This window comes from Allorhizobium sp. GW101-3B10, from assembly GCF_059424725.1.
The window spans coordinates 450946-508616 of sequence record NZ_JBWKZR010000001.1 but is presented as its reverse complement, the minus strand read 5'-3'; the positions used below and the strand labels follow the sequence as shown (position 1 = coordinate 508616).

The window sequence follows — 57671 nt, the reverse complement described above, 5'->3', positions numbered from 1 at the left end:
CTTGCTTTATGGCGCTGCATTGCACAAGATCGCCCTTTAGCCCGGCAAAAAGAACAACGGGCGAAGAGGGCGAACAGCAGACATGTCGATCAAGGCGAGCATCTATCATCTCACCCACTACAAATATGACAAGCCGGTCCGCCTCGGACCCCAGATCATCCGGCTGAAACCGGCCGCCCATTCCCGCACCAAGGTGCTGAGCCATTCGCTCAAGGTCACGCCGGCCAATCACTTCGTCAATCTGCAGCAGGATCCCTACGGCAACTACCAGGCCCGGTATGTCTTTCCCGATCCGGTCACCGAGCTCAAGATCGAGGTCGATCTCGTCGCCGACATGACCGTCTACAATCCCTTCGACTTTTTCGTCGAGGAGGAAGCCAGCAAGTGGCCGTTCGAATACCCGGCCGACATTCGCGACGACCTGAAGATCTACATGACACCAGAGCCGGACACGCCGGCGCTGACCGCCTTCATGGCGACGCTCGACAGGACGCCCGGTCAGGGCACGGTCGACATGGTCGTCGGCCTCAACGCCGCCCTGCAGCAGAAGATCGGCTATGTCATCCGCCTCGAGCCCGGCGTGCAGACGCCGGAAGACACCCTGACCATCGGCCAGGGTTCGTGCCGCGACACCAGCTGGCTGCTCGTCCAGGTGCTGCGCCGCCTCGGCCTCGCCGCCCGCTTCGTCTCCGGGTATCTGATCCAGCTGAAGCCGGACCTGAAGGCGCTCGACGGTCCGTCGGGCACCGAGGTCGACTTCACCGACCTGCATGCCTGGGCGGAAGTCTACCTGCCGGGTGCCGGCTGGGTCGGCCTCGACCCGACCTCGGGCCTCCTGACCGGCGAGAGCCACATCCCGCTCGCGGCAACCCCGCACTACCGCAACGCCGCGCCAATCACCGGCGGCTATTTCGGCCATGCGAATACCGAATTCGATTTCGCCATGACCGTGACGCGCGTCGCCGAGCACCCGCGCATCACCAAGCCGTTCTCCGACGAGAGCTGGGATGCGCTGAACGCGCTCGGCCATCGCGTCGACGCCGAACTTCAGGCCCGCGACGTGCGCCTCACCATGGGCGGCGAGCCGACCTTCGTGTCGATCGACGATTTCCAGTCGGAGGAGTGGAACACCGACGCGGTCGGCCCGACCAAGCGCGACAAGGCCGACATTCTGATCCGGCGGCTGAGGCAGCGTTTCGCCCCCGGCGGCTTCCTGCACTACGGCCAGGGCAAGTGGTATCCGGGCGAAAGCCTGCCGCGCTGGACCTTCTCGCTGTACTGGCGCAAGGACGGCAAGCCGATCTGGCAGAACCCCGAACTGGTGGCCGAGGAAGGCAAGCGCTACGATGTGAGCGCCGACGATGCCGGCCGGCTGCTCGGCGAGATCGCAGGCGCTCTCGGCATCGAGTCCGAAATGGTGGTGCCGGCCTATGAGGACCCCGGCGAATGGATCCTCAAGGAGGCCAATCTTCCCGACAATGTCGATCCGGCCAATTCCAAGCTGAAGGACCCGGAAGAGCGCAGCCGCATAGCGCGCGTCTTCGAGCGCGGACTGACAGAACCGAGCGGCTATGTGCTGCCCGTCCAGACCTGGAACAGCAAGGCGACCGGCAAGCGCTGGGTGAGCGAGAAATGGAAGACCCGCCGCGGCAGGATCTTCCTGGTGCCGGGCGACAGCCCCGTCGGCTATCGCCTGCCGCTCGGCGCCCTGCCCTACGTCCCGCCGTCGCAATTCCCCTATATCCACCCGGCCGATCCGAGCGAGCCGCGGGGACCCCTGCCGGAAGTCGTTGAGCCCGCCGGCCGTGCCATGCCCGAAGCCTCGTTCCAGGTGGACGACACGATCCAGCAGGGCCGCGTCGAGCAGGTGCTCGGCGAGATCGGCGGCGCGGTGCGAACCGCCATGTCGGTTGAGGTGCGCGATGGCCGCCTGAGCGTCTTCATGCCGCCGGTGGAGCGGATCGAAGACTATCTCGAACTGGTCGCCGCCGCCGAACAGGCGGCAACCGCCATCGGACTGCCGGTCCACATCGAGGGTTATGCGCCGCCGCACGACGAGCGCATCAATGTCGTGCGCGTCGCGCCCGACCCCGGCGTCATCGAGGTCAACATCCATCCGGCCGCCAGCTGGGACGACTGCGTCTCGATTACCACCGCCGTCTACGAGGAAGCGCGGGAATCGCGCCTCGGCGCCGACAAGTTCATGATCGACGGCCGCCACACCGGCACCGGCGGCGGCAACCATGTGGTGGTGGGCGGGGCCAATCCGGCCGACAGCCCGTTCCTTCGCCGTCCCGACCTGCTGAAGAGCCTCATCCTGCACTGGCAGCGCCATCCGTCGCTGTCCTACCTGTTCTCGGGCCTGTTCATCGGCCCGACCAGCCAGGCGCCGCGCATCGACGAAGCGCGCCACGACAGCCTCTACGAACTCGAGATCGCCATGGCGCAGATCCCGATGCCGGGATCGGGCGAGGCTCCGCCGCTGCCCTGGCTGGTCGACCGGCTGTTCCGCAACCTCCTGATCGACGTCACCGGCAACACCCACCGCGCCGAGATCTGCATCGACAAGATGTTCTCGCCCGACGGTCCGACCGGACGGCTCGGCCTCGTCGAGTTCCGCGGCTTCGAAATGCCGCCGAATGCCCGCATGTCGCTTGCCCAGCAGCTGCTGGTGCGCGCGCTGATCGCCCGCTTCTGGAAAAACCCGACCGGCGGCAACTTCGTGCGCTGGGGCACGGCCCTGCACGACCGCTTCATGCTGCCGCACTATATCTGGCAGGACTTCCTCGAAGTGCTGGCGGACCTGCGCGACAACGGTTTCGACTTCAAGCCGGAATGGTTCGCCGCCCAGCTCGAGTTCCGCTTCCCCTTCTATGGCGAGGTCGAATACGGCGATTCGCGGCTGGAACTCCGGCAGGCGCTTGAACCCTGGCACGTCATGGGCGAACAGGGCGCGATCGGCGGAACCGTGCGCTATGTCGATTCCTCGGTCGAACGGCTGCAGGTGCGGCTGGAAACCGGCAATCCGGAACGCTATGCGATCGCCTGCAACGGGCGGCGCGTGCCGCTGTCGAAAACCGGCTTAAACGGCGTTTCGGTCGGCGGCGTGCGCTACAAGGCCTGGCAGCCGGCCTCGGGCCTGCATCCCGTTCTGCCGGTCGACACACCGCTAACATTTGATGTTTATGATATGTGGTCGGGCCGGTCGATCGGCGGTTGCGTCTACCATGTGGCTCATCCCGGCGGTCGAAACTACGACACATTCCCTGTGAACGGGAATGAAGCGGAGGCAAGGCGACTTGCACGTTTCGAACCGTGGGGTCATACAGCAGGCAATTTTCCGCTATGGCCGGAGACGGTTTCGCCGGAATTCCCCCATACATTGGACTTGCGGCGACCCCAGGGTATTTGACTAGATGGCGAACAAACCGGCGGCGGACAGAGGCCCGGCAGACGAAGAGATGAAGGAAGCGCGAACCGCCGGCTATCGCGCCCTTCCGGGCGCCGCCGACGAGATGCTCGATGCCGAAGGCAAGATCCGCCCGGTCTGGCAGTCCTTCGTCGCCGCCATCGACCGCATGTCCGAGCACGACCTGCATGAACGATTCGCCCGGGCCGACCGCTATCTGCGGGACGCCGGCGTTTTCTACCGCGCCTATGGTGCTGCCGGCTCCAGCGAGCGCGTCTGGCCCTTCTCCCACATCCCGGTGCTGATCGACGAGAAGGAATGGAAGGCCCTGGCGGAAGGCCTCGTCCAGCGCGCCAACCTGCTCGAAGCCGTGGTCGCCGACATCTATAGCGACAACAAGCTGGTCGAGGAGGGTTTTCTGCCGCCCGCCCTCGTCGCCGCCAATCCGGAATTCCTGCGCCCGCTGGTCGGGATCAAGCCGGCCGGCGGCCACTATCTGCATTTCTGCTCCTTCGAGATCGGCCGCGGGCCGGATGGCAATTGGTGGGTTCTCGCCGACCGCACCCAGGCGCCCTCCGGCGCCGGCTTTGCGCTAGAAAACCGCGTGGCGACCGCCCGCGCCTTCTCCGACATCTACGGCGAAAGCCATGTGCATCGGCTCGCCCCCTTCTTCGGCGCCTTCCGCGAGGCCCTGCAGGCGCAGAAGCAGAACAGCGACGACCGGATCGCCGTCTTGTCACCCGGCCCCGCCAACGAGACCTATTTCGAACATGCCTATATCGCCCGCTATCTCGGCATCATGCTGCTCGAGGGCGAGGATCTCGCCGTGGTCAACGGACGCGTCATGGTGCGAACCGTCGCCGGCCTGAAGCCCATCAGCGTGTTGTGGCGCCGCCTCGACGCGGCCTATGCCGATCCGCTGGAACTCGACCAGAGTTCCCATATCGGCACGCCGGCCATGGTGCAGGCACTGCGCAACGGCTCGGTCACCTTCGTCAACGCGCTCGGCTCCGGCATTCTGGAAACCCGCGCCTTCCTCGCCTTCATGCCGACCATCTGTCGCCACCTGCTGGGCGAGGATCTGGCACTGCCGTCGATCGCCACCTGGTGGTGCGGCCAGAAGAGCGAACGCGACCACGTCGCGCGCAACATCGACCGGATGGTCATCGGCCCTGCCTATTCCCGCCTGCCCTTCTTCGATGACAACGGGCGTTCGGTGCTCGGCTCGCGAGTGTCCGGCTTGTCGCGCCATTCAACGACTGAATGGCTGGAAACCGAAGGTCCGAACCTCGTCGGCCAGGAGGTCGTCACCCTCTCCACCACCCCGGCGCTGGTCGACGGCAAGCTCACGCCACGTCCGATGTCGCTGCGTGTCTACGCCGCCCGCACCCGCGACGGATGGCAGATCATGCCGGGCGGCTTTGCCCGCATCGGCTCCGGCGACGACGTGACCGCGCTCGCCATGCAGTCGGGCGGCAGCGCCGCCGACGTCTGGATCGTCTCCAACAAGCCTGTCGATCGCACCTCGCTTCTGCCGGCCGAGGAGAGCTTCACCCGCAACATGCCCGGCAGCCTGCCGAGCCGGGCCGCCGACAACCTCTATTGGCTCGGGCGCTATATCGAGCGTTCGGAAGGCGCGCTGCGCATCCTGCGCGCCTGGCATGCACGTTTCGCCGAGTCTGCCGATCCCGACCAGCCGCTGCTCGCCTATGTCGCCCGTTATCTCTCCGACATCGACGTCGAGATGAAGCACGGCGTGCCCGAAAGCCTTCTGCGCAACATCGACAGTGCGGTCTATTCGGCCAGCAATATCCGCGATCGCTTCTCGCCCGATGGCTGGCTGGCGCTGAATGATCTCGCAAAGACCGCGCGCCGCTTCCACGACACCGTGAAGCTGGGCGACGACGCCGCGCATGCCATGACCATTCTGCTGCGCAAGCTCGCCGGTTTCGCCGGCCTCGTGCACGAGAACATGTACCGCTTCACCGGCTGGCGCTTCCTCACCGTCGGACGTCTCCTAGAACGCGGCCTGCACATGACCCGTCTGCTCGGTCACATGACGACCGAGGAGGCCCCCGACGGTGCGCTCGACATGCTGTTGGAGATCGGCGACAACGTCATGACCCATCGCCGCCGCTACAATGTCAGCACCGCCCGGCTGACCGTCACCGACCTCCTGGCGCTCGATCCGCTCAATCCGCGCTCGATCCTGTTCCAGCTGAACGAGATCCGCACAGAGGTCGAGCAACTACCGAACGCCTTCGCCAACGGCCAGATGTCACCCTTCTACCGCGAGACCATGCGGCTGCACTCGACGCTCGCGGTCATGACACCGGAAACCATGGATGGCGAAATCTACGCGGGCCTGGAGCGCGATCTCGAAAAGCTCTCCGACCTCCTCGCCAGCACCTATCTCGGATAGCCCCATGCTTTACGATCTCTCGCTGCATATCGGCTATCTCTACGACGTCCCGGCCTCGGGCGCGCACCACATCCTGCGCCTGCTGCCTTTGTCGCTGCCCGAACGGCAGCGTCTCGTGGCCGGCACGATCACGGTCACCCCCAAGCCGGACGAGCGTTCGAACTTCACCGACTTCTTCCAGCATCCGGCGACCTACGTCATGTATCGCTCGCCGCACGAGAAGTTCGACATCCGCATGCAGGCCCGCGTCTCGATCCAGGCACAGCCGCTGACCGCAGATTTTTCGCCGATCCTCGCCGAACTGCCGGAAGAGCTGTCCGATTTCTGGTCGCTCGGACCGGAATCGCCGCACCATTTCCTCGGCACGAGCCCGCGACTCGGCGCCGAGCCGATGATCGCCGACTATGCGCGCGCGACGCTGAAGCCCAGCTCCACCGTGCGCCAGATCGCCGAAACGATCTGCGCGCGCATCCACGACGATTTCAAATACGACCCGGAAGCCACCACCGTCGATACGCCGCCGATGGAGGCCTTTTCGCTGAAGCGCGGCGTGTGCCAGGACTTCGCCCATGTGATGATCATCGCGCTGAGGAGCCTCGGCATTCCGGCCGGCTACGTCAGCGGCTTCCTTCGGACCATTCCGCCGCCGGGCAAGGAACGGCTGGAAGGCGCCGATGCCATGCATGCCTGGGTCCGGGTGTGGTGCGGCGGGACCGTGGGTTGGATCGAACTCGATCCGACCAACAACATCACGGTCGGCGGCGACCACATCGTCACCTCCTACGGCCGCGACTATTCGGATGTCGCGCCCGTCATCGGCGTACTGAAGAGCTACGGCAGCCACCAGACGGCGCAGGCGGTGGACGTCATCCCTGTCAAATAGGCCAATGACCGGCATTCCAGCCAGTTCGCTAGAATTTTACCTTTCCACTTAAGTCGAAACACAGGTTTCTTCTGTATCAGTTCGTCAAAGTGCTCGTTTTTGACGGATGAACATGATGGTCGATACCAGAAAAAAGCACACACTGTTCCGCGCGTTCATGAAGGATCGCGGCGGCAACTTCGGCACGATGACGGCAATCCTCTTGCCCGTCCTCCTGGCCGGTGCAGGTGTCGCGATGGACCTCGCCAAGCTGGTGCAGGTGCGATCCGCACTGCAGGACGCAGCCGATTCCGCCGCGCTGTCCGCTGCCTCGGCCCTTGCCGGCAAGGGTATCACCGACGAAGAAGCCATTGCGCTGGCCAAGAAGTTTATGGCGGCACAGTTCAAGAACACCAACCAGAGCGGCGCCCTGCCTACCGAACAAGAAGAACAGGCCGCCCAGGATCTCGCCGACACCGCCCTCGCCAGTGTCCATCGCACCGCAGGAGCGAGCGGCGCCACCAACACCTATCAGGTGACGGTGAACGGGCAATACGATGTGAGCATGAACGCCTTCACCAAGCTGCTGGGCTACGAGACCGTACGCATCGGCGTGTCGAGCACGTCGGAAAGCACGACCGAGAGCAAGAACGCGCTGTCGATGTATCTGGTGCTCGACCGCTCCGGCTCGATGGGCGAAAACACCAGCACGACCTATACCGGCACTTGCAAGAAGAATGGCAGAACCTATTCCTGTCTGAAATACTATACCAAGATCGAGGCGTTGAAGCTTGCTGTCGCCGACCTCGTGGATCAGCTCGACACCGCCGATCCTGAGAAGAAATACGTCCGCACGGCGGCGATCTCCTACAATTCGTCCAGCCAGACGCCGACGACGTTCGAATGGGGAACAACCACCGTGACGAACTATGTCAACGCCCTGACGGCGACCGGCGGCACGGATTCGTCCAACGCCTTCAAGACCGCCTACCAGAAGGTGACGGCGACTTCGGAGGTCAACGCCCACATCGCCAAGAACGGCCAAAAGGATCCGGGCAAGTTCATTATCTTCATGACCGACGGCGACAACAACTACACCAGCGCCGATACGTCGACCAAGGCCTGGTGCGACAGCGCCAGGGCGGCTGATGTGGAGGTCTTCAGCGTGGCCTTCATGGCACCGGCCCGCGGCCAGGCGCTGCTGTCCTACTGCGCCACGGACACGTCCCACTATTATGACGCAAACGATGCCGCCCAGCTCGTCGCCGCCTTCAAGGAGATCGGTGAGAAGGCATCCATGGCCGCCACGCGCCTGACCAACTGAGTTCGGGCAAGAGCCGGTCCAACGCGTCCGGACAGACAACAGGACAGGCCGCACCCCATCGGGAGGCGGCCTTTTTCGCCTCCGGCAACCCCGCCCGCAAGTCTTTGAATTTCAGCTACTTGATGCCAACCGTCGCGATCGGGTGTTTTTCACCATTGCCAATTTCCTGTGTTGCAAGACCTTCGTAACGATGCGTAAACTGTGTCTCGTAAACGCGTGCCGTTAGGGGAGAATCGGCACCGCATCCCGATTGGCGAGTAACCGAACTGGCGAGATGATGATCAAGAGCCTGAGCAAAGCCGACCTGCCCTTGCCGCAGCCCCGCGTCTCCGATCCGGAGGTTCTCGCCGCCGAGATCATCGAGCGGCTGACCTATGGGATCGGCAAGGACGCCAAGGTGGCGACGCCGCATGACTGGCTGACGGCCACCATCCTGGTCGTGCGCGACCGCATCATCGACCGATGGATGGAAACGACGCGCGCCGCCTATAACAACAACGCCAAACGCGTCTACTACCTCTCGCTCGAATTCCTCATCGGCCGGCTGATGCGCGACGCCATGTCCAATCTCGGCATGATGGACGAGATCCGCCAGGCACTCGCCTCGATGGGCGTCGACCTCGACGTGATTGCCGGCCTGGAAGCAGACGCCGCGCTTGGCAATGGCGGCCTCGGCCGGCTGGCCGCCTGCTTCATGGAATCCATGGCGACCGTCCACATTCCCGCCTATGGCTACGGCATCCGCTACGTGCACGGCCTGTTCCGCCAGCAAATGGCCGACGGCTGGCAGGTGGAGCTTCCCGAGACCTGGCTCGCCCACGGCAACCCCTGGGAGTTCGAGCGCCGCGAGAGTTCCTACGAGATCGGCTTCGGCGGCGCGGTGGACACCGTCTCCGGCCATGACGACGAACCGCATTTCGTCTGGAAGCCCGGCGAACGGGTGATCGCCACCGCCTACGACACACCGGTCGTCGGCTGGCGCGGCGACCACGTCAACACGCTGAGACTCTGGTCGGCCCAGCCGATTGATCCGATCCTGCTCGAAGCCTTCAACGCCGGCGACCACATCGGCGCGCTCAAGGAAAGCAACAAGGCCGAGACGCTGACCCGCGTGCTCTACCCGGCCGACGCGACCACCGCCGGCCAGGAGTTGAGACTCCGGCAGGAGTACTTCTTCTGTTCAGCTTCACTGCAGGACATCCTTCGCCGCCATCTGCAACAGGGCAACGAACTGTCGGCCCTGCCCGACAAAGTGGCGATCCAGCTCAACGACACGCACCCGGCCATTTCCGTCACCGAACTGATGCGCCTGCTCTGCGACGTGCACGGCCTCGACTTCGACACGGCCTGGGACATCACCTGGCGCACCTTCTCCTACACCAACCACACCCTGCTTCCCGAAGCGCTGGAAAGCTGGCCGGTGCCGCTGTTCGAGCGGCTGCTGCCTCGGCACATGCAGCTGGTCTATGCGATCAATGCCAAGATCCTGCGTGACGCACGCAAGAACCGCAACTTCTCCGACCACGAGATCAGCCATATCTCCCTGATCGACGAAAGCGGCGACCGACGGGTGCGCATGGGCAACCTCGCCTTCATCGGCTCCCACAGCATCAACGGCGTATCCGCGCTGCATACCGAGCTGATGAAGGAAACGGTGTTCGCCGACCTGCATAAGCTCTACCCGGACCGCATCAACAACAAGACCAACGGCATCACACCGCGCCGCTGGCTGATGCAGTGCAATCCGCGCCTGACCTCGCTGATCCGCGACACGGTGGGTCCGGACTTCCTCGACGACGCCGAAAAGCTGAAGGCGCTCGACGCCTATGCCGACGACAAGGAGTTCCAGAAGCAGTTCGCCGCCGTCAAGCGTGCCAACAAGGAGCAGCTGGCCAATCTCGTCGCCAGCCGCATGGGCATCCGGCTCGACCCGTCGGCGATGTTCGACATCCAGATCAAGCGCATCCACGAATACAAGCGCCAGCTCTTGAACATCATCGAGACAGTGGCGCTGTTCGACCAGATCCGCACCCACCCGGAGCGCGACTGGGTGCCGCGCGTCAAGCTGTTCGCCGGCAAGGCCGCGCCGAGCTATCACAATGCCAAGCTGATCATCAAACTCGCCAACGACGTCGCCCGCGTCATCAACAACGACCCGGCCGTCCGCAACCTGCTGAAGGTCGTGTTCATCCCCAACTACAATGTCTCGCTCGCCGAGGTGATGGTGCCGGCCGCCGACCTCTCCGAACAGATTTCGACCGCAGGCATGGAAGCATCGGGAACCGGGAACATGAAGTTCGCGTTGAATGGTGCGCTGACCATCGGCACCCTCGACGGGGCCAATGTGGAGATGCGCGACCATGTGGGCGAGGAGAACATTGTGATCTTTGGCATGACGGCCGGCGAGGTCGGAAAGGTACGCGCCGGAGGACACAATCCGCGCGCCGTGATCGAAGGCTCGCGCGAGCTGTCCCAGGCCCTGTCCGCAATCGCGTCCGGCGTCTTTTCGCCCGACGATCCGGGCCGCTTTGCCGGCCTGGTCGACGGGTTGTACCAGCATGACTGGTTCATGGTCGCGGCCGACTTCAACGCCTATGCCGCGGCCCAGCGCCGGGTGGACGCTCTGTGGGGCGACGATGCCACATGGTATTCCAAGACGATCCGCAACACGGCGCGCATGGGCTGGTTCTCCTCCGATCGGACCATTCGCCAGTACACCGCCGACATTTGGAGAGCCTGATGGCAAAATCACCGAAGAAGATCGGTGATACCGCGCGGCCGGAGGCACCCTCGCCCGCCGAAATAGACGCGATTGTTCACGGCAGTCACGAAGACCCGTTCTCGGTCCTGGGCTTGCAGAAGACCGCTGCGGGCTTCGTGGCGCGCTGCTTCGTTCCCGGCGCCGAGGCGATCGCGGCCTTCTCCATCGGCGGCGCCCCGCTCGGGGAATTGCAGTGCCTCGACCCTGCCGGCTTCTTCTGTGGACCGGTCACGGCCGACAGCTTCCAGCCGCTGCGCTACCGCGCGACCCGCGGCGATGTGGAGTGGACCGTCACCGATCCCTACAGTTTCGGGCCGGTGCTCGGGCCGATGGACGACTATTTCGTCCGCGAAGGCTCGCATCTGCGCCTGTTCGACAAGATGGGCGCCCATCCGCTGAAGCATCAGGGCGTCGACGGTTTTCATTTCGCCGTCTGGGCGCCGAATGCCAGGCGTGTTTCCGTCGTCGGCGATTTCAACGAGTGGGACGGACGCCGCCATGTCATGCGGCTTCGCCGCGACACCGGCATCTGGGAAATCTTCGCGCCCGACGTGCGGCCCGGTTCCGCCTACAAGTTCGAGATCATCGGCAAGAACGGCGAACCGCAGCCGCTGAAGGCCGACCCCTATGCGCGGCGCGCCGAGCTTCGACCGAAGAACGCCTCCGTGACCACCGCCGAACTCGAGCAGACCTGGGAGGATGGGGCGCACCGCAAGCACTGGGCGACCATCGACCAGCGCCGCCAGCCGATCAGCGTCTACGAGGTGCATGCCGGCTCCTGGCAGCGGCGCGACGACGGCACCATGCTCAGCTGGGACGAAATGGCCGCGCGCCTCATCCCCTATTGCGTCGACATGGGCTTCACCCACATCGAATTCATGCCGATCACGGAACACCCCTACGATCCATCCTGGGGCTACCAGACGACCGGCCTCTACGCTCCGACGGCCCGCTTCGGCGAACCGGAGGGCTTCGCCCGCTTCGTCAACGGCTGCCATAAGGTCGGCCTCGGCGTCATCCTCGACTGGGTTCCGGCCCATTTCCCCACCGATGCCCACGGGCTGCGCTGGTTCGACGGCTCGGCGCTCTACGAGCATGCCGATCCGCGCCAGGGCTTCCATCCCGACTGGAACACGGCGATCTACAATTTCGGCCGCCTGGAGGTCGTCTCCTATCTGGTCAACAACGCGCTCTACTGGGCGGAAAAATTCCATCTCGACGGACTGCGCGTCGATGCCGTGGCCTCCATGCTCTACCTCGACTATTCGCGCAAGGAAGGCGAGTGGGTCCCCAACGAATATGGCGGGCGGGAAAATCTGGAGGCCGTGCGCTTCCTGCAGCAGATGAACAAGGCCGTCTACGGCACTCATCCGGGCATCATGACCATCGCCGAGGAATCCACCTCCTGGCCCAAGGTCTCCCAGCCGGTGCATGAAGGCGGTCTCGGCTTCGGCTTCAAGTGGAACATGGGCTTCATGCACGACACGCTGAGCTATTTCGCCCGTGATCCGGTGCACCGCAAGTTCCACCACCAGGAACTGACCTTCGGCCTGCTCTATGCCTTCTCCGAAAACTTCGTGCTGCCGATCTCCCATGACGAGGTCGTGCACGGCAAGGGGTCTATGATCGCCAAGATGCCCGGCGACGACTGGCAGAAATTCGCCAACCTGCGGAGCTACTACGGCTTCATGTGGGGCCATCCGGGCAAGAAGCTGCTGTTCATGGGCCAGGAATTCGCCCAGTGGAGCGAGTGGAGCGAGGAGCGCTCACTCGACTGGAACCTGCTGCAGTACGCACTGCACGAGGGAATGCGGCGGCTGGTGCGCGACCTCAACTTCACCTACCGCTCGAAGCCGGCGCTGCATGCCCGAGACTGCGAAGGCGAAGGCTTCGAATGGCTGATCGCCGGCGATCAGGACAATTCCGTCATTGCCTGGCTGCGCAAGGCGCCTGGCGAAAAGACGATCGCGGTGATCTGCAATCTGACGCCGGTCTATCATGAGGGCTATGTCGTGCCGCTGCCCACCACCGGGCGCTGGCGCGAAATTCTCAATACCGACGCGGAAATCTACGGCGGCAGCGGCAAGGGCAACGGGGGACGCGTGGAGGCCGGACCGGGAGACGGCGGCCGCGCATCCGCCATCCTGACCTTGCCGCCGCTGGCCGTGATCATGCTGGAACAAGAAAACTGAGGCGGGAGGCGAAATGATGGAGAAGCGACCCCAACCCCTGGCGCGCGATGCCATGGCTTATGTGCTTGCCGGCGGCAGGGGAAGCCGCCTCAAGGAACTGACGGACCGGCGCGCCAAGCCCGCCGTCTATTTCGGCGGCAAGGCCCGCATCATCGATTTCGCCCTGTCCAACGCGATCAATTCAGGCATCCGCCGCATCGGCGTCGCGACGCAGTACAAGGCTCACTCGCTCATCCGCCACCTACAGCGCGGCTGGAACTTCCTCAGGCCCGAGCGCAACGAGAGCTTCGACGTGCTGCCGGCCAGCCAGCGCGTTTCCGAAACGCAGTGGTATGAGGGCACGGCCGACGCGGTCTACCAGAACATCGATATCATCGAACCCTACGGTCCGGAATACATGGTCATCCTGGCGGGCGACCACATCTACAAGATGGACTACGAGCTGATGCTGCAGCAGCACGTCGATTCCCGCGCCGATGTGACCATCGGCTGCCTGGAAGTGCCGCGCATGGAAGCCAGCGGCTTTGGCGTCATGCATGTCGACGGCAATGACGAGATCATCGCCTTCATTGAAAAGCCGGCCGATCCGCCAGGCATTCCCGGCAATGAGGAATTCGCGCTTGCATCCATGGGCATCTACGTGTTCCACACGAAGTTCCTGATGGACATCCTGCGCCGCGACGCCGCAGATCCGCATTCGAGCCGCGATTTTGGCAAGGACATCATTCCCTACATCGTCTCGAACGGCAAAGCGGTGGCGCATCGCTTCGCGCATTCCTGTGTGCGCTCCGACTTCGAGCGCACACCCTATTGGCGTGACGTCGGCACGCTCGACGCCTACTGGCAGGCCAATATCGACCTGACGGACATCGTTCCGGAGCTCGACATCTACGACAAGTCCTGGCCGATCTGGACCTATTCGGAGATCACCCCTCCGGCCAAGTTCGTGCATGACGACGAGGGTCGGCGCGGTTCGGCGATCTCCTCGCTGGTGGCCGGCGACTGCATCATCTCCGGCTCGTCGCTCTACAAGAGCCTGCTCTTCACCGGGGTTCGGGCCAATTCCTATTCGCGTCTCGAAGGCGCGGTGGTCCTGCCGAAGGTCGTGATCGGCCGTCATGCGCGTCTGACCAATGTCATCATCGACCATGGCGTGGTGATCCCCGAGGGCCTGATCGTCGGCGAGGATGCCGAAATGGATGCCCGGCGCTTCCGTCGTTCTGAGGAAGGCATCTGCCTGATCACCCAACCGATGATCGACAAACTCGGCGTGGCAGGCTGATGAAGGTCCTCTCGGTCACGTCCGAACTCTACCCGCTCGTCAAGACCGGGGGGCTTGCCGACGTCGCCGGCGCATTGCCGCTGGCGCTGAAAGCCTATGGGATAGAGACCAAGACCCTGATCCCCGGCTATCCGGCCGTCATGAAGGCCATCCGCAATCCGGTGAAACGCGCCGAATTCGCCGACCTGCTGGGCGTACAGGCGAGCCTCCTCGAGGCACGCCATGAAGGCGTGGACATTCTCGTGCTGGATGCGCCGACACTGTACGAACGCGCCGGCGGCCCCTATGTCGATCCCAACAGCCGCGACTATGCCGATAACTGGAAGCGGTTCGCCGTGCTGTCCAAGGCCGGAGCGGAGATCGCCACGGGCGCCATTGCCGATTGGCAGCCGGACCTCGTCCACGCCCATGACTGGCAAAGCGCGCTGACGCCGGTCTTCATGCGCTATGGCGAGGCGCCGGAACGGCCGAGCCTGATGACCATCCACAACATCGCCTTCCAGGGCCAGTTCCCGTCGGAAATCTTCCCCGAACTCGGCCTGCCCGCCCATGCCTTCTGGGAAGCGCTCGAATATTACGGAACGGTCAGCTACCTGAAGGGCGGGCTGGTCGCCGCCCATGCGATCAGCACCGTCAGCCCCTCCTATGCCGAGGAGATCCTGACCCCCGCCTTCGGCATGGGGCTGGAAGGCGTCATCGCCAGCCGCACCGACGACCTCTACGGCATCGTCAACGGGATCGACGCCACCGTCTGGAACCCGGCGACCGACCAGCACATCCCCCAGACCTACGCGTCCGCCGCGCTGAAGAAGCGCCAGGCGAACCGCGACGCGCTGGCCGCCCGCTTCTCGCTCGACAGCGACGACGGGCCGATCTTCTGCGTCATCTCGCGCCTGACCTGGCAGAAGGGCATGGACCTGCTTGCCGAGGTCACCGACACGATCGTCGCGGCCGGCGCGAGGCTTGTCATTCTCGGCTCCGGAGACCATGCGCTCGAATCCAGCCTGCTTGCCGCCGCCGCCCGCCACAAGGGCCGGATCGGCATGGTGGTCGGCTATGACGAACCGCTGTCGCATCTGATGCAGGCGGGCGCCGATGCCATCCTCATCCCGTCGCGCTTCGAGCCCTGCGGCCTCACCCAGCTCTACGGCCTGCGCTACGGCTGCGTGCCGGTGGTCGCCCGCACCGGCGGCCTGGCGGACACCATCATCGACGCCAACGAAGCGGCCCTCACCGCCCAGACCGCAACCGGCATCAAATTCGCGCCGGGCTCGGCCGACGCACTGCGTTCGGCGGTCCGCCGCACGGTGCGCCTCCACGCCTCGGCAAAAATCTGGGGCCAGTTGCAGAAGCAGGGGATGAAATGCGACGTCTCCTGGGGCAGAAGCGCTGAGCGCTATGCCGAACTCTATCAACGCCTCGTCTCGAAAGGCCAGTAAGTCCATGATCTCGACCGTCGCCACCAAGCCCTTCGCGGACCAGAAGCCGGGGACCTCCGGCCTGCGCAAGAAGGTTCCGGTCTTCCAGCAGCAGAACTATGCGGAGAACTTCATCCAGTCGGTCTTCGACAGTCTCGAGGACTTCGCCGGCAAGACGCTGGTGATTGGCGGCGATGGCCGCTTCTACAATCGCGAAGTGATCCAGAAGGCGATCAAGATGGCCGCAGCCAACGGCTTCGGCAGGATCCTGGTCGGCAAGGGCGGCATTCTCTCGACCCCGGCCGCCTCGCACGTCATCCGCAAGTACAAGGCCTTCGGCGGCATCATCCTCTCGGCCAGCCACAATCCCGGCGGCCCGACCGAGGACTTCGGCATCAAATACAATATCGGCAATGGCGGCCCGGCGCCGGAGAGGATTACCGACGCGGTCTTCCAGCGCTCGCGGGTGATCGAAAGCTACAGGATCGTCGATGCAGCCGATGTCGATCTCGATGCGACCGGCACCACCGTGGTCGACGGCATGGCGGTCGAGGTCATCGACCCGGTCGCCGACTATGCCTCGCTGATGGAAGATCTGTTCGACTTCGGCGCCATCCGCAACCTGTTCGGCCTCGGCTTCCGCATGGTCTTCGACGCGATGAGCGCCGTGACCGGCCCCTATGCCAAGGAGATCATCGAGGGCCGCCTCGGCGCGCCGGCCGGCACGGTTCGCAACTTCATCCCCCTGCCCGACTTCGGCGGCCACCATCCCGACCCGAATCTCGTGCATGCCAAGGAACTCTACGACGAGATGATGGCGGGCAACGCCGCTCCCGATTTCGGCGCCGCCTCCGATGGCGATGGCGACCGCAATCTGGTGATCGGCAAGGGCATCTTCGTCACCCCTTCCGACAGTCTGGCCATCCTCGCCGCGAACGCGCACTTGGCGCCCGGCTACAACAAGGGTATTGCCGGCATCGCCCGCTCCATGCCGACGAGTGCCGCAGCCGACCGGGTGGCCGAAAAACTCGGCATCGGCATGTACGAGACGCCAACCGGCTGGAAGTTCTTCGGCAACCTGCTCGACGCCGGCAAGGTGACCATTTGCGGCGAGGAATCGGCCGGCACCGGATCGAGCCATGTGCGCGAAAAGGACGGGCTCTGGGCCGTGCTTCTCTGGCTCAACATTCTGGCCGTGCGCGGCGAGAGCGTGCGCGACATCGTCACGCAACACTGGGCGACCTACGGCCGCAACTATTACTCGCGCCACGACTACGAGGAAGTCGACAGCGATGCAGCCAACGGACTGATGGCTGCCCTGCGCGCCAGGCTCGCCACGCTGCCGGGCACGAAGATCGGCGACCTCGTCGTGACCGCGGCCGACGATTTCTCCTATCTCGATCCGGTCGACCAGTCGGTCAGCAACAACCAGGGCATCCGCATCCTGTTCGAAGGCGGATCGCGCGTCGTCTTCCGCCTTTCCGGCACCGGCACGTCGGGCGCAACGCTGCGCGTCTACATCGAGCGATATGAACCCGACGCCAGCCGCCACGATCTCGAAACCCAGGGCGCTCTGGCCGACCTGATCGCCGCGGCCGAAAGCCTCGCCGACATTCGCACCCGGACCGGCCGCGACACGCCGAGCGTAATCACCTGACCCCATCATGAACCGTATCGAAAACCGGCCAGGCGGCGTGGCACTGACGGACAGGGGCACGGATTTCGCCGTCTGGTCGCATCATGCCGAACGGATCGAGCTCTGCCTGTTCGACAGTGTCGGCCGGGCGGAGATCTGCCGCCTGCCGATGAACCGCGGCGGCGACGACGTGCACCGGCTGCATGTGGACGGCGTGGTGCCGGGCGCCCGCTATGGCTACCGCGCCCACGGCCGCTACGCGCCGGACCAGGGCTTCTGGTTTGATCCGTCGAAGCTCCTGGTCGATCCCTATGCCAAGGAGATCGACCGGCCCTTTGCCCACGATCCGCGCCTCTCGGTGTTCGGCGCCGATACGGCGGCGCTGGTGCCGAAGGCCATTGTGACAGACGATCCGCTGGCAAGACCCATGCGCCCGCTGCTGCCCAAGGGCGGCTTCATCTATGAAGTCGCAGTCAAGGCCTTCACCCAGCGCCACCCGGACGTTCCGGCCGAACAGCGCGGCACCGTTTCGGCCCTCGCCCACCCCGCCGTCATCAAGCACCTGAAGAGGCTCGGCGTCGACGCCATCGAACTGATGCCGATCGTCGCCTGGATCGACGAACGGCACTTGCCGCCGCTCGGCCTCACCAATGCCTGGGGCTACAACCCGATCGCGCTGATGGCGCTCGATCCGCGCATCGTGCCGGGCGGCATGACGGAACTGCGCGAAACGGTGCACACGCTGCATGAGGCCGGCATCGGTGTCATCCTCGATCTCGTCTTCAACCACACCGGCGAAAGCGACAAGCTCGGCACGACGCTGTCCTTGCGCGGCCTCGACAACCTGTGCTGCTACCGCCACCTGCACGACAATCCGGGCATTCTGGTCAACGACACCGGCTGCGGCAACACGCTCGCCTGCGATCACCCCTATGTCCGCCGTCTGATCATCGACAGCCTGCGCCATTTCGTCATTCACGCCGGCATTGACTGCTTCCGTTTCGATCTGGCGCCAATCATCGGCCGGAGCGCGCATGGCTTTCACACCACCTCCCGCACGCTGCACGCCATCCTGACCGACGAGGTGCTGGAAGACCGGGTGATGATCGCCGAGCCTTGGGACATTGGTCCTGGCGGCTATCAGCTCGGCAATTTTCCCGACGACTTCCTCGAATGGAACGACCGGGCGCGCGACGACATCCGCCGCTACTGGCGCGGCGACGGCCACAAGGTGGGCGCGCTCGCCACCGCGCTTGCGGGGTCGTCCGACATCTTCGCGCGCAATGGAGGAACAGAGACCCGCAGCGTCAACTTCATCGCCGCGCACGACGGTTTCACCCTCTTCGATCTGGTTTCCCACAGCCACAAGCGCAATGGCCGAAACGGCGAACACAACCGCGACGGCCATGACGAGAACTACTCCTGGAACAATGGCGTCGAAGGCGAGCCTGACAATCGCACGGTCCTGGCGCATCGCCGCCAGGACGTCGCCGCCCTTCTTTCCACCCTGTTTGCCACGCGCGGGACGATCATGCTGACCGCGGGCGACGAACTCGGCCGGACCCAGCATGGCAACAACAATGCCTATTGCCAGGACAACGAACTGACCTGGCTCGACTGGGAAACGGTCGACGAGCACCTGATCGCCCTTGTCGCCGGTCTCTCGGCGATGCGGAAGCGATTTTCGGTGTTTACGGACACGCGGTTCTTTTCCGGAGAGGCGGATGTTGCATGGCTCTCACCCGCCGGTACGCCGATGGCGGTTGCCGACTGGGAGGACGAAGAAGGTCCCGGATTCATCATGCTGGTCAACAGCGTCGACTATCAACTCAAGACCGAGGTCAGGCTCGCCATACTCTTCAACCGCTGCCGCACAGCTCTGGACTTCCATCTGCCGCCGGGCGACAAGAAGAGCTGGCGGCACCTGCCGGGCGATCGCCCGGTGCGACAAATCCGCCTCAGGCCGAGATCGGTGGAATTTTACGTCGAGCGCTGATTTTTTCATTATCCCTAGGCAAAGACGCGCTATTCCCTGTTTGCCAGAGCCCCTGTAAGAATTTTTCGACTGCAACCATTGGTGAGGTTCCATGCCCCGTGAGATTTCCCTGTCCGAGGTTTCGTCGCTGATCGGCCAGGAGATCGGCGTTTCGAAATGGATCACCGTTGATCAGACCATGATCGACGCCTTCGCCGGCGCGACCGACGATCACCAGTTCATCCACGTCGATCCGGTGCGGGCTGCAGCCGAGACGCCATTCGGCGGCACCATCGCCCACGGTTTTCTGACGCTTTCGCTGCTGTCGACCATGAACTATGACTGCCTGCCGAAGATCCGCGAACAGACGATGGGCATCAACTACGGCTTCGACAAGGTGCGCTTCATGACGCCGGTCAAATGCGGCAAGCGCATTCGCGGCCATTTCGTGCTGTCCGAGGCGCGGTTCCGCGGCGCGGGCATGATGATGACCGCGTATGACGTCACGATCGAGATCGAGGGCGAACGCAAGCCGGCGCTCACCGCCACCTGGATGACCATCATCCAGTTCGATCCGAAAGATCGCCCGGAAGGTCTGTGAGCATGGAGACGGCCGAAGCGGTCCGCCAGTCCTTCCAGCGGCAGGCAAAGGCCTGCGACGATCTCGGCTCGCCCTTCACCGCCCGCCTCTGCCGAATGGCAGCCGAAAGGCTGAACGATGAGACGGCAGTCGGTCGGCATTTGCTGCTGTGGCAGGGCGATCCGACGGGCACAGGCGATGCCCTGGCATTAAGGTTCGCGGGCTCGTTGCATGCCGTCGTTCGTTCCGGGCAGGACTCGGACCTTGCCGCCGCCTATCCACCCAACAATACCTCAGACGAAAACCTCTGGACCGCTGTCGATGCGGCGCTGCGCCGCGACGAGGCGTTCATCCTCGAGTGGCTGCGCTCCCCCCCGCAGACCAACGAAGTGCGCCGCTCAGGCGCGCTACTACCGGGGTTCCTCACCATTGGCAGGCTGTTCGGCAAGCCGCTCATGCTGTCGGAAGTCGGCGCCAGCGCCGGGCTCAACCTGCAATGGGACCGCTATGCCTATCGGCTCGGCGACGTTTCCTGGGGGCCAGCCTCGAATGTCGCGCTCGCGCCCGACTGGAAGGGGCCACCGCCGCCCAGGGCCGATCTCGAGGTTTCGGAGCGGGCCGGCTGCGACCTCAATCCGCTCGATCCGTCCTCCGCCGACGACCGCGAGCGGCTTGCCGCCTATATCTGGGCCGATCAGGCGGATCGGTTGGAGCGAACCCGCAAGGCCCTTGAAATCGCCGCCGGGTCCGGCCTGACGATCGATCGGGTCGACGCCATCCACTGGCTGGTCGAGCGCCTGTCCCGACCGCATTTAGGCCTCGTCCACGTCGTCTACCATTCCGTCGTCTGGCAGTATTTTCCGCAAGAGCTGAAAGCCCGGGGCGAGGCGCTGATCGCGCAGGCGGGCGCCCGCGCAACGAGCGACGCACCGCTTGCCCGGCTGCAGATGGAAGCGGACGGCAAGCCGGACGGTGCCGCACTCACCCTGCAGGTCTGGCCGAGCGGCGAGCACCACGAGATCGGCCGCGCCGATTTCCACGGACGCTGGGTCCAGTGGAAGGGCTGGCCGGGACCCTAGCGTTCCCCGGCCACGGTCTTCAAACTTTATGCCGCGGCGTCTTCGGCCGCCTCGGCCAGCAAGCCGAAGGCATATTCGGCGAACGAGCGCCAGCACTCGACCCGGAAGGTCTCTTCGTCGATGCGATAGAGCACGATCTCGATCTTGCCGAACACCGTGCGGGTGACGGCGCCAACCGGGAAGGTGGCGAGCGACAGGTTCAGCGAACAGCCGGCATTGATGGCATTGGCAGCCCCCGGTCCCGATACGATGATCGCGGTATTCCGGTGCGAGACATCGGTCGCCGAATGGACCACGCCGGACGCGGCGCAGTCGGCCATCAGATCGCCGCCCTTGTCGTCGATCAGCAGCCATTCGTCCGGCCCGAGCCAGAACGCCATGCGGCCCTTCGTGCCGGCCGAGCCCTTCGGCTTGACCGGCAGCTTGACGCCGAGCGCCTTGGATAGCGCGGCGACGTCTTCCGCCCCGGCCCGGAGCGACACCCGCGTCGCGGGCTCGGCGGGCCTCAGCCGCACCGATGGCGAACCGCCATGGGCTCCGGCGAGTACGGACTTGCGTTCAGCGACGGTGACATCAGCCATGGATGCGGCCCCCTTCCTTGTCAAAGAATACGGTATCGGTCACCTCGACCGCGATGGTCTTGTCCTTCATCGGCACGTAGAGCGTTTCGCCCATACGCGCCCGACCGCCGACCAGCGTCGCGATCGCGATCGACCGGCCGAGGTTTTCCGACCAGTAGGACGAGGTGACGTGACCGAGCATGGTCATCGGCTTCGGCTGGTTCGGATCGGCAACGATCTGGCCGCCCTCCTCCAGAACCTCCTTCGGGTTCTTGGTCAGCAGGCCGACGAGCTGCTTGCGCCCTTCCTTGACCAGGTCCGGTCGCTTCAGGCCGCGGATACCGACGAAGTCTTTCTTCTTCTTCGACACGGCCCAGCCATAGCCGGCATCGTCCGGGGTCAGCGTGCCGTCGGTGTCCTGGCCGACGATGATGTAGCCCTTCTCGGCGCGCAGCACGTGCATGGTCTCGGTGCCGTAGAGGCAGGCGCCGAGGCTTTCGGCCCGTTCCCAGATCTTCTGGAAGACATCGGCGCCGAAATCGGCCGGCACGTTGACTTCGAAACCGAGCTCGCCGGTGAACGACACGCGGAACAGCCGGGTCGGCACGCCGCAGAACCTGCCTTCGGCCACGCTCATGTGCGGGAAGGCTTCGTTCGAGATGTCGATGCCTTCCACGAAAGGCGCGATGATGTCGCGCGCTTTCGGCCCCTGGACGGCGATGACCGCCCACTGCTCGCTCGACGAGGTGAGCCACACCTTGAGATGTGGAAACTCCGTCTGCAGGTAGTCCTCCATGTGATTGAGCACGCGCGGCGCGCCGCCCGTCGTCGTCGTCACATGGAAGCGGTCGTCGGCCAGGCGACCGACAACGCCGTCGTCATAGACGAAGCCGTCGTCTCGGGTCATGATGCCGTAGCGGCACTTGCCGGGTTTCAGCGTGTCCCAGGCATTGGTGTACATGAGGCTGAGGAACTCGGCCGCATCCGGGCCGACCACCTCGATCTTGCCGAGCGTCGAGGCGTTGAACACGCCGGCGGCCTCGCGGACCATCTTGCATTCGCGATTGACCGCCGCATGCATGTCCTCACCGGGGCGAGGATAGTACCAGGCGCGCTTCCAGTTGCCGACATCCTCGAACGCCGCGCCGAGCAAAGCCTCATAGGCATGCATCGGGGTCTTGCGGGTGGGATCGAACAGCTCGCCGCGCGAGTGGTTGATCAGCGTGCCGAAGGTCACCGGCGTATAGGGCGCGCGGAAGGTGGTGAGACCCACCTTGGGGATCTCCTTGCCGAGCATTTCCGCGGCGATCGCCAGGCCATGCATGTTGGACAGCTTGCCCTGGTCGGAGGCCATGCCATTGGTGGTGAAGCGCTTGATGTGCTCGATCGAGTGCATGCCCTCGCGCACCGCCAGGCGGATGTCCTTGGCGCAGACATCGTGCTGGAAGTCGATGAAAGCCTTAACGCTGGTGTCGCGCCCTGCCCCTTCGGCCGCACCGATCATGCCGCCGGTCCAGCCGAAGACATTGACCCCGGTGGGCGCCGACGAAACGGAGCCGGTCGCGCCGGCTTCCTTCGCCATCCGGGCGCCGGCTGCAAACGCCTCGTCGATGATCGACTGCAGGTCGTCGGTACCGTTGCAGGTGCCGACGCAGATGCTGTCCTGCGCATAGACATCCGGCAGGAAGCGGTCATTGGCGGCATCGAACTTCAACTTGCCGCGCGCTTGCGAGAACAGATGGACGGACGGCGTCCACCCGGCCGAGACGATCAGCGCGTCGACCTCGATCTTTCGGGCGCTGCTACTGCCGTTGCGCTTCACCGTCATCGAGCGGATGCGCAGGCGCCCTGCCGTGTCGGTGACGGAATGGCCGACAAGCACTTCGATGCCAAGCGAGCGGGCCTGGGCCAGAACCTTCTCGCCGGGCTTTTCGCGGCAGTCGACGATCGCCGGGATGCTGATACCGGCGCGCTTCAGGTCGAAGGCGGCCTCATAGGCCGAATCATGGGCAGTGTAGACGCCGACCTTGGCCCCGACGGCCACGCCGAAATGATTGAGATAGGTGCGCGCCGCGGACGCCAGCATGATGCCCGGCCGGTCATTGTTGGCGAACACCATATGGCGCTCGATCGACCCGGTGGCGAGCACGACCTTCTTGGTGCGGACCTGCCACAGCCGCTCGCGCGGCAGGCTCTTGGCCGGCTTGGCGAGATGGTCGGTGACGCGCTCGGCAAGTGCCACGAAGTTGTGGTTGTAGTAGCCGAAGGCCGTGGTGCGGGAGAGGATACGGACGTTCGGCATGGCAGCCAGCCGCGCGGCGGTCAACTGCGCCCAGTCATAGCCGTTCTGGCCGTCGACGGTCGCGCCGGTGTCGTAGTGGAAGGCACCGCCCAGTTCCGGTTGTTCGTCGCAGAGGATGACCTCGGCACCGGTCTCGGCTGCGGCAAGTGCCGCGGCAAGACCGGCTGCACCGCCGCCGACGACGAGAACGTCGCAATGGGCGTAGCGGCTGGAATAGTGATCCGGATCCTCTTCCTTCGGCGCAACGCCAAGGCCGGCGGCGCGGCGGATGAAGGGTTCGTAGACCGAATGCCAGAAGCTCTTCGGCCACATGAAGGTCTTGTAGTAGAAGCCGGCGGCGAAGAAGGGCGAGAAGAAGTCGTTGATCTCGCCAATGTCGAAGGACAGCGACGGCCAGCGATTCTGCGTCTCGACCTTCATGCCGTCGAACACTTCCTGCACGGTCGCGCGCACATTCGGCTGGCGCCGGGCGGCATCGCGCGACACGTCGAGCAGCGCGTTCGGCTCTTCCGGACCGGCCGTCAGGATGCCGCGCGGACGGTGGTACTTGAACGACCGGCCGGCCAGATGCAGGCCGTTGGCTAGCATGGCGGAGGCGACGGTGTCGCCCTCATAGGCGGTAATGCAGCGGCCGTCGACGGTGAACCGGGCGGTGCGGGCCGGCGTCAGGCGACCCCTGCCGGGAATACGATTGGCGCCGCTCATTTCGACGCTCCCTTCTCGAATGCGTTCGGGAGGAAGGCCGAGACATCCGCCTTCGGCTCGCCGGCCTTGTAGGTCAAGTGGATCTTGTCGCTGACGGAATCGCGCACCGCGTTGAAGAAGCGGCCGCAGCCATGCATATGGCGCCAGCGTTCGAAGATGAGGCCCTTCGGATTGTCGCGCAGGAAGAAATAGTCCGCGAACTCTTCATCCGTGATGTCGGCAATGTTGGACGGTCGGGCGATATGCGCCTCGCCGGCGGCGCGGAACTCGAGCTCGGAACGCTCTTCCTCGCAATAGGGGCATTTGATCAGCAGCATGATGAACGTCCTTTGAGGATCAGTGCGCCACGGCGGCGGCAGCCGCCTCGTCGATCAGGCGACCGGTGCGGAACCGGTCGAGGGTGAGACCCGCCGCCAGCCGGTGCGGTTCGCCCTTGGCGATCAGGTGTGCGAAGAGGTTGGCCGAGCCCGGCGTCGCCTTGAAGCCGCCGGTTCCCCAGCCCGCATTGACGAACAGGTTGGGCACCGGCGTGACGCCCTGGATCGGCGAACGGTCGGCTGTGTTGTCGGTGATGCCGCCCCACTGACGCATCATCTTGACGCGGCGGAACATCGGGAACAGTTCGCAGATCGCATCGAGCGTATGGGTGATGATCTGCAGGCCGCCGGTCTGCGAGTACGAATTGTACTGGTCCGTGCCGGCGCCAATGACGAACTCGCCCTTGTCGGACTGTGAGATATAGGCATGCACCGTGTTGGACATCACGACGCAGGGGAAGATCGGCTTCATCGGCTCGGACACGAGCGCCTGAAGCGGCGTGGAGTGCACCGGCAGGCGGACGCCGGCCATGCCCATGACGACAGAGGAATGTCCCGCCGCCGAAACGCCGATCTTCTTCGCGCCGATGAAGCCGCGATTCGTCTCGACGCCGGTGACTTCGCCGTTCGGCCCGCGGCGAATGCCGGTCACTTCCGTGTTCTGGATGATGTGCACGCCGCGATCCGAGGCAGCACGGGCAAAACCCCAGGCCACCGCATCGTGACGCGCCGTGCCGCCGCGGCGCTGCAATGCCGCACCGTTGATCGGATAGCGGGCGGTCTTGGCGATGTCGAGCGGCGGGCAATAAGCCTTGGCCTGCTCGGGCGTCAGCCATTCATTGTCGATGCCGTAGAGATTGTTGGCATTGATGTGGCGCTTGAACGACTGCTGGTCATGCACATTGTGCGACAGCATCATCACGCCGCGCGGCGAGTACATGACGTTGTAGTTGAGATCCTGGCTGAGGCCTTCCCACAGCTTCAGGGAATGCTCGTAAATGTCCATGCTCTCTTCATAGAGATAGTTGGACCGGATGATGGTGGTGTTGCGTCCGGTATTGCCGCCGCCAATCCAGCCCTTTTCGATCACCGCGACATTGGTGATGCCGTGTTCCTTGGCCAGGTAATAGGCCGCGCCGAGGCCGTGGCCGCCGCCGCCGATGATGATGACGTCATAAGCCTGACGCGGCTCGGGGGAGACCCACTGGGCTTCCCAGCCCTTGTGAGCTCTGAGCGCCTCGCGGGCCACGGCAAAAACCGAATATTTGCGCATTCGCCTCAAACTCCTGTAGTTAAGGCAATTGGATAGGCTAAGACCAGTGACAGATCCATATGCGTCACGACCGCCCTTTTGCGACGTCCCGGCATCCGTCTTTCGACACGACGCCTCTGGCCGCAGCTGCGGACGAAAATTCTTGCCTCAAGCGCCTGCGCTATATGGACTTCGTGGAGGCAATCTGTTATCTGGCCTCCCTAATCGCAGGGCCTGGGGCCACGCGAAAGCATTGCCTTTATTCCGCTGACGGCCTGACTTTAGCGGAGTTGCAACACAAAACCAAAGGAACGGGATAAACGTGCAGGTACTAGTCCGCGACAACAACGTTGACCAGGCGCTCCGCGCGCTCAAGAAGAAGATGCAGCGCGAAGGCATCTTCCGCGAAATGAAGATGCGCGACTATTATGAAAAGCCGTCGCAGAAGCGCGCACGCGAAAAGGCCGAAGCGGTTCGCCGCGTTCGCAAGCTCGCTCGCAAGCGTATGCAGCGCGAAGGCCTGATCGCTGCCCCGGCACGCGTCGCGCGCTGATCTGTCGTTTTTTCGACGTTTTCCGATGTTCTAAGGGCGGGGGCGATCGTTTCGCCGCCGCTCTTTTCCTATGCACCCAAAATCGCTGCCGTTCGGTCTCTCGGCGGCGGCCAGACCGCCGGACAATTGGCCCGCCATGATTGATCATACGTTCTTCCAGACATCCAGGATTTCCATCGCTGGCACCCGCCGCCTCGCCGGTATGGTCGCGTTCGCCGCGCTCGTCGGCCTCGCCGGTTGCCAGTCGATCGAGACCTCGGACACGATCCGCATCGACAGGGAACAGGGATCGGAAGAGAACATCGCGTCGCTGTCGTCGGTCATCGCCGCCAACCCGCGGGATCCGGAAGGCTACAATGTCCGCGGCTCTGCCTACGGCCGGGCCGGCCAGTTCAACAAGGCATTGGACGATTTCAACACCGCCCTGCAGCTCAATCCGAATTTCTACCAAGCCTATGCCAACCGCGCGCTCGTCTACCGCAACATGGGCAAGCCGGTCGAGGCCGCCAAGGATTACAACGCCGCACTCCGCCTGAACGCCAACTACGACGTCGCCTATATCGGCCGCGGTAACATCTATCGCCAGGCCGGCCGCATCGACGAGGCTTTCGGCGATTTCAACCGCGCCATCCAGCTCGACACGACCGATGGCCGCGCCTATCACAATCGGGGCCTGATCTACCAGCTGCGCGGCCAGCACGACAAGGCGATCGATGATTTCTCGAAGGCCATCTCGCTGTCGCCGAGCGCGCCCGAACCCTACAATGGCCGCGGCGTTTCCTACGTCGCCCTGAACGACGACGAGAACGCCTTCGCCGACTTCAACCACGCCATCGAACTCAACGGCAAGATCGCCGAGTCCTGGGCCAACCAGGCGCTGATCTATGAGCGTCGCGGCGACAAGGCGCGTGCAGCGAAGTCGTACGCACACGCCCTGGGCCTCGATTCGAAATATCTGCCGGCGCAGCAGGGCCTCGCCCGCACGCGTGGCGGCGGAGCCTGATCGGGCCCCCAAACCCAGTTCATAGGAAATGGAAAGCCGGCCACCCGCCGGCTTTTTGCTGCCTGCCGGGCCAAGGGTTCGGAACCGTATATGCCGTCAGTCCCGCGATCCGAAGAGTAGCCCGAAAGGCCGCTTTCTCGCCTCCCGGCACAAGCCCGAGAACACCGCTGCCATGGACGCACCCACCAGCCCTCCGGCAATGATCAGCAGCAGGCTGGCAAGGGCAAAGCCGATCGCGGCGGTGGCAAAGCCACAGAGTGCAGTCAAGAGCACCGACAGCGGCCAGCGCGCGTTCTCATTCAACGGCAGGACGACAGCCGCACCGGCAAGCATCGCCGCCGAGGTGCTCAGCCAGAATGCCAGTGGGAGGTTCACCACAACGAACACGCCGGCCATCAGCACGCTTGCCGCTGCGAAACCGAGCTGCGGATAGCGCATCGACCGCGACGAGCGCCGCAATTCGCGCGCCGGCCGCAGCCGCTGCAGGAACAGTACGCCTCCACCGCCCAGCACCAGCGAGCCGGCGATCGCAGCGATCATCGTCGCCGCCCTGCGCTCGACGTCACCCGGCGCCATGCGGGCATGCCAGAACGCGGCGCCGGTGTCGGTCACAGCGGAAGAGAGAAGAAGCGCCACGAGGCCGTAGAGAACCAGAAATCCGGTGAGCACCAGCGGGATGCGCGCGACCGACACGCCGGTCGCGGCTACCGCCCCCAGGGTGCCGCCGACGCCGAGCGCGAGCACGACAAGCAGCAGGTTGCCGAAGGACGGCTGGGCGGCGAGGATCGCGGCCAGCGCCGCAAAGCCCAGGCCGCAGGCCAAAGGCGGGACGATCGCGTGCAGCGGATGCCCCTTGGCGCCACGCACGGCAGAGAGCACGAGAAGCACGATAGCGCCGAGATCGCCGATGACGGACAGACCTTGCATGGCCGGCCTTACGGATCGTGGCGCGTCACGGCGGAAATCCGCCGGCGGGCGATCAGAAGGCCGGCGACGACGCCGGCCGAGGCCAAGAGCAAGGCGGCAAAGGAGAGACTGCGCGCCTCGCCGGCCGGCAGCATGGCGACGGACTGGATCGCCCCGCTCAAGATCACGCCGGCAACGAGCCCCGCGATCAGCACGAAGGACTGGCGATGGCCCCGCAAGCTGCGCGACACAGCATACCAGCCGGTGCACACCGCCAGAACGAACACGGCCAGTCGAAAGAGAAACGGATCGGATGCGGCGGCGAACATGCTTGCGCCCTTCCCCTGCCGCCTGGCGATCAGCGCATCATGAAGACGCCGGCGGCCGTCAGCACGACGAGAACGATCAGGCCACCGAAGAAGCCGGCGCCGCCGAGGATGCCGGCCGCCATGGCGATCAGCAGAGCGACGAGGAAAACGGTGCTGTACTTGGTTGCGGCAATGAAGAGATCATAGGTCTTTTCATGCTCGTTGTAGTTCATCGAAGCACCGGTTTCGACCGGACCGCTGTGGTGTTCGCTCATGATCTGTCTCCGCTTGGACCCACCGCATCACGTCTATGGCAGGCCGCCCACTTGTATTTCGCCAGGTGCCGAGTTGCGTCGAAGACGCCTCCCCCATTTCCGCCTTACACAAAGCGGCCGCGAAGCGCAATGGATCAGAGCGGCAGATCCACTCCGAGATCCCCCTCCGGCATGTAGCGAGCGGTCGGCAGGATGGTGAGCGGCGGCAGCGTGCTCACTTCCCCGCGCGCAAACATCATGCGCCGCTCGCTGGGCGAGGAGATGAAGAAGGGGAAACGGGTCAGCAGCTTGCGCCCGACATCCTTCGTATCGGTCGCCATCAGGGTCAGGTCGATGTTGTATTTGCCACAGTTCCTGGTCGGCGGGACGATCGTCTGGGCGTAGAAGACGCGCTTGTAGAAGGCGGCGTGCTGCGGGCTGACGAGCTGGAGTACGCGGTCTGTGTCGAAATAGGCCGCCGCCATGATGGCGATCCGCAAGGTGAGGTAAGGAATGGCCGGCATTTCCTTCATGATCGCCGGATCGGCGGCAAAGCGCACTGGATCAATCAGGGACATGCCGGCATCGAGGAAGGCGTCGATCTCCGCCGGGAAGATGTCCCGCGACGAGCTCACCCGGTGGTCCGGCGTGACATGGTGCATCCGGACCGTGCTGATGAGCTGCTCATCGTAATAGACGCCGAACACATAGGCCTGCGGGTCGAAGTCGACGTCGTCGATCAGCTGCGTTCCGCTGAGCGGCAGGATGTCGGCCATCTTGTAGGCCTTGTAGCGTATGCGCGCCACCTCCTCCATGTCCTCGCTGCTCTCGACCCTCCGGTACTCGACATGGTCGAGGATTTCCATGAGCCTTGCCGAGAAGCTCTCAGTGGCCGACGTGTGGAGGTTCATCCGATTTCTCGCGGTTTACGTTTCGTTAACCAACACTAGCAATCCACGAGGGGTTGCGCAGTTACGAAATCTTGTACTGTGACCATTTACCGTTCGTTAAGGTTAACAAATGGTTAGAAAACATGGTTAACCGCAGGTTGCGACGGAAATCGTACCCTCTAGATGCAGGGGATTTTCGAGATGACGACTTGGTGGGACGTCAGGCGACGTTCGCGGCGCCGACCGGAACCAGCTTCTTTTCCGCCCGCTCAGCCAGATCGGCGATGGCGCCCGAGGCGATCGGCATGGAATAAACGTAGCCCTGGATAAGGTCGGCCAGGTTAAATTTGGCCAGCAGAGCGAGTTGCTCCTGGGTCTCCACCCCTTCGACGATGATGCCGAGATCGAGCTGGCGCGACAGCGTGACGATGCCGCGCAGGAGCTTCAGCCGCTTGGCATCCTCGCCGATATTGCGCACGAAGGAACGGTCGATCTTGACCTGGTCGACCGGCAGCGAGTCGAGATAGCTGAGGCTGGAGAAACCGGTACCGAAGTCGTCGATGGCGATGGTGATGCCGTGCTTGCGCAATTCCTCGAGGATGACGCGGACGGCTGCAAGTTCCTCGATCAGGCTCGACTCGGTGACCTCGAGATGCAGCCGCTTCGGATCGAGGCCGGACTCGGCGAGCGCATCGAGAACGGTCTTGACGATGTCGTCATTGCGCAGATCCAGCACCGACAGGTTGACGGAGACGCTGATCGACTCCGGCCATGTCACACAATCGCGGCAGGCCGTGCGGATCATGAATCGGGTAACGTCGGTGACGATCCCCATTTCTTCGGCGATCTGGATGAAGATGTTCGGCGGGATCGAGCCCTTCTCCGGATGCGTCCAGCGCGACAGCGCCTCGCAGCAGGAAATCCGCGATCCGTCGAGCACGAACATCGGCTGATAGACGACCTGCAGCGCGTCGTTCTCCACAGCGGTCTTCAGGTCGGTCTTCAGCCGCTGCCGTTCGATATAGCGTGCGTCCATTTCCTGGGCGAAGACCGTGAGATTGCCCTTGCCGCGCGACTTCGATTCGAACACGGCCAGATCGGCCTTGATCTGCCATTCCTCCATGCGCAGCTCGGCGCTTTCGATCAGCACCGCTCCGGCGCAGAAAGTCACGGCGAAGCTGGTGCCGTCGACGTCGTATTGCCCAGCAATGGCGGCATGGATGGCACGCATGCGCTGCTCGAGATCCGGCCGCTCCTCGACATTGGGGAAGAACAGCACGAACTGGTCGCCGACGAGGTGGCCGACGATCGCCTCCCCCGCGGCAACCTTCAACAGCCGGTGGGCGATCTCGGCAAGCAGCCGGTCGCCGGTCACATGGCCCTTCATGTCGTTGACGTGCTTGAACTCGTCGACGTCGAGGACCATGAAAGCGACCTCGCCGCTCTTCTTGCGCGCCGCGATCTGGTCCTTGACGAGGTCGGCGAAATAGCCGCGCTGCGGCAGGCCGGTCAGGGAATCGAACCGCACCATGTGCAGGATCTTGCGGTCGGCGCGGACGCGCGCGGTCACGTCCTCGAAGATCAGCACGACGCCGCCTTCGGGGCGACGGCTGGCGGAGAATTCCAGCACGAGATCCTCGGAAAACTGCATGATGGCCCGAGAGATGGTACCGTCCATCAATTGTGCGAGCTGGCGCTGGATCAGGCTCGGCATCGAACCGTCGACGAAGGTGTGGCGCACGCCATAGCGCAGCACCACGTCGAGGTCGCAGTTCTTCAGACGATAGCGGTCGCCGAGATTGAGCAGTTCGCAGGCCTTGCGGTTGATCACCTCGATGCGGTTCTGCGTGTCGAGCATGAGCAGGCCGTGCGTCATGTTGTTGAGCGCGGTGTCGAAGGTCTCGGCGATCAGCACGTTCTCGCGCGCGACGATGACGTTCTTGTAGAGGAACTCGCGGACGCCGTTCGCCATCTTGCGCGTGGTCAGCATGAACGGCAGCAGCATGATCGACAGGATGACCATGTGCACGTCGCCGACCATCAGGCAGCCGATCATGATCGGCAGGCTCGCCGTCGCCGTCTGCAGGTTGACCGCCAGCCGCGAGCCGAAATTGCGCCCGACGACGGACACCATCGACGCCATCGTGACGGCGATGCAGGCAAGCTCGGCGAAGGGATCCTGGATGACGGCGATGGCATAGCCGCTGCCCACGCCCAGCACCGTCGTCGTCGCCACGCCGCCATAGAGATAGATGCGCTCCCAGTCGCCGATCTCCTCGCGGCGAAGGGCCGCCTTGTCGATCTGATCGAACCGCAGGAACCAATAGATGCGGAAAAGGCAAATCAGCGAGAAGACCGCGATCAGCCAGAGATAGAAGACCGAACCCGACTTCTGGTAGACCGCGACATAGGTCAGGACATGGACCAGCATGCCGGTGAACAGAGTCTGCCTGTTGCCGAACAGCGAGCTGACGAAGGACAGGTAAACGTCCGTCGGCACAGCTTTCGTGCTTTGAGCCTTCATCCGTCGGCCTCCTTATCCTCGCAACCTAAGCAAAACGATTTAAAAATCGATTGCCAAGGACGCCGGAAAATCCAAAGTCGACCATCGCCTGCCACGCGGTCGCGACTGGTCTCGCGGCAAGGGGCGCCGGGCCATGCGTGATCGTTGCCTCATTCCTGGACGGAAGGCAATTCGGGATTGCTAATCGAGTAAAGATCGGTGAAACCCCTATGGCTTTCCTGCCCCGAAATGACACACGTCGGAGGGCCTCGACGAAGGTTCGGACCGGCGTCACGGTCGCGGTTTCTCCCAGGCCGAAATTGACGAAATGCATTAGACGAAAGACTATGCGGAACGGGCCCCGATATTGTGAAAAGGCCGGAATCCCGGCGGTCCCACCCGTTGCGTGACACCTATGCATGCTCTAAGCACGACCTTAGTATTTGGGGAGACAAACATGAAAATGTTATTGGCAATCACCCGGGTGATCGACGCGATCAATGGGGCGATCGGACGCTGGGTTTCCTGGCTGCTGCTCGCCGCAGTCATGATCAGCGCGGGCAACGCGGTTGTCCGCAAGATGTTCGACATTTCGTCGAATGCCTGGCTTGAATTGCAGTGGTACCTCTACGGCACCGTGTTCATGCTGGCTGCGGCCTACGCCCTGCTGAAGAACGAGCACATCCGCATCGACATCGTCTCCAGCTCCTGGAGTAAGAAGACGCGCGACTGGATCGACCTGATCCTGCACATCATCTTCCTCGTCCCCTTCGCCTTCCTGATGACCTGGCTCGCTTGGCCGTGGTTCCTCAATTCCTTCATGATCGGCGAAATCTCCTCGAGCGCCGGGGGCTTGATCGTCTGGCCGGCAAAGGCCGCGGTCTTCTTCGGCTTCCTGCTGCTCAGCGCCCAGGCGATTTCCGAGATCATCAAGCGTGCGGCCATCATCTTCGGTTATCTCGAAGACCAGGCCGATGAAAAAGACACCGCCGAAGTGACGGGGCACTGACATGATCGATTTCATCGCACACAATCTCGCCCCGATCATGTTCACGACCGTGATGCTGATGCTTCTGCTCGGCTATCCGGTCGCCTTCACGCTCGCCGCCGGCGGCCTGATCTACTTCGCCTTCGGCGTTGAACTCTCCGCCATCTCCCCAGAAATCAGGCTCTTCTGGCCGCTGCTCCAGTCCCACCCGGACCGGATCTACGGCATCATGTACAACGACACGCTGCTGTCGATCCCGTTCTTCACGCTGATGGGCCTCATCCTCGAGCGCTCGCGCATGGCGGAAGACCTGCTCGACACCATCGGCCAGCTGTTTGGTCCGATCCGCGGTGGCCTCGCCTATGCGGTCATCCTGGTCGGTGCGCTGCTCGGCGCCACCACCGGCGTCGTCGCCGCCTCGGTCATGGCGATGGGCCTGATCTCGCTGCCGATCATGCTGCGCTACAACTATAATCGCCCGCTGGTCGCCGGTACGATCGCCGCCTCGGGCACGCTCGCCCAGATCGTCCCGCCGTCCCTCGTCCTGATCGTCATGGCCGACCAGCTCGGCCGCTCGGTCGGCGACATGTATGTCGGCGCGCTCTATCCCGCGCTGCTGATCATCGCCGCCTACTGCCTCTACATCTTCGCCATCACGATGATCAAACCGCAATGGGCCCCTGCCCTGCCGCTCGAGGCCCGGACCCTCGGCGGTGGCGTCACTTCGCTGATCGTCATGGTCGCCATCAGCGTCGGCCTCTACTTCCTCGGACAACAGGTGCTGTTCACCGGCATCGCCAGCCCGGAATGGCGTGAAGTCTCGGCGCTCGCCTTCGGCGTCTTTGCCGTCTATCTCGTCGCCCTGGCAAACCGGACGTTCAACCTCAATATCATCTCGCGTCTGACCCAGCAGGTCATCATCGTGCTGATCCCGCCGCTGGCGCTGATCTTCCTGGTGCTCGGCACCATCTTCCTCGGCATTGCCACGCCGACCGAAGGCGGCGCCATGGGAGCCGCCGGCGCGATCATCATGGCGGCAATGAAGGGCCGCCTGTCGATGGCGACCATGAAGCACGCCCTCGACGCCACGACGAAGCTCTCCGCCTTCGTCATGATGATCCTGATCGGCGCCCGTGTCTTCGGCCTCACCTTCTACGGCATCAACGGCAATGTCTGGATCGAGGAACTGTTGACCGCACTTCCGGGCGGCGAATACGGCTTCCTCATCGTGGTCACGATCATCGTCTTCATCCTCGGCTGCTTCATCGACTTCTTCGAGATCGCCTTCATCATGGTGCCGTTGCTGGCCCCGGTCGCCGACAAGCTCGGCATCGACCTGGTATGGTTCGGCGTCATCCTCGGCATCAACCTGCAGACCTCGTTCCTCACCCCGCCCTTCGGTTTTTCTCTGTTCTACCTGCGCTCGATCGCCCCGGCCGGACGGTGGAAGGACGAGGTGACCGGCAAGATGATGGACGGCATGAAGACGCTGGACATCTACAAGGGTGTCCTGCCGTACATCATCATCCAGTTCATCATGATCATGGTGGTGATCGCCTTCCCCGGCCTCGTCATGCGCTACAAGGGCGATGCGCCGACCATCGACCCGGCCGACGTGAACATTCAGATCCCCGGCTTCGGCCAGGGCGGCGGCATGTCTCTGCCGCCGCTGGGTTCGGACGGCGGCAACGGCTCGCCGAACTTCGGTCTTCCGCCGCTCGGCGCCGGTAACGGCAACGGAGCGCCGGCAATGGGCCTTCCGCCGCTCAACCTCGGCGGCCCGCAGCCGGCACCCGCTCCGGCCGCACCTGCCAATCCGGCAACCGATCTCAGCCAGCCGCCGGTCATCAAGTAAGAACATCGGCGACGCTCGAAGGGCGTCGCCTCCCATCGCAAGAGTGACAGAAGCCCCGGGCATGCCTGGGGCTTCTGCTTTGTGTGCGATCGGTCATCGAACCCGGGCTGGGGCAGTTACCCGCATCTTGCAGGAGCCGACCAGCCGGGCGGGATCAGGCATCGACCTCATGGGGACCAACGATGCGACACCTCATCGCATCGGCAAACGCGTAACAAAAAACCCCGGGCTTGCGCCCGGGGCTCCGTGTCTCAGGATCGTCGCGTCGAAGCTTAGAGCTTGCCGGCGCGCTGCTGGATCATCATGAACGTGTCGAAGGTGTATTCGCCGAGCTGTGCCCAGAGATAGGCATCCTTCTTGAAGGCCAGCTGGTCGTCGTAGACCTTCTTGAAGAACGGGCTCTGCGCCGACAGCTCGGTGTAGATCTCGAGGGCGGCCTGGTAGCAGGCTTCCATGATCTCCTGGCTGAACGGACGAAGAACCGTGCCTTCCGATACGAGCTGCTTCAGAGCCTGCGGGTTCTTGGCGTCGTACTTTGCCATCATGTTGGTGTTGGCGAAAGCGCAGGCATCCTGCAGGATCGCCTGGTAACTCTTCGGCAGGCCGTTGAACTTCTCCAGGTTGAAGAAGCCGTGAACGACCGGTCCACCTTCCCAGAAGCCCGGATAGTAGTAGTACTTGGCGACTTTGTGGAAGCCGAGCTTGGAGTCGTCATACGGACCGACGAATTCGGCCGCGTCGATCGTGCCCTTTTCGAGCGCCGGATAGATGTCGCCGCCGGCGAGCTGCTGCGGCACGACGCCGACCTTCTCGAGAACCTTGCCGGCGAGACCGGCAATGCGCATCTTCAGGCCCTTGAGGTCGTCGACGGTGTTGATTTCCTTACGGAACCAGCCGCCCATCTGAACGCCCGTATTGCCGGCCGGCAGGCCGTAGACGCCCTGCGTGGCATAGAATTCATTCATCAGCGTGTTGCCGTTGCCCTGGTTGAACCAGGCGTTCTGCATACGAGCATTGAGGCCGAAGGGGATTGCGGTACCGAAAGCGAAGGTCGGTTCCTTGCCCCAGAAATAGTAGGAGGTGGTGTGCGCTGCTTCGACCGTGCCGGCAGCGACCGCATCGAGAGCCTGCAGGCCGGGGACGATTTCGCCCGCAGCAAAGACCTGGATGGAGAAATTGCCGTCAGTTGCGGCCGCAACACGTTCGGCGATGTCGACAGCGCCACCATAGATGGTGTCGAGCGACTTCGGGAACGAAGACGTCATGCGCCAGGTGATCTTGGGGTTTTCCTGGGCGATGGCAGGCGCTGCCAGCACCGTGGAAGCGGCGGCTCCAGCACCGGCCACGCCCGCTTTTTTGATAAATGAACGACGATCCATGAATTGACCTCCCATCATGGTTTGCTCCAAACAGGGGAAACCTTGCGCCCCCTCCCGATGGCAATGCCGGCGAGATAACCATTTTGTCCAAAGCGTTTCAAGCGCTGCCGCAATATTCTTTCGACGTAGAAAGCCTTTCGGTTGCTTTGTCGGCGCGCCGACTGCCTGAAGCTTGTAATAGTTACTTTTTTAGGCAATTCGCGAGCCTCCCGGAGGTGTCGCCGGAGAGCCCGCGACCTGTGCCCGCCGCCGCCATCTGCCCAGAACTCGCCGTGCAGTCCGGCCCCTTCGAAATTGCCAAAGATCAACGGGCAAAGAGGCTATCCGCCGGATGCGCGTCGACCACGCCAGCGATGGACGCGAAGATCTTCGATCCCAGACACAGACCGGGCAAAGACGCCCGTTCCGCACATATCGCATATTGACTTCCGCCCCCGGCTCACTCCAAGAAATGCAAAGCCGCGTAGGCTTTCCCCGGAGTCTTTGATGCCCAAACCAATCATTGCCATTCCCGCCGATATTCGCGAATTCGACGGCACGAGCTGGCATGCCGCGCAGAACCAGTATGTCAGGGCCGCCCTGAAGGTCGCCGACGTCATGTCCTTCATCATCCCGGCCTTCGAGGACGGCAACGAGACCGATGCGCTGCTCGACCGCGTGGATGGCCTGCTGGTCTCCGGATCGGCCACGAACGTGCATCCCTCGCTCTACGGCGCCGAAGCGCGCGACAGCGACGGACCTTTCGACCCGGCCCGCGATGCCACCACCCTGCCGCTGATCCGGCGCGCGCTCGAACGCGGCATCCCGCTGCTGGCGATTTGCCGCGGCATCCAGGAACTCAATGTCGCGCTCGGCGGCACGCTGGCCACCGAGATCCACGAGCAGGAAGGTGTCTGGGACCACCGCAAGCCGCAGCACCCGGACCGCGACGTGATGTACAGCATCCGTCAAGACGTGATCGTCGCCGAAGGCTCGTGCATCGCCCGCTATCTCGGCGCCGGCTCGATCCCGGTCAATTCGCTGCACCGCCAGGCGATTTCCAAGACGGCTCCGGGCCTCCAGGTCGAGGCGGTCGCCGATGACGGCACCATCGAGGCCGTCTCGGTGATCGACGCCAAGGGCTTTGCCATCGGCGTGCAGTGGCATCCGGAATACTGGGCGGAAACAGACCGCCCGTCGCGCGCCCTGTTCGAGGCTTTCGGCGACGCCGTGCGCGCCTACGTCAAAACGAAGGCGTAAACGTCGGCCGTCGTTCGCGGCGCCTCAGGGCTTCCGAGGCGTTTCCGGGACCGGCGTCAATGCCCGTCCCGTCTTGAACCAGGCAATCAGATTGTCGGCCACGAGATCGGCCATGGCGTTGCGCGTCGGCACCGAGGCCGATGCCACGTGGGGCAGCAGCGAGACGTTGGGCAGGTCGATCAGCGCCTGCGGCACCTGCGGCTCGTTCTCGAACACGTCGAGACCGGCGGCAGCGATCGTCCCATCCTTGAGCGCTGCGATCAAGACCGCCTCGTCGACCGTCGTGCCGCGGCCGACATTGATCAGCACGCCGTTAGGCCCCAGCGCCTTCAGCACATCCGCATTGATCGACCTCACCGTCTCCGGCGTCTTCGGAACGATGGAGATCAGCGTGTCGACCGCTTCGGCGAGTTCGAGCAGGCTCGCATAATGGCCATAGCCGACATCGGTGCGCGGGCGGCGCGTATGATAGCTGATCTTCACCTTGAAGGGCTCGAGCCGCTGCGCGATCTCCATGCCGATCCGCCCGAGGCCATGGATGCCGACATGCCGCCCCTTCAACGAGAGCGGCGAGAGCGGATACGGCCCCTCGCCCGGCCAACGGCCCTGCCGCAGCCAGGTTTCGGCCTGCGGCAATTGCCGCACCGTGTTGATCAGTAGCGCCACCGCGGTGTCGGCGACCTCGTCGTTGAGAACGTCCGGCGTATTGGAGACGATGACGCCGCGCCGCGTTGCGGCCGCGACATCGACCCCATCATAGCCGACGCCGAAACTGGCGATCATCTCCAGATTGGGCAGCGCCTCGATCCAGCTCGCCGGCAGCGCACCGGAGACCGCAACGCCGCGGACCGCCTCGGCGTCTGCCTTGGCAATCTCCAGCTCCTTGCCATGCGGCACGGCACGGATCTCGAAATGTTCGGAGAGCCTTTCGACGACCCGCGGATTGATGCGACCCGGCACAAGAATGGTGACACGCGCGTTCGGCATGGGCGCCCCGTGGTTGTTAGCGGCGGTGGATCGGGCCGGTGGACTGGCGAATGCGCATTTCCGGCTTGATCAGGTGAATGCCGTCCGGCTCGTGGCTACCGGCCAGCTTGTCGAGCAGCGCGCGGGCGGCAAGCCGCCCGACTTCCGCCTGGCCGTTCCAGACCGTGGTGAGCGCCGGCGTGGCGATCGAGGCTTCCTCCAGATCGTCATAGCCGGTGACCGAAATGTCCTGGCCCGGCACCAGCCCGGCGCGGGCAATGCCGTTCATCAGGCCGATGGCGACCAAGTCGTTCCAGCACACCGCGGCGGTCGGTTTCTGCGGCAGCGAGAGAAAATGCACGGCCGCCTCGAAACCGCCCTGCTTGGTGCGGGGCCCCGGAATGCGCAGTTCGGGATCCACCTCGATGCCCGCCTTGCGCAGCGCGTTGACATAGCCCTGGTAGCGGTCGCGGCCGGTCGATGTCTGGTCCGTACCGCCGATCATGGCGATCGTCCGGTGCCCGAGCCCGATCAGGTGGTTGGTGGCCAGCGAAATACCGTAGCTGTCGTCGCCGCGATAGGTCGGCACGTCGAGCCCGTCCATCTGGCGGGCGATCAGGATCGCCGGCATGTTGTTGTCTTCGGCGAGCTTGATGTCCTCGACCGGGGTGCCGATCGCCGGCGACATGATGACGCCGTCGCCGCCGAGCTGCAGCAACGTCTCGATGAAGGTTCGCTGCTTCTCCACCGAATCGTAGTGGTTGGACAGGATGAAGGTGTGCCGGCTGCGATCGAGTTCGCTCTCGATGGCTTTCAGGATTTCGCCGTAGAACGGGTTCATGATGTCGTGCACGACGACGCCGATGATGCCCGAGCGGGATGTGCGGAGACTGGCGGCGCGGCGGTTGTAGATATAGCCCAGCGCCCTTGCCTGTTCCTTGATCTTCTCGCGCGTATCAGTCGCCACCAGCGGACTGTCGCGCAAGGCGAGCGAAATGGTCGCCGTCGACAGACCCAGCGTTTCGGCGATCGTTGACAGTTTGACTTTCTGAGCCACTTTGCCTCCCTTGGCGGTCCGATGCATGCTTCCCGCTTAGCCCCCGCACACTTAAACAGTTTAATTGAATAATTTAAGTGCGCATATCAATTCCCGCTTTGGCGGAATTCAGCGGGTCTTTCAGCTTTTCGCCGGCGGTTCGTGCAGGTTCTCCTCGACCGCCGCCAGCAGTTTCACCAGTTGCTTGACCTCCTTGCCGGAGAGCCCCTTGGTCGCCAGCCGTTCAGCCTCGCCCACGGCCTGGACGATGGTTTCGAGACAGGCACGGCCGTCGGCGGTCAGGTGCACCATGGTTAGCCGTCCGTCCACGTCGGCGGTGCGCCGCTCGACGAAACCCTGTGCCTCCATGCGCCCTATGGTCCGCGTCATGGTCGGAGCCTTGACGCCCAGCTTCTGCGCCAGGGCGCCCGGGGTAAGCCCATCCTGCTCGGCCAGCAATTGAACGACGGTATCCTGGCCGGCATAGAGGCCGCTTTCCGCAAGGCCGCGCGACAGCTGCGTGCGCATGGCACGGGCGACCTGGGTGACGGCTACCGAGACCGACGGGCTTCGCTCGCCGTTCTCCTTTTTCTTTGCGGACTTGTTTTTCTTGTCGCCCTTGTCCTTTTTCGCCATTCTGCCCTCCTGCCGCCCCTGATGCGGCATCCCAATTGTTGTGCCGGCTAACATTCGGCGCCAGAAATCCTTAGCGAAGAACGAAGATCGACGCCAGATGCCGCAGCCAAAGGTCTATTTCCACGACAACGATCCCGCGCTCCCGCCCGACGCCCGGCGCGAATGGATCGCAGTGCTGCCGCTCGGCGCCCACGAGCAACACGGCCCGCACCTGCCCTTCGAGACCGACACGCTGATCATCGAGGGCATCGTCGCCCGACTCGCCGGAAGGCTTCCCGCCGATCTGCCGGTGACCTTCCTGCCGGCCGAGCCGGTCGGCTATTCGATCGAACACATGGATGTCGCGGGCAGCAAGACGCTTGCCTACGCGCAAGCCGTCGAGCGCTGGCTGGCGATCGTCGGGGATCTGTCGCAAAAGGGCATCCGCAAGTTCGTCATGCTCAATGCCCATGGCGGCAATTCACCGCTGATGACCATCGTCGCCACGGAAGCCCGGGTGCGCTTCGCCATGCTGGCAGTGGCCACGAGCTGGACGCGCTTCGGATTGCCTGAGGGCGTCATCGCACCCGAGGAGAAGGCGATCGGCATCCATGGCGGCGAGATCGAAACCTCGGTCATGCTGGCCCTTCACCCCGACCGCGTGAATATGACGAAAGCCGACGACTTCCCATCGCGACAGGCGGACTATGCCGCCCGCTTCACCCATCTGCGCGCCTACGGCCCGCACGCTTTCGGCTGGAAGATGTCGGACCTCAACCGACAAGGCGTGACCGGCAATGCGAAAGCCGCCACCGCGGAAAAGGGCGAGAAGCTGATCGATCACGCGGTCGAAGGCCTGATTGCTCTACTGCGTGACATGCAGGCCTTTGATGTCGATACTTTTGTCTGCACAAACGATCAGGGCGACAGCAAACAAAGCCTTTGAACTGCTGCGGGTCAACGCCTATATGGGGTAACACCATTACAGGCGCATCGTCCGCGCCCCCATCCGATCGAGGTTTTCATGACCGAAGCTGCCGCAAAACCCATTCCCGTCACCGTCCTGACCGGCTATCTCGGCGCCGGCAAGACGACGCTCCTGAACCGCATCCTGTCCGACAATCACGGCAAGAAATATGCGGTCATCGTCAACGAGTTCGGCGAGATCGGCATCGACAACGACCTGATCGTCGAGTCGGACGAAGAGATCTACGAGATGAACAACGGCTGCGTCTGCTGCACCGTGCGCGGCGACCTGATCCGCGTGGTGGAAGGCCTGATGCGCCGCCCCGGCCGTTTCGACGGAATCATCGTCGAGACCACCGGGCTTGCCGATCCGGTTCCTGTAGCCCAGACCTTCTTCATGGACGACGACGTGCGCGCCAAGACCGAGCTCGATGCCGTGGTCGCGCTGGTCGACGCCAAGCACCTGCCGCTGCGCCTGAAGGACAGCCGCGAGGCCGAGGACCAGATCGCCTTTGCCGACGTCGTCGTCATCAACAAGACCGACCTCGTCAGCCATGACGAACTGCATCGCGTCCAGGACATCGTGCGCGCCATCAACCCCTCGGCCCGCATCTATTCGACCACCCGCTCCGGCGTCGATCTCTCCAAGGTCCTGAACCAGGGCGCCTTCAATCTCGAACGGGCGCTGGAAAACGATCCGCACTTCCTCGATCACGACGATCCGGATCATGTCTGCGGTCCGGAATGCGACCACGATCACAGCCACGACCATCACCACCATCATGACCATGACCACGACCATGATCATCATCACCACGATCACCACGATCACCACGATCATCACGGCCAGGACCACCACGACCATGCCCCCTCGCCGATCCATGACGTCACGGTGATGTCTATCTCGCTGCGTGGCGGCGAGATGAATCCGGACCGCTTCTTCCCGTGGATCCAGAAGATCACCCAGACCGACGGCCCGAACATCCTGCGCCTCAAGGGCATCATCGCCTTCAAGGGCGACGAGGAACGTTATGTCGTCCAGGGCGTGCACATGATCATCGAGGGCGACCACCAGCGCCCGTGGAAGGACGGCGAGAAGCGCGAAAGCCGCCTCGTCTTCATCGGCCGCAACCTTGATCGCGAAAAGATCGAGAAGAGCTTCCACGCCTGCGAGGCCTCTTCCTGATGCCGACGGTTGCCCCCCTCGACATCGAAGGTCACGTCGTCACCGCCGCCTTTCTCGGCGACATTCCGGTTTTCGCCGCGGCTTCCGGCAGCATCCACCGCCTCGACGGCGGCGAAAAGGTAACGGAGGCGCACGAGGGCGGCCTGCTCGCCTGCGTCAAGGACAGCGCCGACCAAACCCTCATCACCGGCGGCGAGGATGGCCGCGTTCTGCGCATCGGCCATGACGGCAGCGTCACGGAACTCGCCCACGTGCCGCGCAAATGGATCTCCGTCGTCGCCGCCGGACCGCAGGGCGCCATCGCCTATGCGGTCGGCAAGGCTGGCTATGTGAGGCTCGCCGATGGCACCGTCCGGGAGTTCACCGAAGAGCGCACCATCGAGGGCCTGGGTTTCGCGCCGAAGGGCCTGCGCGTCGCCGCAGCCCGCTACAACGGCGTGACACTGCACTGGATCGGCACCACCGGCGCGCCGGTCGACCTCGAATGGAAGGGCGCCCATACCGGCGTCACCTTCTCGCCTGACGGCCGCTTCGTCGTCACCACCATGCAGGAGAACGCGCTGCACGGCTGGAAGCTCGACAGCAAGTCGGCCGAGACCCGCCACATGCGCATGACCGGCTATCCGGCCAAGGTGAAGTCGCTGTCCTGGTCGGCCAAGGGCAAGTGGCTCGCCTCATCCGGCGCCCCGGCGGCGATCGTCTGGCCGTTTTCCGGCAAGGAAGGCCCGATGGGCAAGACACCGCTCGAACTCGGCACCCGCGCCAACATCATGGTCACCCAGGTCGCCTTCCATCCGGCAGAGGAGGTTCTGGCCATCGGCTACATCGACGGCATGATCCTCGCCGTGCGCATCGCCGACGGCAAGGAGGCGCTTCTGCGCCGCCCCGGCAAGGGCGCGATCACGTCGATCGGCTGGAGCGCCAGCGGCAAACTCCTCGCCTACGCTTCGGACGCGGGCGATTGCGGAGTGATCGACATATCCGCATGATTGAGTTCAGCATGGCTCAATATATATCGGAGATATACCTGCCGCTTTCCTGCGACAGGTAGAAACTGACAAAATCATAATTTCCGTCTCTTTTTTTAGTGCCCGAATATCGTGCTTAACAGCTCGGTAATGCTTGATGCATAATTTTTACATTGTCCAACGCTCCACCGCCGGCAGCCAAAGCAGCGGTGCGAACGGTCCGCCCTGGACAAAGAGACTTTATAGCACTGCCAACCGGCCTGCCGCCGGGGATGCCATGCATTGCGCGTCCCTGCCTCGACGCTTGGCGTTTTCATGGAAACACGCGATGCGCTTCGATATTTCCTTTATGGTCACGTCCGCAGGCCTGGCTCTGGCCGCAGGCCTCGTCGCCACGGTCGGGATCGGGATGCAGACCCTCCAGACGCTCAAGATCAACGGCCCGATCTACCAGCAGATCGTCGACGGCAAGGACCTGATCGCCGACATCCTGCCGCCGCCGCTCTATCTCACCGAAGCCTATTCGCTGACCAGCGAGACCGCCCTGCATCCCGAGACCGCGCAGGCCAATGTCGCGCGCCTCGAAGTGCTGAAAGGTCTCTACGCCGAGCGTCGCGATTACTGGAAGGACTCGACCCTGCCGCCGGAACTGGCGAACAAGCTCTATTCGGACGTCCTGACCAAGGGTGACGTCTTCTGGCAGCAGCTCGACGCCGCCTACCTTCCTGCCGTCGCCTCCGGCGATGCCGCCGCCGTCAGCGCTGCGCTGCCCGGCCTGAAAGAGAGCTTCCACGTCCATGAGACGGCGGTGAATGAACTCGTCGAGCTGTCCAACGCCTACCTCAAGACCCGTGAGGAATTTGCCGCCGCCGAGACGGCCCAGCGCGAGATGCTCGCCCTTGGCGGTGGCGCGGCTCTGACGCTGACGACGCTCGGCGCCGTGCTGTTCATCCGCCGCCGCGCCCTGAAGCCGCTCGGCCATATCAGCAGCTACATGACCAGCATGGCGGAAGGCAATTACGACCAGGCCGTGCCCTATGCGATGCGCAACGACGAGATCGGCGAAATAGCCGCGGCCGTGGAAGTCTTCCGCGTCGCCGGCCTGGAGAAGCGCCGGCTGGAAGCCGAGGCGGAGCAGGCCCGCACCCTGTCAGAAGGCGAACGGACAGCCCGCGAGGAACGCCGTCTGGCGGAAGCGGAATCCCTGCGCCTCGTCGTGGAAGCGCTCGGCGCCGGCCTCAATCGTCTGGCCGAATGCAATATCCGCATGACCATCGACGAGCCCTTCGAGCCGCGTTTCGAATCGCTTCGGCGCGACTTCAACAACTCGATCGCCACCTTCCAGGCAACGCTGGAAGAAGTGCTGTCGGAGACCAAGGCGCTATACGACAACGGCCAGGAGATGCGGGCCGCCGCCGACAACCTCTCTCAGCGGACCGAACAGCAGGCCGCAGCGCTCGAGCAGACCTCGGCCGCCCTGGAGCAGGTGACATCCACCGTCCGCTCCTCGGCCGAGCGCACCCAGGACACTCGCAACCTCGTGCGTGACGCCAAGCAATGCGCCATCTCCTCCGGCGAGGTCGTCCGCGACGCCATCAGCGCCATGCAGCGCATCGAGAAGGCCTCCTCGGAGATCAGCCAGATCATCGGCGTCATCGACGACATCGCCTTCCAGACCAACCTTCTGGCGCTGAACGCCGGGGTGGAAGCGGCCCGTGCCGGCGAGGCCGGCAAGGGCTTTGCCGTGGTTGCCCAGGAAGTGCGTGAGCTTGCCCAGCGTTCGGCCACCGCCGCCCGCGAGATCAAGGGCCTGATCCAGAACTCGACGGTGGAGGTTTCGGCCGGCGTACAGCTGGTCGGCGACACCGGACAGGCGCTGGATCATATCCAGGGTTTCGTTGCTCGCGTCGACACCAATATCGACGCGATTGCCACCGCTGCCCGCGAACAGGCGACCGGCCTGCAGGAAATTTCTTCGGCGATCCACAGCATCGACCAGATGACCCAGCAGAACGCCGCCATGGTCGAGGAGACGACCGCCATCAGCCACACGCTCGCCGAAGGCGCATCGCACCTGACGATGCTGGTCGGCCGGTTCCAGCTCAATCGCCGCGCCGCCATGCGCGAGGCCGGCTCCGCGCCGGAAGCAGCAGCGCTGCCGGCGCCCTCGCGCGCCGCCTGACATTGCAGGAACCAGTGCGCCAGATCCGGCAGCAGGCAGGGCCCCCTGCCTGCTGCCTTGCTTTGCGGTCGGCGAGCATCCGGATTGCGACGGGCGCATTGTCGACGGCATCGTTGACCGCATCGCTCGCTTGAATTGCCTGCCCCGGTAGGCTATCGCTCAGGCATGGCCACAGCTCCTTCAAAGCCCCCAAAGAAGACCCTGCGCTACAAGCTTCTGCGCGCCCTCAAGCTCGTCGACGAGCCGGAGCGCGAGGACCAGATCTACTACCAGACCGGCGGCGCGAAGCGCAAAGCGCACGCGACCTGGTATCGTGGCGAGACCACCAATTTCTTCCCCGACAAGAAGGCGATCGCCCAGCCCAACGCCGTCGATGAATATGTCGGCAAGGGCTGGTTTCCGGACGCCCCCTTCATTACCCGCGAGCACTACATCACCGCCTTCGGCAGCTGCTTTGCCAGCGAGGTGACGAAATACCTCTATCGCGAGGGCTATCAGGTCTTCGGCCGCGACATGAAGCTGAACTCCTATGTGGTGCGCAGCGGCGAAGGCATCGTCAATTCGGCGGCGATCCGCCAGCAGTTCGAATGGGCCTTCGAGGGCAAGACACCGAAGATCGAGCTTTGGCACGACAAAGAGGGCGTTCCCGGCGATTATTCCGACGAAGTCCGCCAGGCGACGCGGGCGATCTTCGAGAAATCCGACATCTTCATCCTGACGCTCGGCCTCTCCGAGGTCTGGTACGACAAGCCGACCGGCGAGATCTTCTGGCGCGCCATCCCGAAGCGCGACTTCGACGCCGAGCGCCACGGTTTCCGCGTTCTGGGCGCGGTGGAAAACCTCGACAACCTGCGCCGCACCTACCAGCTCATCCGCGCCCACCGGCCCGACGCGACGGTCATCATGACGCTTTCGCCCGTGCCGCTCGCGGCCACCTTCCGGCCGGTCTCCTGTATCACCGCAAGTTCGGTTTCGAAGGCCTCTCTCCGGGTGGCGATCGACGAACTGATGCGCGAGGTAGGCCCCTCCGCCGAAAGCAAGCTCTACTACTTCCCGTCCTATGAGATGGTGACGTCGTTCCTGCCGAACCCGATGAAGGACGACTTCCGCCACCCGACCGAGGAATCGGTCGAGTTCATCATGCAGACCTTCAAGCGGAACTTCCTGCGGTAACGGCGCCGGAGCGCGCGTTTACCGGTAATGGGCTCACCCCTTGGCGAGCGCAGCAGCGATGCGCGACTTGATGTCGGCAGTCACGCGCTTCTTGGTCTCGGCAATGTCGAGCGGCTGCGGCCAGGCCTCGATCCTGCGGGTGAAGGGGTGCTTCAGCGGATGCCAGGTATTGTGTCGCTGAAGGCCGACTTCCTCGACGATCTGGGTGCGATAGCTCTTCGGCCCGACGAAGATCACCGGAATTCCCATGGCGATGCAGGGCATGGCGCAATGGATACGCGTGGTGACGACCAGCGCCGCCTTCTTGCCATAGGTCTCGACGATTTCCTTGGCATATTGCAGGCGCGTCTGCGCCGAAACGTCGATGAAGCGATGGCTGACCGTCTTCACCGTCAGCCCCTTCTTGAACAGCTTCGGCGACAGCTGGTCGCGATTGGCCTCGACGAGATAGATCGAATCCGGATCGCGGTCGGCCGGCGCATTGAAGGTCAGCGTGTTGCACAGCGACAGATAGGCCTCGACGCCGAGCGAGCGGATGAAATCCACCGTGCCCTGGTCGCGGCAACCGATCGGCTGGTGCTTCTTCAGATAGTCGACATGGCGCGCGATCGTCGGCTTGGCGTGCTTCTGCACGTGGAAACCGAAGAAGATCGGCTTGATCGACGGGCTCGGCGGCCAGTTGTCGAGCTTCGACAGGAACCAGCCATTGGTGACGAGCAGCGTCTCGGGGCCATCATAGCTGTTGAGATGGTCGCGGTTGAGGAACACATCCACGGGGGGGAGATGCTGCATGACGGCAACGCTCTGGATATCGTCGCCGATATTGTTGCCGTTCCAGCTGAGAGCACCGATTTTCATGCCGTCACATCCCCTTGAGAGCTACCGCGCGGGGATAGTACGCGGCCGAGGCGATTGCAACCCCCGCCAGCCGACCCGACGATCCGTCTGGCAATGCCCGGCTTGCAACGTTGCACCTTTGAACCGGTCGCACGGCCGGCCAAAAGGAAAGGCCGGGAACGCTACGTTCCCGGCCTTCAATGTTGCGATCCGATCCTGACGATCAGAAGCGGTAGGTGACGCCTGCGCCGACCAGCCACGGATTGAGCTTGGCGGTACCGTCGACGTCGGCGCCGACATTGGCCGTGAAATCAGGCTCGAGGAAGATCTTCTTGACGTCGAAGTTTACGCCCCAATGCTCGTCGAGCATGTAGTCGAAACCGGCCTGGACGGCGACGCCGAAGGCGTCGTCGATGTCGAGATCGGCAGCATTGGCACCATCTTCATTGTAGAAGATGGTGTAGTTCAGGCCTGCACCGACATAAGGCTTGAAGGCGCCCAAATCGGTGAAGTGGTACTGAAGGGTCAGCGTCGGCGGCAGGATCCAGGTGCGGCCGATCTTGCCGAGGCCAGAGATTGAACCTTCGCCCCAGACGTTGGCATAGGTCGTGCCGAGGATGAGTTCGGCTGCGATGTTGTCGGTGAAGTAGTAGGTGATGTCGAGTTCAGGGATGTAGGTATCGCTGTAGGAAAGGTCCGAACCGGCAATGCCGTTCACGTGGCCGTTGTCTTCGGAGATCACGCCAAGACCGCGCACACGGACCTGCCACGGGCTCGAAGCCGCCACGAGCGGAGCATCCGGCGCCGCTTCAGCCACAGGCGTCATGTCCGCCGCGCCGGCCGCCTGGCCGATGAGGAGCAATGCGGTGGCTGCGGCAAGGGCGCTGATCAGCCGCGTGCAGGTCTTGGTCATGGGGTCTCTCCTTGAGTAGATCAATGGCTTGTGCCGTGCACAAAATACGCCGCCAGAAACGCAAGGGCATTTGAGCTAGATCAATAGACGCATGAGGAATCAAACAGATGCTGATGCTGCCCTGCGGCTGTCACAATTTGGCCACAGCGTCACTTGACGATTGAAAAAGCCTGCTGCGTCACGGCATTCGCAGCACCCACGCCGAACACGCCGCAAGGGTCCGCCGGCATTGCCGCAGAGGTGATTCTCCGATGGGCTCGAACAGACAACAGAGACCGGACGAGCAATCGTTGCATGCTTTCTTCGCCCTCGCCGCCCTTGCTCTCCTGGCGCTCACGCCGTGCTCCGCCCTCGCCGGGGAAAGCCGGCTGGAGAGCCTCGATGCACCGGTAGCCGGAACCGACAAGACCTATCTCGACCTCGTGCGCACCTTCGTGCCCGATCTCGCCGCCGACGACATGAACTGGAGGGGCAGGAACCTCGACGCCGACTTTGCCGAACGCTTCGACCTCGACAAGGAATGGCCGGACGGCCTGGCCCTCGACGGGGTGGAGACGGTGGCCTTCGAGCGGGCAGGCAAGAAACAACTGGCCGTCCTGTTCGACTTCGGTCCGTTCAGCGATGTTCCGCAGGCGCCAGCGATCCTCGCGCTCTATGCCCTGGAAGAAGCACCGCGGCTGCTCGATTCGCTCAACGTCGGCCTCGACCGCGAATCCGGCTTCGCACCGCCGGCCTTCCTTGACCTCGGCGACGACACCACGGCACTCCTGACCCGAAGCACTCACTGGAACTCCAGCCAGAGCTATCGTATCACCAGCCTCGTGCTGGCCACCGAAGGCGGCCTTAAACCGATCGACACGGTGCTGACCTTTTCGGAGCGCCTCTGCGGACTGAGTCGCGTGCAGGAGCCGGCGGTCAGCGTCGATGCGGCCGGCTCGCACCCGGCGCTGCGTGTCGAGGTGACTATTCGGGAGGAGACGGTGGAGGAAAGTTGCGACACGGAGCCGATGCCGAGCCCTGCCCGCACCGTCTCGGCGACCTATCGCCTGAATGAGAAGACCGGCACTTACGAACCGGATTCCGACGCGCTGGACGAACTTGCCCGCCAAAACGAGGAGCGGTTCTGAGCGGCGGCGCAGGTCAAGCGCTCATGCCCGGCGCTCCATTTCGGGTTCGCCGGGCATTGAGATTGGCAGGGAACGTCGTCGATCAGAACTTCACGCCGATGCCGACATTGACCACATGCTGGTTGAAGTCCGTATCGACTCCCAGCACTTCCTTCTCGAAGTAGTCGTTGTAGCGATATTCGAGACGGGTGAAGACGCGGTCGGTGATCGCGTAGTCAAAGCCGGCGCCGAGCGTCCAGCCGTGCAGCATCTCGCTTTCATCGAAGCCGCCGCCGTCGACCGAGAAATTGGTCGCCGTCCAGCCGCCTGCCGCATAGAGCAGGACGCGGTCCATGGCATAACCGACCCGGCCACGGACGGAGCCGTTGAGGCCCGTACCGACATCGACCGCGCCGTAGCTGTTTTCGTTCCAGTCATAGTTCAGGTCGGCTTCGAGACCGACGATGGCACTGGTTCCGAAGTCCCAGTTGTAGCCGACGAAACCGCCGAAACGGCCGCCGTCGAAATCGTCCGAGGCCGAGCCGACACCATCGTAGAAGTCACCATTGCCCCATCCGTAGCCGCCATGCATGCCGATGTAGCCGCCCGCCCAGCTGAACGTCGGCATGGTATCGACCACTTCGGGCGGAACGGCCGGAGCCTCCATGACGGCATCCGCGGCAAGAACCGGCGTGGAGGATATGATGAGGGCGATTGCGCCCCATCCGAGTTTCTTCATCATCGCTGTACTCCCTCTCAGGCTGCCCCGCATCGGCAGGACGCGCGCTGTGCCGTGACGAAACGCGTCACACGGAGTCTAACAAGCTTGGCGGGGCAATTTGTTCCACCGTCTCGTCGATTTTTCTGCGGTGGCGCTTCAGGAACACACAAGTCCGCGATCCCGGACGGCCTCGATAGAAGCGAAAACGCCCCCTCTCCGTGGATGGAGAGGGGACGTCTGCCCCGCCGTAACCCGACGGCGGGATGAAAGGCCCGCACCCCTTCCGGCTCCAGATGCAAGCAAGCATCGAGCACCGCCGGGGGCGAGCCGGTCTCTTGGGACCTCAGGAGGTCCGGCGCAACGTCGCGTGCGACAGCTTGCGACCGGAGGCCACCACCATGCCGGCAGCCCCGTCGAGCCAGCCGGGCTTCAGCTCGAGCGCGAGGAAACGTTCGCGGGCGAAAGGCCCCGGCATGACGAGATACTGCGCCTTTTCGGCAAAGAAGCCGAAGCGTTCGTAATAGGCGGCATCGCCGACCAGCAGGATGGCGCCATGGTCGCGCTTCTTGGCTTCGAGGATGGCGGCGCGCATCAGCGCCGAACCGATGCCCTTGCCTTCATGCGCGGCATCGACCGCCAGCGGCCCGAGCAGCAGCGCGTCGATCGACCGGCCTTCGCGCGAGACGCCCGCTTCGACGTTCCACAGCCGTACCGTGCCGATCACATGCCCGAGGCGGTCGCGGGCGACGATCGCCAGTCCCTCGGCCGGCAGCCGGTCCCGACGGATCTTCTCCGACGACTTCTTGCGGCGATCAGCACCCATGGCGCGATCGAGCAGGGCTTCGCGGGCGACGACATCGGCCGGCGTTTCGTTATCGATGACAAAGGCAGGCGCAGATGCAGGCGCGAAAAACGCGCGCACGACGTCCAGAACAGCGGCCATGGCGGCCTCCCGTACCAAGAAGTGTTTCCGATGATGGTTTGTTGCGCCGCGCCGGTTGAACCGGCGCGGTCGGCGAAGTCCAGCTAGGCCTTAGATCACGTAGGCCTTGAGCGGCTCGAAGCCGTTGAAGGCGACCGCCGAGTAGGTCGTCGTATAGGCGCCCGTGCCCTCGATCAGAACCTCGTCGCCGATCGTCAGCGAGACGGGCAGCGGATACATGTTCTTCTCATACATGACGTCGGCCGAATCGCAGGTCGGGCCGGCGAGCACGCAGGGCTCCATCTCGTCCATGTCGCGGTCCGTGCGGATCGGGTAACGGATCGCCTCGTCCATGGTTTCGGCCAGACCGCCGAACTTGCCGATGTCGAGGAAGACCCAGCGATGCGCATCGTTGTCCGACTTCTTCGAGATCAGGACGACTTCCGCCTTGATCACGCCGGCATTTCCCACCATGCCGCGACCCGGCTCGATGATGGTCTGCGGGATGTGATTGCCGAAGTGCTTCTTCAGCGCACCGTTGATCGCGCGGCCATAGGCCTCGGCCGACGGGATATCGCGCAGGTACTTGGTCGGGAAGCCGCCACCCATGTTCACCATCTGCAGGTGAATGCCCTGCTTGGCGAGCGAGGTGAAGACGCGCTTGGCATCGGCAAGGGCCGAATCCCAGGCATCGACCTTGGTCATCTGCGAACCGACATGGAAGGACACGCCGAACGAATCGAGTCCCAGTTGATGAGCGTAGACCAGCACGTCGACGGCCATCTGCGGCACGCAGCCGAACTTGCGGGAAAGCGGCCATTCGGCGCCTTCGCCATCGGTCAGCACGCGGCAGAACACGCGGGCGCCGGGGGCTGCACGGGCAACCTTCTCGACTTCCTCATGGCTGTCGACGGCGAAGAGATCGATGCCGAGCGCATGCGCGCGGGCGATGTCGCGTTCCTTCTTGATCGTATTGCCGTAGGAGATCCGGCCTGCGGTCGCGCCGGCGTCGAGTGCCATCTGGATTTCGGCGACAGAGGCGCAGTCGAAGCTCGAGCCCAGCGAGGCGAGCAGCTTGAGGATCTGCGGCTCCGGGTTCGCCTTGACGGCATAGTAGATCGCGCTGTCCGGCAGGGCATGACGGAAGGCGGAATAATTGTCGCGCACGACGTCGAGGTCGACCACGAGGCAGGGACCTTCGGGACGTCGGGTATTGATGAAGTCGAGGATACGAGCGGTGGTCATGGGTCTATCCCTCTCAAATTCCAAGGTTCCCGGACTCGTTGCCGAATACGGAAGGACAAAGGACGACGAGAACTCGATCGAAACCAGCCGGTGGAGACGCTGATGCCGTACGAGCGCTCGAAGCGCGAAGAGTGAACCGACACCCTGCCAGGAGCGTCAATTCGGCTTTGTCTGCCATGGATTGGTGGGATAACCCGACCGCACTTCCGGCAATGATGGTGTGCCTCTGAAGTAACTCCGGCTGATGGAAAGCCGGAAGAGACTAGAAAGGCCCGCACCGTCGTTGCTTCAGATGTCCTCGCATTTCCCGGATGGCCGGAATAGCGACTGGAGGGGTTAGTTCCAGGTACCTTACCGATTTCCTCACCACATCGAGGGTCGGCGGACACCCATGGGCACGTGCGACTTTGGGCTGAGCAGGAGATAAGAATGTTCGCGGTCATAATCAAGCGTTTTTTGACCCTGCGGGCAGAAAAATGATTGAACGATCCGACCGATGTGTTCACAATTCGGGCATAGTACCGCAAGGAAGAGATCCATGGACACGCTGACGCGCATCCGCGCCTTTATCGATGTCGTCGAAGCCGAGGGCTTTTCCGCCGCCGCCCGCAAGACCGGGCGGTCCAAGGCCTTGTTGTCGAAATATGTGCGGGAACTGGAAGACGAACTCGGCGCGCTGCTGCTGAACCGCACGACGCGGCAGTTCTCGATGACCGAGGCGGGACATACCTACTACCGCAGCGCGACTGAGATCCTGAAAGAGATCGACAGCCTAGCGGACCTGGTGCGGGAGAACAACACCGACCTCAAGGGCAAGCTCAAGGTCACCGTGCCGCGCACCTTCATCGACGCCGAAGTCGGCCAGTCGCTGATCGACTTCGCCACCGCGCATCCGGATCTCTCGCTGGAGATCGTCGCCGAAGACCGGTTCGTCGATCTGGTCGAGGAGGGCTTCGATCTGGCGATCCGCATCACCAAGCTCGATGATTCGGCCCTGATCGCCAAGAAATTGTCCGATTTCCGCATCTTTGCCTGCGCCACGCCGGCCTTCGTCGCGAAGTACGGACCGCTCATCCACCCGCAGGAGCTGGCGCGCGTGCCCTTCCTGGTCGACACAAATTCCCGCTCGCACAACAGCGTGCGGTTCGCCGACCCGCAGGGCGGCACGATATCGGTCAGCGTCAGCGGCCCGATCGAGGTCAACAGCCCGCTCGCCACGCTGCGCGCCGCGCGCGCCGGCCTCGGCGTCGCCATGATCCCCGACTTCATCGCCCGTCCGTATATCGAGACGGGCGAGCTGGTGCCGCTGTTCGACGACTACCTGCCCAAGGATCGCGGCATCTATGCCGTCTACCCGCATCGCCGCTACCTGCCCGCCAAGGTCCGCGTCTTCGTCGACTTTCTCCACGGCTGGTTTCGCCAGCACGCTTCCTAGACAGGCATTGAGATGCGTTGCCGGACCGAAGTCCCATTTCCGTCGAAATTGTCAGACAGGGAGAAGGCTCGGGATTCGGGCGCAAAGGCAGGCAGGGCATGAAAAGAAGGTTGGCGGTGATCGCGACACTCATGGGCATGCCCGTGCCGGCGCTTGCCCATCCGCACATATTCGCGGAAGCCCGCCTCGAAGTGATCGCCGGCGCCGACGGCACGATTTCCGAACTTCGCAATGTCTGGCGCTTCGACGACATCTTCTCCTCCAGCGTCCTGATGGATTTCGACAAGAACAGCGATCTGAAACTCGACCCCAGCGAGTTGAAGGAGATCGCCGAGACGATCCGCACCTCGATTGCCGATTACGGCTTCTTCACCTCCATCACCAGCAACGGCGCGTCCGTTTCCGTCGTCAAGCCGGAGGTGTTCAATGTCGACTTCAAGGACAACCAACTTCTGGTCTTCTTCGTCGCCAAGCCGGAAAAGGCGCTGGCGCTCAAGGGCAAGGTGACCATCGGCGTCTATGACCCGACCATGTACACGGCGATCGACTTCGCCAAGGACGAGGACATCGCCACGGAGGGCGACGGCTTCAAGGTATGCAAGCGCGCCGTGGTGCGCCCTGACCCCGACGAGGTGATGGCGCAGAACCAGGCGAACCTGACCGAGGCATTCTTCAACGATCCGGCCGGAACCGACATGAGCAAGCTGTTCGCCACCCGGCTCGAATTGACATGCTGAGCCGCCGGTTCCTGCGTCCGGCGACGGCATCTGTCGCGCTCCTGCTGCTGGCCGTCTCGCTGGCGCATGCCGGCTCCCCGCTCGGCATCGGCACGGCCGAGCCTTCCTTTCAGGCCACCGGCCCCTTCGCCGGCTGGCTTGCCTTCATCAACGAGAACCAGCAGGCCTTCTACCGCTCGCTGACCGGCGCGCTCAAAGCAATGCGTGAGGATCCGACGCGTCTTTGGACGCTGATCGGCCTGTCCTTCGCCTATGGCGTCTTCCACGCTGCCGGCCCCGGCCACGGCAAGGCGGTGATCTCTTCCTACATGATCGCCAACGAGATCGAGTTGAAGCGCGGCATCGCCATTTCCTTCGTCTCGGCCTTCCTGCAGGGGATCGTCGCGATCGGTCTCGTGGGCGTCGGCTACGCGGTCCTGCGTGGCACCTCCATCTCCATGACGGAAGCGACGCAGGCGCTGGAAATTGCCAGCTACGGGCTGATCGTCGCCTTCGGCACCTGGCTGCTGCTACGCAAGATGAAATCGCTGTGGCTCACGCGCAGCGCGCCGGTCAGCGCCGGCCTGTTCGACGCACCGGCGACCGCGGCCCTGTTCGACGCACCAATAGCCTCACGCTCCGGCGGCACCGGGCTTTCCTTTCGCGCCATGGCCGTCGAACACGGTCACGACGCGCTTGCCCCGGGCGCGGTGTGCCCGGATTGCGGTGTCACCCACCTGCCCGATCCACGCATGCTGTCGGCGAAGAATTTCAGCCTGCGCGAGGCCTGGTCGGCGATCGTCGCGGTCGGCCTGCGACCCTGCTCGGGCGCCCTGCTGGTGATGACCTTTGCCCTTCTGAACGGGCTCTATCTCGGCGGCATATTGTCGGTCTTCGCCATGGCACTCGGCACGGCGATCACCGTCTCGGCACTCGCGGCGCTCGCCGTTTCGGCCAAGGGACTGGCGGTACGGCTGTCAGGCCCCGGCTCGCCTGCCGCGCGGCACGTGGCGAATGCGATCGAGATCTTCGGCGCACTTCTGGTGATCATACTCGGCGCCCTCTTGCTCGCCGCGAGCCTGCAGGCCTGAGGCCGGCGTCCTACTGGTTGCCGTCGCGCCGCCGCTGGTGACGCGCCCGAAGCCACAGCACGATGAAGAAGGACATGATGCCGACGGTGCCGACAACCGCCGCCAGAGCAGGCGAATAGTCGCCGATCCACAGCACCAGTTTCGGGAGCCCCAGCAGCACGAGGCCAAAACCGAGCACGATGACCAGCGCGGCGATCGCAGACGAGCGGTTGCTGGCGTTCATGCTGCGGCTCCCTTGGCAAGTTCGGCGCGGATGTCTTCCAGCCTGCGGATCTGCCGGCCCTCGGCATCGAAGTTTTCTGGCGCGAGCCAGGCCTCGAAGGCGGCGCGGATCACCGGCCATTCGCCGTCGATCATCGAGAACCAGGCGGTGTCGCGGTTCTTGCCCTTGGACAGCATGTGCTGGCGAAACACGCCCTCGAAGGTGAAGCCGTAGCGCTCCGCCGTGGTCTTGCTCGGCGCATTGTCGTTGTGGCATTTCCATTCGTAGCGGCGATAGCCGAGGTCGTCGAACACATGGCGCGCCATCAGGTAGTGCGCCTCGGTGGCGAGCGGGGTGCGGCTCATGGCCGGGCCATGAGCAACTGCACCAACCTCCACGACGCCATTAGCCGGATCGGCGCGCATGTAGCTGGCCATGCCGACGACCTTGCCTGTCTTATTGTCACGGAACACGTGCGGCACCCAACCCCAGTTGCTCTGGGTAGCGTCCAGCCACTTCTCGAAGTCCGCGATCCCGGAGAAATCGTAGTTGGTGAAGTAAAGCAGCAGCGGATTGATCCCCATGCCGCCGAGACCGTCCCACAGGGCCTGGAGATGCGTCGCCTTGTCGTAGGGTTCGACGGTGACGAAACGGCCTTCGAGACGAACCGGCTTCGGCGCCGGGCAGCCCTTGAATGTGGAGAGATCGCGCATGTTTGCCTCTTGCTGTGTCGGCAAACGATTAGGCCAGCCGCCCGGCAAAGGCAACTGGCCGCATTGTGATGGAGGACCGATCAGACCTGGGCGGACGAGACGGTCGCCTCGATATGGTCGACCAGACCGTCGGCAAGGCCGAGGCGGCCGGCCAGCAGGTCGAGATAGCCGCGCTCGGCCCGGCTGTCTGGATCGATCGCCAGCCGCGAGGCGGTGTAGAGTTCCACCTTCTGCTCCTCTGAGACGGCAGCCTTGACCAGCGCGTCGAGATCGGTGGGCGAGGCCAGTTCCTTTTCGAGGAAGGCTTCGGCTTCCGCGCCAAGACCGGAAAGGTGGATCTTGTCCATGACGCGGGCGCGTTCGGCGGTATCGATATGGCCGTCGGACTTGGCTGCCGCGATCATCGCGCGCACCAGCGTCAGGGCGAAATCATTGGAGGCGGCAGGCGCCTCGACGCTGAACGGCGAGTCGGCCGGCGGCGGCAAAAGCTTCTGTTCGGTCTCGGCGACCTCCTGCGGCGACTTGCCGGCCTGATAGTTCTTGTAGGCCTGGTAGCCGATCCCGGCGATGGCGGCGAGCCCGCCGAGCGTGAGCGCGTTGCCGGCGAGGCTGCGGCCCGTCTTGGTGCCGAGAAGAACGGCAGCGATCGCGCCGGTCGCCAGCGGATTGTCCTTGGCAAGCTGGACCGCATCACCGGCCTTCTGCTTCACGCTTCCGGTCGTTC

Annotated in this window: 47 protein-coding genes (1 of these 47 running past the window's edge); 26 read left to right on the top strand and 21 right to left on the bottom strand. The window is 63.8% G+C overall.

Translation table 11 applies throughout. The features are described 5' to 3' along the window. The first annotated feature begins 82 nt into the window (after positions 1–82). The 12 genes from AC07Y0_RS02345 (at position 83) to AC07Y0_RS02290 (ending at position 20940) form a co-directional block, all read left to right on the top strand. On the top strand, positions 83–3412 hold the full coding sequence (locus AC07Y0_RS02345; protein ID WP_498674165.1) for a transglutaminase family protein: 3330 nt from the start codon (positions 83–85) through the stop codon (positions 3410–3412). Positions 3413–3416: 4 nt separating this feature from the next. Further along, positions 3417–5831 carry a circularly permuted type 2 ATP-grasp protein gene (locus AC07Y0_RS02340; protein ID WP_498674162.1) on the top strand — a complete coding sequence of 805 codons (2415 nt, stop codon included), beginning with the start codon at positions 3417–3419 and terminating at the stop codon, positions 5829–5831. Between the two features lie 4 nt (positions 5832–5835). Next, complete coding sequence (locus AC07Y0_RS02335) at positions 5836–6714, top strand: transglutaminase family protein (RefSeq protein WP_498674160.1); 879 nt, start codon at positions 5836–5838, stop codon at positions 6712–6714. 115 nt (positions 6715–6829) lie between these two features. Then, positions 6830–8017 (top strand): vWA domain-containing protein, encoded by a 1188-nt coding sequence (locus AC07Y0_RS02330; RefSeq protein WP_498674158.1) that lies wholly within the window; start codon positions 6830–6832, stop codon positions 8015–8017. A gap of 277 nt (positions 8018–8294) precedes the next feature. After that, complete coding sequence (locus tag AC07Y0_RS02325; RefSeq protein ID WP_498680162.1) at positions 8295–10757, top strand: glycogen/starch/alpha-glucan phosphorylase; 2463 nt, start codon at positions 8295–8297, stop codon at positions 10755–10757. Next, positions 10757–12970 (top strand): 1,4-alpha-glucan branching protein GlgB, encoded by a 2214-nt coding sequence (glgB, locus tag AC07Y0_RS02320; protein ID WP_498674157.1) that lies wholly within the window; start codon positions 10757–10759, stop codon positions 12968–12970. Before AC07Y0_RS02325 ends, glgB begins: the two co-directional genes overlap by 1 nt. A 13-nt stretch (positions 12971–12983) precedes the next feature. After that, on the top strand, positions 12984–14252 hold the full coding sequence (gene glgC, locus AC07Y0_RS02315; protein ID WP_498674156.1) for a glucose-1-phosphate adenylyltransferase: 1269 nt from the start codon (positions 12984–12986) through the stop codon (positions 14250–14252). Continuing rightward, positions 14252–15691: a glycogen synthase GlgA gene (glgA, locus tag AC07Y0_RS02310; protein ID WP_498674155.1), complete on the top strand. Its 1440-nt coding sequence runs from the start codon at positions 14252–14254 to the stop codon at positions 15689–15691. Before glgC ends, glgA begins: the two co-directional genes overlap by 1 nt. Before the next feature lie 4 nt (positions 15692–15695). Next, entirely contained in the window at positions 15696–17327 is a 1632-nt protein-coding gene (locus AC07Y0_RS02305; protein WP_498674153.1) for an alpha-D-glucose phosphate-specific phosphoglucomutase, read from the top strand. Between the two features lie 7 nt (positions 17328–17334). After that, positions 17335–19302: a glycogen debranching protein GlgX gene (glgX, locus tag AC07Y0_RS02300; RefSeq protein WP_498674151.1), complete on the top strand. Its 1968-nt coding sequence runs from the start codon at positions 17335–17337 to the stop codon at positions 19300–19302. Between the two features lie 91 nt (positions 19303–19393). Further along, on the top strand, positions 19394–19882 hold the full coding sequence (locus AC07Y0_RS02295; RefSeq protein WP_498674147.1) for a MaoC family dehydratase: 489 nt from the start codon (positions 19394–19396) through the stop codon (positions 19880–19882). 2 nt (positions 19883–19884) lie between these two features. Further along, positions 19885–20940: a DUF2332 domain-containing protein gene (locus AC07Y0_RS02290; RefSeq protein ID WP_498674145.1), complete on the top strand. Its 1056-nt coding sequence runs from the start codon at positions 19885–19887 to the stop codon at positions 20938–20940. A gap of 26 nt (positions 20941–20966) precedes the next feature. Here the strand turns inward: AC07Y0_RS02290 and AC07Y0_RS02285 are convergent, their stop codons facing one another. From AC07Y0_RS02285 to AC07Y0_RS02270, 4 genes are read right to left on the bottom strand one after another with little or no spacing between them, the layout of a single operon-like run. Then, the gene (locus tag AC07Y0_RS02285; RefSeq protein WP_498674143.1) at positions 20967–21521 is read right to left on the bottom strand and encodes a sarcosine oxidase subunit gamma; all 555 of its coding nucleotides are present in this window, start codon (positions 21519–21521) and stop codon (positions 20967–20969) included. Further along, on the bottom strand, positions 21514–24507 hold the full coding sequence (locus AC07Y0_RS02280; protein WP_498674141.1) for a sarcosine oxidase subunit alpha: 2994 nt from the start codon (positions 24505–24507) through the stop codon (positions 21514–21516). The genes AC07Y0_RS02285 and AC07Y0_RS02280 overlap by 8 nt, the downstream gene beginning before the upstream one ends. After that, positions 24504–24824: a sarcosine oxidase subunit delta gene (locus AC07Y0_RS02275; protein ID WP_498674139.1), complete on the bottom strand. Its 321-nt coding sequence runs from the start codon at positions 24822–24824 to the stop codon at positions 24504–24506. Before AC07Y0_RS02275 ends, AC07Y0_RS02280 begins: the two co-directional genes overlap by 4 nt. Before the next feature lie 19 nt (positions 24825–24843). Further along, a complete protein-coding gene (locus AC07Y0_RS02270; RefSeq protein ID WP_498674137.1) occupies positions 24844–26097 on the bottom strand; it encodes a sarcosine oxidase subunit beta family protein in 1254 nt (417 codons plus the stop codon). Positions 26098–26398: 301 nt separating this feature from the next. On the opposite strand from AC07Y0_RS02270, the gene rpsU reads away from it, so the two are divergent. After that, positions 26399–26629 (top strand): 30S ribosomal protein S21, encoded by a 231-nt coding sequence (gene rpsU, locus AC07Y0_RS02265; RefSeq protein WP_454746975.1) that lies wholly within the window; start codon positions 26399–26401, stop codon positions 26627–26629. Between the two features lie 202 nt (positions 26630–26831). Then, a complete protein-coding gene (locus AC07Y0_RS02260; protein WP_498680161.1) occupies positions 26832–27632 on the top strand; it encodes a tetratricopeptide repeat protein in 801 nt (266 codons plus the stop codon). Positions 27633–27728: 96 nt separating this feature from the next. Here AC07Y0_RS02260 and AC07Y0_RS02255 read toward each other — a convergent pair whose 3' ends face one another. The 5 genes from AC07Y0_RS02255 to AC07Y0_RS02235 form a co-directional block, all read right to left on the bottom strand. Further along, a complete protein-coding gene (locus AC07Y0_RS02255; RefSeq protein WP_498674135.1) occupies positions 27729–28559 on the bottom strand; it encodes an NAD(P)(+) transhydrogenase (Re/Si-specific) subunit beta in 831 nt (276 codons plus the stop codon). 8 nt (positions 28560–28567) lie between these two features. After that, complete coding sequence (locus AC07Y0_RS02250; RefSeq protein ID WP_498674133.1) at positions 28568–28867, bottom strand: proton-translocating transhydrogenase family protein; 300 nt, start codon at positions 28865–28867, stop codon at positions 28568–28570. A gap of 29 nt (positions 28868–28896) precedes the next feature. Next, positions 28897–29121: an aa3-type cytochrome c oxidase subunit IV gene (locus AC07Y0_RS02245; protein ID WP_498674132.1), complete on the bottom strand. Its 225-nt coding sequence runs from the start codon at positions 29119–29121 to the stop codon at positions 28897–28899. A 134-nt stretch (positions 29122–29255) separates the two neighbouring features. Beyond that, positions 29256–30011, bottom strand: a complete 756-nt coding sequence (locus AC07Y0_RS02240) for an N-acyl amino acid synthase FeeM domain-containing protein (RefSeq protein WP_498674130.1) — start codon at positions 30009–30011, stop codon at positions 29256–29258. A 199-nt stretch (positions 30012–30210) separates the two neighbouring features. Beyond that, complete coding sequence (locus AC07Y0_RS02235; protein ID WP_498674129.1) at positions 30211–32514, bottom strand: putative bifunctional diguanylate cyclase/phosphodiesterase; 2304 nt, start codon at positions 32512–32514, stop codon at positions 30211–30213. A 436-nt stretch (positions 32515–32950) separates the two neighbouring features. On the opposite strand from AC07Y0_RS02235, the gene AC07Y0_RS02230 reads away from it, so the two are divergent. Together AC07Y0_RS02230 and AC07Y0_RS02225 are read left to right on the top strand one after the other, a co-directional pair. Then, positions 32951–33502, top strand: a complete 552-nt coding sequence (locus AC07Y0_RS02230) for a TRAP transporter small permease subunit (RefSeq protein WP_498674127.1) — start codon at positions 32951–32953, stop codon at positions 33500–33502. 1 nt (position 33503) lies between these two features. Then, positions 33504–35336, top strand: a complete 1833-nt coding sequence (locus AC07Y0_RS02225) for a TRAP transporter large permease (protein WP_498674126.1) — start codon at positions 33504–33506, stop codon at positions 35334–35336. Between the two features lie 272 nt (positions 35337–35608). Here the strand turns inward: AC07Y0_RS02225 and AC07Y0_RS02220 are convergent, their stop codons facing one another. Beyond that, on the bottom strand, positions 35609–36715 hold the full coding sequence (locus tag AC07Y0_RS02220) for a TRAP transporter substrate-binding protein (RefSeq protein ID WP_498674123.1): 1107 nt from the start codon (positions 36713–36715) through the stop codon (positions 35609–35611). 486 nt (positions 36716–37201) lie between these two features. On the opposite strand from AC07Y0_RS02220, the gene AC07Y0_RS02215 reads away from it, so the two are divergent. Beyond that, positions 37202–37954 carry a gamma-glutamyl-gamma-aminobutyrate hydrolase family protein gene (locus AC07Y0_RS02215; protein ID WP_498674120.1) on the top strand — a complete coding sequence of 251 codons (753 nt, stop codon included), beginning with the start codon at positions 37202–37204 and terminating at the stop codon, positions 37952–37954. Between the two features lie 24 nt (positions 37955–37978). Here the strand turns inward: AC07Y0_RS02215 and AC07Y0_RS02210 are convergent, their stop codons facing one another. The 3 genes from AC07Y0_RS02210 to AC07Y0_RS02200 form a co-directional block, all read right to left on the bottom strand. Next, positions 37979–38941: a 2-hydroxyacid dehydrogenase gene (locus tag AC07Y0_RS02210; RefSeq protein WP_498674119.1), complete on the bottom strand. Its 963-nt coding sequence runs from the start codon at positions 38939–38941 to the stop codon at positions 37979–37981. A gap of 16 nt (positions 38942–38957) precedes the next feature. Further along, complete coding sequence (locus AC07Y0_RS02205; protein WP_498674118.1) at positions 38958–39977, bottom strand: LacI family DNA-binding transcriptional regulator; 1020 nt, start codon at positions 39975–39977, stop codon at positions 38958–38960. A gap of 120 nt (positions 39978–40097) precedes the next feature. Then, positions 40098–40592 (bottom strand): MarR family winged helix-turn-helix transcriptional regulator, encoded by a 495-nt coding sequence (locus AC07Y0_RS02200; protein ID WP_498674116.1) that lies wholly within the window; start codon positions 40590–40592, stop codon positions 40098–40100. 97 nt (positions 40593–40689) lie between these two features. On the opposite strand from AC07Y0_RS02200, the gene AC07Y0_RS02195 reads away from it, so the two are divergent. The 5 genes from AC07Y0_RS02195 to AC07Y0_RS02175 all read left to right on the top strand — a co-directional run bounded on the left by AC07Y0_RS02195 (position 40690) and on the right by AC07Y0_RS02175 (position 47046). Continuing rightward, positions 40690–41517 carry a creatininase family protein gene (locus AC07Y0_RS02195; protein ID WP_498674115.1) on the top strand — a complete coding sequence of 276 codons (828 nt, stop codon included), beginning with the start codon at positions 40690–40692 and terminating at the stop codon, positions 41515–41517. A 78-nt stretch (positions 41518–41595) separates the two neighbouring features. Then, a complete protein-coding gene (locus tag AC07Y0_RS02190; RefSeq protein WP_498674113.1) occupies positions 41596–42723 on the top strand; it encodes a CobW family GTP-binding protein in 1128 nt (375 codons plus the stop codon). Continuing rightward, complete coding sequence (locus AC07Y0_RS02185) at positions 42723–43712, top strand: WD40 repeat domain-containing protein (RefSeq protein WP_498674112.1); 990 nt, start codon at positions 42723–42725, stop codon at positions 43710–43712. Before AC07Y0_RS02190 ends, AC07Y0_RS02185 begins: the two co-directional genes overlap by 1 nt. A 307-nt stretch (positions 43713–44019) precedes the next feature. Then, positions 44020–45873, top strand: a complete 1854-nt coding sequence (locus tag AC07Y0_RS02180) for a methyl-accepting chemotaxis protein (RefSeq protein WP_498674110.1) — start codon at positions 44020–44022, stop codon at positions 45871–45873. Between the two features lie 165 nt (positions 45874–46038). Continuing rightward, positions 46039–47046: a GSCFA domain-containing protein gene (locus AC07Y0_RS02175; RefSeq protein WP_498674103.1), complete on the top strand. Its 1008-nt coding sequence runs from the start codon at positions 46039–46041 to the stop codon at positions 47044–47046. Positions 47047–47079: 33 nt separating this feature from the next. Here AC07Y0_RS02175 and AC07Y0_RS02170 read toward each other — a convergent pair whose 3' ends face one another. Both AC07Y0_RS02170 and AC07Y0_RS02165 read right to left on the bottom strand, forming a co-directional pair. Beyond that, complete coding sequence (locus AC07Y0_RS02170) at positions 47080–47904, bottom strand: polysaccharide pyruvyl transferase family protein (protein ID WP_498674101.1); 825 nt, start codon at positions 47902–47904, stop codon at positions 47080–47082. A gap of 202 nt (positions 47905–48106) precedes the next feature. Next, on the bottom strand, positions 48107–48796 hold the full coding sequence (locus AC07Y0_RS02165; RefSeq protein ID WP_498674099.1) for an OmpW/AlkL family protein: 690 nt from the start codon (positions 48794–48796) through the stop codon (positions 48107–48109). A gap of 290 nt (positions 48797–49086) precedes the next feature. On the opposite strand from AC07Y0_RS02165, the gene AC07Y0_RS02160 reads away from it, so the two are divergent. Then, positions 49087–49923, top strand: coding sequence for a hypothetical protein (locus tag AC07Y0_RS02160; protein WP_498674096.1), 837 nt, complete (start codon positions 49087–49089; stop codon positions 49921–49923). A gap of 82 nt (positions 49924–50005) precedes the next feature. Here the strand turns inward: AC07Y0_RS02160 and AC07Y0_RS02155 are convergent, their stop codons facing one another. The 3 genes from AC07Y0_RS02155 to odc2 all read right to left on the bottom strand — a co-directional run bounded on the left by AC07Y0_RS02155 (position 50006) and on the right by odc2 (position 52790). Beyond that, positions 50006–50644: an outer membrane protein gene (locus tag AC07Y0_RS02155; protein WP_498674094.1), complete on the bottom strand. Its 639-nt coding sequence runs from the start codon at positions 50642–50644 to the stop codon at positions 50006–50008. Between the two features lie 322 nt (positions 50645–50966). After that, a complete protein-coding gene (locus AC07Y0_RS02150) occupies positions 50967–51566 on the bottom strand; it encodes a GNAT family N-acetyltransferase (RefSeq protein WP_498674092.1) in 600 nt (199 codons plus the stop codon). A 90-nt stretch (positions 51567–51656) separates the two neighbouring features. After that, complete coding sequence (odc2, locus tag AC07Y0_RS02145; protein ID WP_498674090.1) at positions 51657–52790, bottom strand: ornithine/lysine decarboxylase; 1134 nt, start codon at positions 52788–52790, stop codon at positions 51657–51659. Positions 52791–53328: 538 nt separating this feature from the next. On the opposite strand from odc2, the gene AC07Y0_RS02140 reads away from it, so the two are divergent. The 3 genes from AC07Y0_RS02140 to AC07Y0_RS02130 all read left to right on the top strand — a co-directional run bounded on the left by AC07Y0_RS02140 (position 53329) and on the right by AC07Y0_RS02130 (position 56032). Further along, a complete protein-coding gene (locus AC07Y0_RS02140) occupies positions 53329–54225 on the top strand; it encodes a LysR family transcriptional regulator (protein WP_498674088.1) in 897 nt (298 codons plus the stop codon). A gap of 98 nt (positions 54226–54323) precedes the next feature. After that, complete coding sequence (locus AC07Y0_RS02135) at positions 54324–54962, top strand: DUF1007 family protein (RefSeq protein WP_498674086.1); 639 nt, start codon at positions 54324–54326, stop codon at positions 54960–54962. Further along, the gene (locus AC07Y0_RS02130; protein ID WP_498674085.1) at positions 54956–56032 is read left to right on the top strand and encodes a nickel/cobalt transporter; all 1077 of its coding nucleotides are present in this window, start codon (positions 54956–54958) and stop codon (positions 56030–56032) included. The genes AC07Y0_RS02135 and AC07Y0_RS02130 overlap by 7 nt, the downstream gene beginning before the upstream one ends. Positions 56033–56042: 10 nt before the next feature. Here AC07Y0_RS02130 and AC07Y0_RS02125 read toward each other — a convergent pair whose 3' ends face one another. From AC07Y0_RS02125 to AC07Y0_RS02115, 3 genes are all read right to left on the bottom strand, one after another. Next, a complete protein-coding gene (locus AC07Y0_RS02125) occupies positions 56043–56255 on the bottom strand; it encodes a hypothetical protein (protein ID WP_498674083.1) in 213 nt (70 codons plus the stop codon). Beyond that, complete coding sequence (locus tag AC07Y0_RS02120; RefSeq protein WP_498674081.1) at positions 56252–56947, bottom strand: GNAT family N-acetyltransferase; 696 nt, start codon at positions 56945–56947, stop codon at positions 56252–56254. The genes AC07Y0_RS02125 and AC07Y0_RS02120 overlap by 4 nt, the downstream gene beginning before the upstream one ends. 80 nt (positions 56948–57027) lie before the next feature. Then, positions 57028–57671, bottom strand: the 3' portion of a protein-coding gene (locus AC07Y0_RS02115) for a tellurite resistance TerB family protein (RefSeq protein WP_498674079.1). The gene runs 52 nt beyond the window's last position; the window shows 644 of its 696 coding nt (coding positions 53–696); the start codon falls outside the window, past its right edge; its stop codon occupies positions 57028–57030.

Bases quoted from the DNA above. Each gene is read 5' to 3' on its own strand.
- AC07Y0_RS02345 (WP_498674165.1), top strand. From the start codon at position 83: ATGTCGATCAAGGCGAGCATCTATCATCTCACCCACTACAAATATGAC.
- AC07Y0_RS02340 (WP_498674162.1), top strand. From the start codon at position 3,417: ATGGCGAACAAACCGGCGGCGGACAGAGGCCCGGCAGACGAAGAGATG.
- AC07Y0_RS02335 (WP_498674160.1), top strand. From the start codon at position 5,836: ATGCTTTACGATCTCTCGCTGCATATCGGCTATCTCTACGACGTCCCG.
- AC07Y0_RS02330 (WP_498674158.1), top strand. From the start codon at position 6,830: ATGGTCGATACCAGAAAAAAGCACACACTGTTCCGCGCGTTCATGAAG.
- AC07Y0_RS02325 (WP_498680162.1), top strand. From the start codon at position 8,295: ATGATCAAGAGCCTGAGCAAAGCCGACCTGCCCTTGCCGCAGCCCCGC.
- glgB (WP_498674157.1), top strand. From the start codon at position 10,757: ATGGCAAAATCACCGAAGAAGATCGGTGATACCGCGCGGCCGGAGGCA.
- glgC (WP_498674156.1), top strand. From the start codon at position 12,984: ATGATGGAGAAGCGACCCCAACCCCTGGCGCGCGATGCCATGGCTTAT.
- glgA (WP_498674155.1), top strand. From the start codon at position 14,252: ATGAAGGTCCTCTCGGTCACGTCCGAACTCTACCCGCTCGTCAAGACC.
- AC07Y0_RS02305 (WP_498674153.1), top strand. From the start codon at position 15,696: ATGATCTCGACCGTCGCCACCAAGCCCTTCGCGGACCAGAAGCCGGGG.
- glgX (WP_498674151.1), top strand. From the start codon at position 17,335: ATGAACCGTATCGAAAACCGGCCAGGCGGCGTGGCACTGACGGACAGG.
- AC07Y0_RS02295 (WP_498674147.1), top strand. From the start codon at position 19,394: ATGCCCCGTGAGATTTCCCTGTCCGAGGTTTCGTCGCTGATCGGCCAG.
- AC07Y0_RS02290 (WP_498674145.1), top strand. From the start codon at position 19,885: ATGGAGACGGCCGAAGCGGTCCGCCAGTCCTTCCAGCGGCAGGCAAAG.
- AC07Y0_RS02285 (WP_498674143.1), bottom strand. From the start codon at position 21,521: ATGGCTGATGTCACCGTCGCTGAACGCAAGTCCGTACTCGCCGGAGCC.
- AC07Y0_RS02280 (WP_498674141.1), bottom strand. From the start codon at position 24,507: ATGAGCGGCGCCAATCGTATTCCCGGCAGGGGTCGCCTGACGCCGGCC.
- AC07Y0_RS02275 (WP_498674139.1), bottom strand. From the start codon at position 24,824: ATGCTGCTGATCAAATGCCCCTATTGCGAGGAAGAGCGTTCCGAGCTC.
- AC07Y0_RS02270 (WP_498674137.1), bottom strand. From the start codon at position 26,097: ATGCGCAAATATTCGGTTTTTGCCGTGGCCCGCGAGGCGCTCAGAGCT.
- AC07Y0_RS02260 (WP_498680161.1), top strand. From the start codon at position 26,832: ATGGTCGCGTTCGCCGCGCTCGTCGGCCTCGCCGGTTGCCAGTCGATC.
- AC07Y0_RS02255 (WP_498674135.1), bottom strand. From the start codon at position 28,559: ATGCAAGGTCTGTCCGTCATCGGCGATCTCGGCGCTATCGTGCTTCTC.
- AC07Y0_RS02250 (WP_498674133.1), bottom strand. From the start codon at position 28,867: ATGTTCGCCGCCGCATCCGATCCGTTTCTCTTTCGACTGGCCGTGTTC.
- AC07Y0_RS02245 (WP_498674132.1), bottom strand. From the start codon at position 29,121: ATGAGCGAACACCACAGCGGTCCGGTCGAAACCGGTGCTTCGATGAAC.
- AC07Y0_RS02240 (WP_498674130.1), bottom strand. From the start codon at position 30,011: ATGAACCTCCACACGTCGGCCACTGAGAGCTTCTCGGCAAGGCTCATG.
- AC07Y0_RS02235 (WP_498674129.1), bottom strand. From the start codon at position 32,514: ATGAAGGCTCAAAGCACGAAAGCTGTGCCGACGGACGTTTACCTGTCC.
- AC07Y0_RS02230 (WP_498674127.1), top strand. From the start codon at position 32,951: ATGAAAATGTTATTGGCAATCACCCGGGTGATCGACGCGATCAATGGG.
- AC07Y0_RS02225 (WP_498674126.1), top strand. From the start codon at position 33,504: ATGATCGATTTCATCGCACACAATCTCGCCCCGATCATGTTCACGACC.
- AC07Y0_RS02220 (WP_498674123.1), bottom strand. From the start codon at position 36,715: ATGGATCGTCGTTCATTTATCAAAAAAGCGGGCGTGGCCGGTGCTGGA.
- AC07Y0_RS02215 (WP_498674120.1), top strand. From the start codon at position 37,202: ATGCCCAAACCAATCATTGCCATTCCCGCCGATATTCGCGAATTCGAC.
- AC07Y0_RS02210 (WP_498674119.1), bottom strand. From the start codon at position 38,941: ATGCCGAACGCGCGTGTCACCATTCTTGTGCCGGGTCGCATCAATCCG.
- AC07Y0_RS02200 (WP_498674116.1), bottom strand. From the start codon at position 40,592: ATGGCGAAAAAGGACAAGGGCGACAAGAAAAACAAGTCCGCAAAGAAA.
- AC07Y0_RS02195 (WP_498674115.1), top strand. From the start codon at position 40,690: ATGCCGCAGCCAAAGGTCTATTTCCACGACAACGATCCCGCGCTCCCG.
- AC07Y0_RS02190 (WP_498674113.1), top strand. From the start codon at position 41,596: ATGACCGAAGCTGCCGCAAAACCCATTCCCGTCACCGTCCTGACCGGC.
- AC07Y0_RS02185 (WP_498674112.1), top strand. From the start codon at position 42,723: ATGCCGACGGTTGCCCCCCTCGACATCGAAGGTCACGTCGTCACCGCC.
- AC07Y0_RS02180 (WP_498674110.1), top strand. From the start codon at position 44,020: ATGCGCTTCGATATTTCCTTTATGGTCACGTCCGCAGGCCTGGCTCTG.
- AC07Y0_RS02175 (WP_498674103.1), top strand. From the start codon at position 46,039: ATGGCCACAGCTCCTTCAAAGCCCCCAAAGAAGACCCTGCGCTACAAG.
- AC07Y0_RS02170 (WP_498674101.1), bottom strand. From the start codon at position 47,904: ATGAAAATCGGTGCTCTCAGCTGGAACGGCAACAATATCGGCGACGAT.
- AC07Y0_RS02165 (WP_498674099.1), bottom strand. From the start codon at position 48,796: ATGACCAAGACCTGCACGCGGCTGATCAGCGCCCTTGCCGCAGCCACC.
- AC07Y0_RS02155 (WP_498674094.1), bottom strand. From the start codon at position 50,644: ATGATGAAGAAACTCGGATGGGGCGCAATCGCCCTCATCATATCCTCC.
- AC07Y0_RS02150 (WP_498674092.1), bottom strand. From the start codon at position 51,566: ATGGCCGCTGTTCTGGACGTCGTGCGCGCGTTTTTCGCGCCTGCATCT.
- odc2 (WP_498674090.1), bottom strand. From the start codon at position 52,790: ATGACCACCGCTCGTATCCTCGACTTCATCAATACCCGACGTCCCGAA.
- AC07Y0_RS02140 (WP_498674088.1), top strand. From the start codon at position 53,329: ATGGACACGCTGACGCGCATCCGCGCCTTTATCGATGTCGTCGAAGCC.
- AC07Y0_RS02135 (WP_498674086.1), top strand. From the start codon at position 54,324: ATGAAAAGAAGGTTGGCGGTGATCGCGACACTCATGGGCATGCCCGTG.
- AC07Y0_RS02130 (WP_498674085.1), top strand. From the start codon at position 54,956: ATGCTGAGCCGCCGGTTCCTGCGTCCGGCGACGGCATCTGTCGCGCTC.
- AC07Y0_RS02125 (WP_498674083.1), bottom strand. From the start codon at position 56,255: ATGAACGCCAGCAACCGCTCGTCTGCGATCGCCGCGCTGGTCATCGTG.
- AC07Y0_RS02120 (WP_498674081.1), bottom strand. From the start codon at position 56,947: ATGCGCGATCTCTCCACATTCAAGGGCTGCCCGGCGCCGAAGCCGGTT.